We start from the raw sequence: 57,671 nt of genomic DNA, 5'->3' as shown, positions 1-57,671 counted from the left end.
CTGGTTCAGGACGATCCATCTGTTCAGGTCGTTACGAATGCACAAAAATGGTATGCAGAAAAGTACATTGAATTAAATAAACCGGAATTAAAGGATTTGCCTATATTGTCTGTTGGTGCTCCGTTTAAAGCTGGCCGAAACGGTGTTGATGAGTTCACCGATATTAAAAAGGGCGATTTAACCATTCGAAGCGCCGGTGATTTATATCTCTACGACAATACATTGAAAGCCGTTAAAATCAAAGGCTCCGTAGTAAAAGAATGGATTGAAATGTCGGCAGGTAAGTTTAATATGATAGACCCTGCCAAAGAAAGTGAACAAGAACTATTGAACCCTTCCTTTGCAGTATATAATTTTGATGTCATCGATGGTGTCAATTATCAAATTGATGTGACGAAGGCTCCAAAATATGCACCAAACGGTACTCTTATAAACCCAGAATCAAGCCGAGTAATTAATCTGGAGTACAATGGAAGTCCAATTGATCCAGATCAGGAATTTATCGTTGTGACAAACAACTATCGTGCCGGTGGCGGAGGTAACTTCCCTGGATTAAAAGGCAGTGAACTGGTCATTGATTCAGCAGATGAAAACCGCCAAGTTCTAATGGATTACATTTCTGAAGTAAAAGAAATCACACCAACTGCTGACCGCAACTGGTCTATTGCTCCAATATCAGGAAATGCGAATGTCACATTTACAACTTCACCAAAGGCAGAAGAGTATATTACAGATGAAACACCATTCACGTACACAGGAAAAACAGACTCTAAAGGCTTCGGAATCTTCAATATCAATCTAAATCGTGGAGTCAATGTTCAGTTACTGGGATTAAATGATTTACACGGACAGTTAGATACTGTCACTACTGTTGGAGATTTACCAACAGGACCTATTTCATATACAGCGGCAGCATTAAAGAAGGAAGAAGCTACAAATCCCAATACATTTCTAGTGCATGCCGGGGATATGATTGGAGGAAGTCCGTTAGTCTCCGCTTTATTCCAGGACGAGCCTACCGTTGAAATATTAGAAGCAATCGGATTTGATGTCGGAACATTTGGCAACCATGAGTTTGATGAGGGCATTGATGAACTAAAGCGTATGATGAATGGCGGCGACCATCCTAAAGGCAACGCTGACTATGACGGAATGAACTTTCCATTAGTAGCTGCCAATGCTTTTGACACTAGAGATGGGAATTTAATCACCCAGCCCTATACAGTTTTAGAAGCTGAGGGCGAAAAAATTGGTGTTATTGGCGTTGTAACTCAGGAAACGCCTACTATGATCGTAACAAAAGGAAATGAATCATTAAAAATCACAGATGAAGTAGCTGCCATCAACAAATATACAGATGAACTTAAGAAACAAGGAATTGAGGCTATTATCGTGCTAGCCCATAATCCCGCAACGCAAACTGGCTATACCGATTCCTTCGATGCAAGCCGGATTGCAGAGCAGATTAATGATGAAGTCGATGTGATTTTTGCGGCACATAACCATGTAAACGTGAACCGTGTTGTTGATGAAAAATTAATTGTTCAAGCTTACTCCTATGGAAATGCTTTTTCTGATGTAGATATCACCATTGACCCACTAACAGGTGATATCGTCAGCAAAACAGGGGAAATAAACACCGTTTACCAAAAGGACTATGCTCCAGATTCAGAAGTCTCATCTATTCTAAAAAAATACTCTGATCGCGTAGAACCCATTAAGGCGCAAATAATAGGCAATAATACGGCTTCTCTTGAAAAAAGCTATCCAACTACAGCAAGAGAATTCAGTGATATTGCCCTCGGTAATTTAATTGCAGATGGTATGAAGGCAGCCATGGATTCAGATTTCGCCTTAATGAATGGTGGCGGTGTACGCTCTCCATTAGACACAGGCGAGGTGACATTTGGAGATTTATTCGCCATCCAGCCCTTTGGTAACGTATTAAACAAAGTAAAGCTTAGCGGAGCTGATTTAGAAGTTATTTTAAATGAACAAATCACCGCAAGAGGTTTAGATTACCACGTGTCCGGTTTTAAATATACGTACACATATGACGACCAAGCGAAAACTGGTAAAGTAGTCGATATCCTTTTACCGGATGGCAGTAAAGTCGATCCGAATAAAGAATACACAGCCGTAATCAACAACTATATGTATGGAAATATCAGTACGAGCTTTGGTAAGCTATCAACAGATATGGAAGTCGGACCAGTTGATATAGATGCAACTGTTGAGTTTGTAAAAACCTTGCCTTCCCCGTTTGAGTATAAGGCAGAGGGTAGAATTCAAAAAATAGATTAACAAGTGATTAAAGGACTGCCAATTTCATAATAGGCAGTCCTTTCTTAGTTTTACTTATTAAATAAACTTAAATATTGACCGTATCCCTTTTCCTCTAACTGATCTAGAGGGATAAATCGGAGGGCGGCGGAGTTAATACAATAACGTGCTCGATCCGGGCCTGGCCCATCATCAAAAACATGCCCCAGATGAGAGTCTGATGTTTTGGACCTTACTTCAATTCTTCGCATCCCATATGAAGTATCAAGCTTTTCTTCCATTTCATGTCGCTGTATTGGTTTCGTAAAACTCGGCCAGCCACAGCCGGCATCATATTGGTCAAGTGAACTAAATAAAGGTTCACCCGAAATGATATCTACATAGATTCCCTCTTCCTTATTGTCCCAATATTCATTTTGAAATGGTGGCTCTGTTGCATTATTCCTTGTCACCTCGTATTGGAGCGGTGTTAATTCCGCTCGAAGCTGCTCATCACTTTTTGTATTCTTCCAATTATCTCTTATAAAACGAGCACGGCCAGATCCCTCTTTATAAAGATTATAGTGAAAAGGATTCTTCTTATAATAATGCTGGTGCTTCTCTTCCGCTCTGTAAAACGGACCAGCCGGGAGTATCTTCGTTACAATTTCCTTCTGAAATCGTCCACTGTTGGCTAGTTCCTTCTTAGAATCCTCGGCTAAACGATGCTGCTCTTCATTATGATAAAAAATGGCTGTTCGATAAGAATCGCCCCGATCATTAAATTGCCCTCCGGCATCTGTCGGGTCAATTTGCTGCCAATATTGTTTAAGCAATGTTTCATATGACATTTTTTCAGGGTCATAAGTAATTTGAACAGCTTCATAATGGCCTGTTGTATCACTGCAAACCTCTTCATATGTTGGATTCTCCGTATGTCCACCCGTATAACCGGATACGACTTTTATAATTCCCGGCTGCTCGTCAAATGGTGATACCATACACCAAAAACAGCCGCCCGCAAATGTTGCCAGTTCCAATTGATGATCCATTCAGTATACACCCCACTATCATTATTTTGGGTAATCAACCCTACTATCTTTTCCAACCCTACTTCTATCGTATTCAAACTCATATGCGTATTTATATAAACAATAAAAATGATTCCTACTATGTATCTTATCCCTCAAGTAAAAAGGCTGCTCTAAATGGTTTTATATTAAGGCAATAATAAAGGCAGTGCAAACAAAAGGTCTCATTACCCTTTGTTTAACACTGCCCCTTTAATTCATTTATTTTTTAAATGTACCAGGCATAACGACTGCTTCGACAATTCCCCTGGCACAAAGTATTTCATCAGCATAAACCTCTGTTTCCACTTTCCACTTTTTCGGGTGGATTTCAGTTAAAGAACCGATTGCAATTAATGGGACTCCCTCAGGTGTCGGTTTCATAAAATCAACATGTAATGAAGCAGTTACGAATCGAGGTGGAATTGCATCATCTCCCACATCAAATCCGTTTTTTCGATGGAGAGCCAGAGAGGCAGAGCCAGTCCCATGGCAATCAATTAAGGATGCAATGACTCCTCCATAGACAAACCCTGGTATTGCCATGTGATCAGATTTTGGCTCATATACGGTTTTAGTCTTATTACCATCCCAGCCAGTTCGAAAATGATGTCCATCTTTATTCAGTCGCCCACAGCCATAGCACCAAGCAAAATCATCTGGATAAATATCCTGGATTGCTTTTTCAATCATCTTTATCACCAAATCACTCCTTACTAAAATGAGTAGCTAAAGATTTTTTCAATTCAATATGCATATAAATCTGAGCACATTATCCTTTGGTTGGGTTAATGGCTGCAGGTGCAACTTCTTTTTGTCATAATTATGAACCAGTCTTTTCGGATTCAATCCACATCTTCTGTTCTTCTTCCTCTACGATTCTACTTTTTTGTTGCTTTTTTAAATTAATATAGCCAATTGCTGTGACAGTGAACGCACCGAGAGCATCTACAATAATATCTCCCATCGTATCCATTACAGCGTCTCGCCCAATCAAGACAACTCCCTCTCCTGTAATGAATTTTTGCATGTTTGTTCCTAAGACACCATCAGCAAGAAACTCATAAATTTCCCAAACGGTTCCACAGGTTATTGCAAAACAAAAGGCGAATAGAGCCACAAAAAAGGGACTTAAATCAATTGTTTTCTTGGTATTGTTAAGGAAATTCACAATAATGAATCCTAACGCTCCCAGCATAGCTGCACTAAAGCAATGTAGAATTAAATCCCAGTAAGGAACTTTATAATAAAAGTTTCGAACCTCACCAAGATAGATCGCACAAAATAAAAAGATAAAATACATAATTTCCATGATATCCGGTATATCAATGCGGAAGCGATGTTCAAGTTGGGATGGCAGGAAAATAACTATACACCCTGTTAAACATTGCAAAATCATTAATACATAGTCACTTTTCACACGTTCATATTCATTTTGGGCAACGCCTGATGGGGCATTAATTAACATATAAATAGCATAAATGACTGATATCGCGAGTAATAGCAGAACTACTCTAAAGGTCCAGTTTTTCCTTTTTTCATATTTTATGTATTCCACTTTAACCCCTCCTCTCTCTTATTTTACCTTTATTGCCCTACTTATTGGTATGGCAATTGGATACATTGCTATAAAAGAAGAATTTTAATAGGATTACATAGTTTAGTAACTAAAGAGCTATCGGCTTAACTAGTTGTATGTTACACTTTCCCTTATTGGGTAATAATACCAAAATATCAGATATCTATGGCGGTGAACAGATGAGGCTTCCTAATGGGATAACCGGATTCTTCGATTCAGCAGATAATCAACTGTCACCAATGGACGAAAGGCAGTTCAAGCAGCTCTGTTATTCTATTGTCAATTATAATGGCGGAACGCTTAATGAATGGAGAGATCCTGCATATCCGACGAGTTTTTATTATGCACACCTATCATTTAATAATGAGGAATTACATATTTTACTGAATAAGTATTATCCCTTGCTTGCTTTTGCCTCAAGTGTTGAGTATGAATCCATTGAATTCATTGATCTCCCTCATCTTGTCGAGACATTTTCCTCTTTTTATAAAGTACTGCATACAAGTGAGCTGAACCAACCTGTCATTATTAAAAATCATTTAAAGCATGATTTTTTACAAAATGATCATGATTTAACTTTCGCTGAATTAGAGCAAATTAAGTATTGGAAACCTAATTTAGTTGGAGAGATTATTTTTAACTATTGGGATTAGGAAACCAAGGGCCCCTATTATAGGGCCCTCCTTGGATGATCGTAAAGGTAAAACAAGCAATCTATCAATCACCTATACCAACAGGCAAGTAATAGGATAGATTATTGGTAATCATTCCGCCAACCCTGTAGCCGAAGGCAGATGATTTTCCATTAAGCAGGAAGCTTCCCAAGAGCAACCGGCCTTCCTGAAGCCCCTTTTCACTTTGATATTGTACAGTTGGCTGTTCCATATAAAGTTGATAAACTGAGGTGTATTCAGAATATGACTTTTGGCTATCTGCGTACATTAATCGGCCATCTTCACTAAAGATTTCAACTGTGTCACCCTCACGCCCAAAGGCTGGTTTTTTCACATAGGGCAGTTGATTTTTCAAAAAGGGCTCGGCTTCAAGGTATGTCGGCAGAAAATAATCCTCTACCCACTTATGTTCCTCCTCCGTAAAAAAGGGATGCCTCTCTTCATGCAATCCCCAAATGACAGCCTGAACTGCTTTATTTTGCAGTAAAAATGCCGATGGAGGATTCAGGATGGATAGCTTCCCCTCTTCCACTAACTCCAGCAACCATAAGCCAATTGTATTCCCATCTTTGTCCTGATCCATAATAATATTTTCAATCGGAAAAGTCTGCCGATAAAGGATATCAATCCTGACTCCATTCTCATCGAATAAGCCTACGCCTCTTTGAATTTGCAGCTTATGCAAGGGAGTGAATTTGGATGATGGAACAGCCTTTTTAAGATACTGAACGGTTTCTCTGTCCTCAATATGATCCTCATGAGCCGTAAATACGATATGCGGAGCTTTCCCCTTACTGACTTGCTGGATACTATCCTGAACTGCCCTATACAACTGCACCTCCAAGCCATCATTTGGATTCCCTGCCCCAAACTCTTTGCAGATACGTCCATTTATATGAAATAATTCTTTTATAAATGTGGGAGTATCTGAATTAATCTCGATACACTTATAACCACCTCCATATGGAATTAGATCCAGGCGCGCAATCACACTTTCAGCCGGGTGAACTTTAAGTCTTAAAAAAGAAATGGTCTCTTCTGGATAACCCATCTCAAGAAAAGTTTCATATGGAACTTTACGTAATAGCGAAGCCATTTTTGAGTATACCCTGCCAATTCGTTCAGTAGCTAGGCGTATATGTGCTGCCTCTTGCCTGCCTATCAGCTTCATATCATATAAGGCATATTCCTCACCATAAAGATTAGCCCAAAAGCCCTCTATATGATCATAAAATTTGCTTCTTCTTTCATGGTACTTATCCATCAACATCATCTAACTCCTTAACATAAATCACATAAACACCCCGGTCTTCATCAATCTCAGTGGACGTCACTAACATCTGTCCGGCGCCCGGTACATCAACTACATCCTTCAAGAGATAGCGGAGTACTTCATAATGATTCTCGTAAGGAGTGCAAGAAAGCAGCCGATAGTTTTCCCGTAATTCATGGTTTCGAAATTCAATATGAATCCCTTGACCACGGTAGTTTTTTTCTTTCTCCCCCTGCAAATTCCTCCCTGTTTCCTTAACCACAAGGATTTCCTCTTCAGCAGACATTTCATTCGATATTAGCTCATATTGTGTTCCTCTTACAATAAAATACGTACAAAGCTGTCTGGCATAGCACTCATCCACCCCAACAGTTGGGAGATTGTATTGATAAAAGGGCTCAAACCGCTCATTTCCTTTATCTAAATAATACGTTAATTGCTTCACTCCACTTACCTGCCTTATTTAATAGGATAGACATTTCGCTAAAATTAACCCCACAGCCAGTGACAACGAGACTAACATGATTCCAACAGCATGATTATCTTCCTCGATTGCTTGATGAATGCTAAACCTTATCGTAAGAACCTCGGCAAGCAAGAACACAACAATCTGTGAGACAATCCCGATAACTCCCCATATCACCATATCTCTAAGTGATACGGAATATTCAATTGCTGCCCCAAGTACGATTGAGAGCCCAACGATCTTACCGCCGAGTGACATGGCTGCTGTAGAGTTCTTCTCAGAAATCAGCTTGAATTCCCTCAGCTTTGGCGTACTTATAGTAAATAAAGCAATCCCTGCAGCAAGCAATAACAAGGCTACTCCTAAATATGAAAGAAAATTAAGATATAAATTCATATAAATCCTCCTTTTTCAAAGGCTTAACCTCCAAAAGATTTTGTTCCGCTGCCAAATCCCGAACTAGCCTTAATCCCCCCCTTAAAAGAAGAACTATTTTTATAGGATTGGTAGCCCTTATTGTTCAGAAGCATGCTTCGATTTCCATAAAAATAACCGCCATAATAATAATGGCCGTGATACCTCGAGTTGTCATCATCACACTCCCAAACACCATCATCATCATCCCATTTCCAATCTCCGCAGTCTGAATCTGTGGGTTTTGGAGGAAGATCTGCATTTGATGTCCCACACCCGACCAAACCAATGGTCAACGCAGTTACAGTCACACCAATCATGATTTTTTTGGTTTTATTCAATCATCTCACCTCAATCCCTCTTTCGTTATATTTTACCAAATACTTCCAATAAAAAGTATAATAATTGGAAGAAGAATTTATGTCTTTCTCTTTAGTTATAGGGATTATTTATGTATAACACCTGCTTACGAAAGTATTTAGTATTCTAAAGTAACCGACACCCTACTAACCAACACATATAATCCCTGCTGAAAAACTATTAAAGACGATTGATTTATTCTCCGAAAAAAATCACCTTCCTTACTCAGGAAAGTGATTTTAGATTACTATATTGTAAATTTACTACAATACATTTTTATTAAGATTGGTTTTTTCTATAGGTTTAGTTATATTTGCCCTACTTCCAATTTTCTTGGTTATGTATAAACCGATTAGACAAATTAGAGCAGCTACGCCCAGCCAAACCCAAGTATGTACACCAAAGCCTGTTTCACTTGCGAGACCGAGTTTCGAGAATACGATATAGAAAGCAGTGACACAGAAGATCATTCCCCAGGCAGCTTCCTGACGATATTTCCATGGATCCAGGTTTACAAGATTGCGGCTTGGAAGAACGTATGCCTCTTCTCTTGGTTTGATTTTACCGATTATCAACATAAGCAGACAGCTGATGACAAACAGAATAGCCAATTGATATAAGAAGCTCATCTCAGGTTTAACAACCAGCTGAAGGATTGCATACGTCGCAATAAAGAAGGTTATGGCTATTTTCGCTGCGATAGCCGGAACTCTCTTTGTCACATAACCAATAAAGATAATCGTGAAAATCGGTACATTGAAAAAGCCGTTTATAACTTGTAAGTATTGGAACAACCCGCTTGGTGCATACATAATCAGTGGTGCGATAAACATGGAGATCAGAGCAATGAAGACACCGAACCATTTCCCTTTCCTGACAATTTCCTCATCAGATTTATTTTTCCCAAAGGTTGGCGCATACACATTGATCGCAAATAAGGTTGACGCGCTATTTAAGATTCCATTAAAGACACTTAATACAGATCCAAACATAGCAGCTGCAAACAAGCCAATTAACGGTTTCGGCATTACTTCTGTTACAAGAGCTGAATACATTGTGTCTGGGTTAGCTCCCGTATTACCGATAATCTGAAATGCCATAATCCCAGGGATAATAACAATAATCGGTGTAAAGATTTTCATTAAACCGACAAACATGATCCCCTTTTGTCCTTCTTTTAAATCCTTAGCTGCCAAAGCACGTTGAATAATAGATTGATCAGTTCCCCAATAATAAAAGTTCACTAGTAAAAGGCCCGTTAAAGCCGCTCCAAATGGGACAACATCATGATTGGTACCAATTGCATTAAACTTTTCAGGAGTCGCTGCAACAAATTGTGAAAACCCTTGAGATATGCTGCCGTCTCCTAAAGTAAGCAACGCAAAAATTGGGACTAATAAACCGCCAATGGCCAAAGCAACTCCATTAAACGTATCTGAAATCGCAACCGCTTTCAGTCCACCCAATACTGCATAGAAGAAGCCGATTATTCCGATTAACCACACCATAATCCAAATGCCAGCCTCATAGCTGATATGAAAAGTGCTTTCAATGTCGAACATTTGGCTTAATGCAATGGCTCCCGAATAAAGGGTCGTTGGCAGCATATTTAACACATATCCCAATAAGAATAATATAGACACAAACGATTTAACTTGACTGTCATACCGATCTTCTAGAAATTCAGGAATAGTTGTGATTCCTTGTTTTAAATAACGTGGAAGCAGATAAATAGCTACTAACGCTAAAACGAATCCGGATGTAACTTCATAAGCCATGTTACTCATATTCCCCGCAAAGGATTGCCCGCTCATTCCAACGAATTGTGTGGCATTTAGGTTCGTTAATAGCAGGGACATCCCAATAACGCCCCATGTTAGACTTCTTCCGCCTAAGAAATAATTATCCTTAGATACTTTTCCTTTAACCCTTTCTTTCCTCAATTTTGAAAATGTATAGTAGGCAACTACACCCGTAAAGAGAATAAAAGAAAGAATGATATACCACTGCACAATGGTTCCCCCCTGTTGACTTATTATAAAAACGTTTTCATGGGTATCATAATAAATTTTAGTAAATTAATCAATTTATTTACTAAATACACAGAAAATAATTTTGTATCTTCTAAAAAATATCAAGGAATTATTAACACGAGTGATTGGTAGTGGTTATCGTAATGGTTATCTATATTTTATGTATTTCATACTTCTATCCCTTACACCCTTCCTTAATAAAACGAAAATAATCTAAAGAAATTTACTAAAAAGTATAGTATACTGAAAGCGCTAAAATAACCGGATTTTACTTTTAGAAAAGAAAGGGGGCAGCTGTCCAATGGCCACCATTAAAGATATCGCAAATATGGTTGGAGTTTCGATTGCGACCGTTTCAAGAGTGCTTAATTACGACAACTCTTTATCAGTCAGTGATGAGACGAAAAAAAGGATTTTTGAAGCGGCTGAAGAATTAGACTATCAAAAAAAACCTAAACGCAAACCTATCATGTATAAAGTAGGAATCGTGAATTGGTATACTGAAAAAGAGGAATTAGACGATCTTTATTATATGGCAATCAGACTTGGCGTGGAAAAGCGCCTGGAATACCACAATATGAAGTTCACTAATTTTTCTATAGAGCATTTGCGTTCCCTCCAAAATGAAGGATTTCAAGGGATTATCGCAATTGGTAAATTCAGCGAAAACCAGGCTGAGGAACTAAAGAGTGTGTCAAGTAACCTTGTTTTTGTAGATAGTTCACCTAATGACGATCAATTCGATTCTGTTATAGTTGATTTCGAAAAAGCCACACGAAATATTCTTCAATATTTTCTGGATCAAGGACACACTAAAATTGGCTACTTAGGTGGGCGGGAAATTTATAAGGATCACACTTCCAAAATTGACGATCCTCGAAGAACTAGTTTTGAACGATTTCTATCGGACATGGGCCTCTATCAGGAAGCTTATGTGTATGAAGGCAAGTTTTCTGTTGAAGATGGATACCACCTGATGAAACAAGCAGTCAAGGACCACGAAGATGAAATTCCTACAGCCTTTTTTGCCGGAAATGACTCTATTGCTGTTGGAGCATTAAGGGCCCTTCAAGATGCAGGTGTCCGCGTACCGGATCAAGTTAGTATTGTTGGAGTAAATGATATTAGCATTTCAAAATATATGTCTCCCCCTTTAAGCACGGTTAAGGTCTATACCGAATTAATGGGTGAAACGGCAGTAGATTTATTGCTTGAGCAGTTTTCTGGAAGACAAGTCTCAAAGAAAGTAAGTATAGCTACACAACTTAAAATAAGAGGAAGCTCCAAGTAAAGCGCACAAATAAATGTGCGCTTTTTTGTATGGTAAACTAATTAGTAAAAATTTTAGTAAAATTAATTGACGTACTTTACTAATTTTTATTACAATAAAGTTGGATACGCTTTCAAAAAAAGGAAATATACTCTCGTTAAAAAGCAAACTGTTCGATTCACTAATTATAAAAAGCTTTACCTAAAATTTAGAGGGAAGTGACCAATATGGACCATCAAAAACTATTATCTGCATTTCACAGTATATTCTCAGGCAGTATGAATGATAAGGTTCGTACCTTTTTTTCACCTGGCCGAATCAACCTAATCGGTGAGCATACTGATTACAATGGTGGGTATGTTTTCCCATCTGCCATCACCTATGGCACATATGGGTTAGTACGACTGCGTGGAGACCGCACTATTCGGCTATATTCACTGAATTTCAAAGAGGTCGGGATAATTGAATTTTCTTTAGATGATCTGGATTATGACCCATCCCATCAATGGGCGAACTATCCTAAGGGAGTACTTCGATATATAGCCGAGAATGGAAATAATCTGCCGAACGGCCTTGATATTCTCATATACGGCAATATTCCAAATGGAGCTGGCCTTTCTTCCTCTGCTTCACTTGAAGTTTTAATCGGTGTAATGGTAAATGAAGTCTTTCAATTAAAGATAGACCGTATCGAGTTAGTAAAAATTGGTCAAAAGGTGGAAAACCAGTTTATTGGAGTAAACTCCGGTATTATGGACCAGTTTGCAATTGGAATGGGAAAAGCAAAATCAGCTATATTGCTTGATTGCCAGACTTTAAGCTATGAATATGCCCCATTTGATATAGCAGATCACCAGATTGTCATCATGAATACGAATAAACGAAGAGAACTGGCAGATTCAAAATATAATGAACGGCGAAGCGAATGTGAATCAGCGCTTGCAAGACTGCAAACAGCAACTGATATATCCTCCCTTGGAGAACTATCTATCGATCTTTTTGATCAACATAAAGCTGTCATTGCCGATTCCACACTTGAAAAACGGGCACGCCATGCAGTTTATGAAAATGAACGCACAAAAAAAGCCTTTCAAGCCTTACAGGATGGTAATTTAGTCCAATTCGGTATCTATATGAACGAGTCCCATATTTCACTTCGGGATGATTACGAGGTAACCGGACCGGAACTCGACGCATTAGTGGAGGCAGCCTGGCAGCAAGAAGGTACCGTTGGCTCTAGAATGACGGGGGCCGGTTTTGGCGGCTGTGCGATTGCATTGGTTCAATCAGCTCATATCGAACGTTTTATTCAGGAAGTCGGTGATGCGTACAAACAAACAATCGGTTATGAGGCAGACTTTTATGTTGCCAGCATTGGTGATGGAACAAAGGAAATTATAACGGAGGCGATTGTATGAGTACACTAGTTCTTGGTGGGGCTGGTTATATTGGTTCCCATGCCGTATACCAACTACTCGACGAAAGTTACGACACAGTGGTGGTTGATAATTTACAAACAGGCCATAAAGGAGCCATACATCCAAAGGCAAGATTTTATCAAGGAGATATTCGAGACAAGGACTTTTTACGCGAAGTTTTTACGAAGGAAAAGGTAGACGCTGTACTTCATTTTGCTGCCTATTCACTTGTTGGAGAATCTATGGAAAAGCCGCTCGAGTATTTCCGTAATAATGTATATGGAACACAAGTACTGCTTGAAGTGATGAACGAGTTCAATGTTAAGCATATTGTCTTCTCCTCTACCGCAGCTACATATGGAGAGCAGGAACAAACACCGATTACGGAAGAAATGCAGACAAATCCAACGAATGCCTACGGTGAAACAAAACTGACGATGGAGAAATTGATGAAGTGGTGTGATACAGCCTACGGCATGAATTATGTGTCGCTCCGTTATTTTAACGTTGCCGGTGCCCGTTCAACCGGGGAAATTGGTGAAGACCATCATCCGGAAACACATTTAATTCCAGTAGTACTTCAAGTAGCATTAGGACAGCGAGAATCGATTTCCATTTTCGGAGATGATTATCCAACGGAGGATGGCACATGTATCCGTGATTATATCCATGTTGAGGACTTAATTGATGCTCATATTTTAGCATTGAAGTATCTTCAAAACGGTGGAGAAAGTAATATCTTTAACCTTGGCAGCAGCAATGGATTTTCAGTCAAGGAGATTGTCGAAGCAGCCAGAGCTGTAACAGGCCACGAGCTTCCCGCTAAAATCGCCCCTAAAAGATCCGGTGATCCAAGTACGCTAATTGCCTCTTCTGAAAAAGCCGGGCGCATTTTGGGCTGGAGACCAAAACGGACGTCCATCCAAAATATTATTACCGATGCCTGGAAATGGCATCAGGCCCATCCAAACGGCTATGGAGATAAGTAACCTAGTTAAATCGATTAAAAGGGGAAGATATCATGGAGATCTATGCAGCAGTTCAACACCTTTTGAATCAGGCTAAAAGATTACAAATGCTTGATTCAGCAGATGAAATATACGCCAGAAATCAGATATTGTCACTGCTTCATTTAGATGGCTTTTCGAAACATCCAGTAAAGAACGAGCTGTCGATCCCAGATTTATTGGATGTTATCGCTGATTATGCTGTTAAAACTAGCATTATTGAGGATTTAATAGTCAATAAAGATATTTTAAAGGCCAAGATAATGAATGTATTTATGCCAAGACCTTCAGAGCTAAATTACACTTTTTATCAAAAGTATAAAGAATGCCCTGAGGAAGCAACCAAGTATTTTTATGAGTTAAGCCAGAATAGCAATTATATCCAAACTAAACAGATTGCGAAAAATATCAGCTACACGGTTGATACGGATTATGGGGAACTGGACATAACAATTAATTTATCAAAGCCTGAAAAGGATCCTAAACAAATCGCATTGGAGCGCGAGATGAAGCCTGCTACATCTAATTATCCAACTTGTCTCCTTTGTATTGAGAATGAAGGATACGCAGGACGGTTAAATCATCCTGCCAGGTCCAACCATCGTATGGTCCAGATTCCACTCGGGGAAGAATCATGGTATTTACAGTACTCACCATACGTATATTATAACGAGCATTGCATTCTGTTATCGGAACAACATCGTGATATGAAAATTAATTTCCATACGTTCACCAATTTGCTGATGTTTGTTAAAAAGTTTCCGCATTATTTCTTGGGATCTAATGCCGATATCCCTATTGTAGGGGGATCTATTTTAACCCATGACCATTATCAAGGCGGACGATATGAGTTCGCAATGGCCCGAGCGAAGGAAGAAGGGACTTTTTCAATTAAAGGGTTCCCTTCTATTTCTGCAAATATCGTGAAATGGCCTATGTCCGTAATTCGTATAAAAGGAGTTCGTCTGGAGGAAGTTGCAGGCGCAGCTGATCGGATACTCAAAAAATGGATTCACTATAGTGATCCATCAGTTAATCTTGTAGCCTATTCCGGAGATACCCGTCACAACACCATAACACCGATTGCAAGAATGCGAGATGGCCAATTTGAGCTTGATCTTGTTCTTCGCAATAATCGAACAAGTGAAGAGCATCCATTAGGAATCTTTCACCCTCACCAGGATGTTCACCATATCAAAAAAGAGAATATTGGTTTAATAGAAGTTATGGGTCTTGCTGTATTACCTGCCCGCTTACAAAAGGAGCTTATTGAGGTTGAAAAATATCTGCTCAATCAACGCAATGAAGTGGCAGATTATCACCAAGCCTGGGCTGAAGATCTAAAAGTAGTTAACGGGAAAGAAATCACTCCTGAATCCGTAAAAATGATTATCTCTCAGGCAGTCGGTTCCAAATTCCTGAGATGTTTAGAGGATGCCGGTGTATTTAAACGGACCCATGAAGGAAAGCAAGCATTCAAACGATTTATCGATATACTCTAACCGTAAAAGAACTTAGTTAGAAGAGAAAAAAGAAGGCAGATTTACGCCTTCTTTCTTCATTCCATTCATCTATACCAGTTTACGATTCCTTAAAATGGATTTGTTGCAATAAAACTTGCCGTTTTCACGTAAACACGAGGGTTCAATTTTAATTGGTCGACTATAAATTCTGCAAGATCCTCAGGCTGAATGAATTTTGAATCGTTATTCTCTTTAATTAAATCGAGGTCGAGAGCCAAATCTGTAGCAACTGTACTTGGTGTCAAAGCTGATACCCGAATATTATTCCGGCGAACTTCCTGCGCAAGTGATTCGGTAAAGCCAATCACCGCGAATTTTGAAGCACTGTAAGCACTGGATGTAGCTGCCCCATTTAATCCATTAGTGGAAGAGACATTGATAATATCTCCCCCATTTTTTTCGATTAGTTGAGGAAGTACAGCTCGTGTCACGTAATAAGTACCCATTAGGTTTATATCTATAATCCTTTTCCATTCCTCCGGATCCATCTCCGAAACTGTTCCGAATGCTGCAATTCCTGCATTATTTATCAAAATATCAGCAGTGCCTAAATTCTTGGTTAACACTTCAATCGCTGCTTCTACCTGTTCCTTTGATGAAATATCAGCTGTTGCATAAGCTACTTTTACGCCTAAACCTTCTATTTCAGCAGCTGCCTTTTTAAGATTTTCCTCTGACCTTGCAAGCAAACCAACGTTTACACCCTCTTTAGCCAGTGCAATTGCTGTCGCTCTACCAATCCCTCTAGCTCCCCCAGTGATAAACGCAATCTTTCCCTTTAATGTCTGTGCCATGATTAGAATCTCCTTTCCATATCAACCTTGAAGTTCTCTTCCACAGTATAATACGCAGCAGTTAATAAGATTAAAGGTATGCACCCGAGCTTCCTTCCTATAACGCCAATTATTTCATTAAGACAAATCTCATAGTCCAAAGTTTGAATTTCTTGCATTCACCTTTCTGGGCAATGACACATAAATTGAATAGGTAGCGTCAGGATTATTTATGATGATTTTATCAATTATGATTAACCGTAAAGACTATAAAACTTAGTTTTTCAGGAAAGGAATAATGCCGTGAATTTTATGTCATTTCGAGGTATTGTAACCGACATGAATGATTTTATGATGGGACAAAATGGGGAATCAGAGGGCTGTTTTAAACAACTTACAGTTGAAGATGGAAATAACGGAATAGTTAATTTCATCATATCACCGACTACTTACTTCGTAGAACAGGCAATTGTGGGCCTCGGTGATAAAATTACTGGTTATTATGATGGGGATGTACCAGTACCATTGATTTATCCGCCACAATATCGGGCTCTTATCGTTGTTAAGGAATATAACGATCAAAATGTTAAAGCAGATTATTTTAACAACCAACTGGTGAGCCGTGATGGTCAATTACAATTAAACCTCTCCCCTTACACTCCTATCATTTTAAGAAATGGGCAGCCATTTTCAAAAAATATCGGAAATCGGAATCTCATTGTCATCTATGGACCAGCTACAAAAAGCATCCCTGCCCAAACGACCCCCTATCGGATTATTGTTTGGTGCTAAAGTGGTTCCTAACTATCTATTTCTTCATATTATTTTAACTACACGCACGAAACTTCGTAATCAGCTACGTGCATGTTTGGTTAATTTTTTATGATAACGCCCAATATTTGGATATACTTTTTTAGACAGACGGTTCTCAAAAACATTCAAATTTGCTTCACATTGATTTTCTCTTTCTTTGTGAGAAAAGGTATTCCTAATAATAGTTAATGCAAAAAACCTACATTCCAATGGATCTAGGTTTTTTCTATATTTTCATATTTGTATTATTTCAGAATTATTAATAGTAAATTACAAAATACTACAATTTTATCAGTAACTTCTACTCGGATATCTTTCTTTCGCTAATCTATCTAATAAGATGCCAATCTCTATTTAAAATCTATTTTTCATGCATACTAAATGACCCTCTAGATTTATTTTTCTTAATTTATCTTTATATTGTTTGGGTTTATTTTTATTATAAATTTGAAGAATCAGATAATTTAGTATATCATTTCTTTATTAGACTAAAGTACACACACTAAATTACTGTTCATCTAAGGGAGGGCTTATAACAGCATGACTGTATTGACAGAGTTTAAAGACACAGAAACAATCACTGCAAAAAATTATGTTAATGAAGTATTTGAAACAGTCAAAAAGCGAAATCCTAATGAAAGAGAATTTCATCAGGTTGTTAAAGAAATCTTTGATTCACTCGTCCCTTTATTTACTAGGCATCCAGAATACATGGAGCAAAGTATCCTTGAAAGAGTTGTAGAGCCAGAAAGACTGATTACCTTTCGAGTTCCTTGGGTCGACGATCAAGGCAAGGTACAGATAAACCGTGGATTCCGTGTACAGTATAACAGCGCCATCGGTCCCTATAAAGGCGGCTTGAGATTCCACTCTACTGTTAATGCAAGTATAATTAAATTTCTCGGCTTTGAGCAGATTTTTAAAAACGCTCTTACCGGTCAGCCGATTGGAGGAGGCAAAGGTGGGTCTGACTTTGATCCTAAAGGGAAATCTGATGGAGAAATCATGCGATTCACTCAAAGCTTTATGACGGAACTAAGTAGACATATCGGACCGGATATAGATGTACCAGCTGGTGATATTGGCGTTGGAGCACGAGAAATTGGATTTCTGTTTGGACAGTACAAGAGAATACGCGGAGGCTATGAGGCCGGTATTCTGACAGGAAAAGGACTTGGTTACGGCGGAAGCTTAACTCGAACCGAAGCTACTGGATATGGCACTGTTTACTTTGTACAAGAAATGCTTAAAGAACAAGGCCTTAGCTTTAAGGAAAGTACAGTGGTAGTATCCGGTTCAGGTAATGTCTCCATCTATGCAATCGAAAAAGCTACACAACTAGGAGCAAAAGTTGTCGCCTGCAGTGATTCTGACGGCTATATTTTCGACCCAAACGGTATTAACCTAGAAACCGTGAAACGTTTAAAGGAAGTTGAGCGGAAAAGAATCTCGGCATATGTAGAAGAACACCCACATGCACAATATACGAAAGGTTGCTACGGAATTTGGTCCATACCATGCGATATTGCCTTGCCATGTGCCACACAAAATGAAATTAGCGAAAAATCAGCGAAACTTCTGGTTGCAAATGGACTAAAAGCCGTCGGTGAAGGCGCTAATATGCCATCTAGCTCCGAAGCTATTGATGTGTTTTTGGATAACCATATCCTCTTTGGTCCAGCAAAAGCTGCCAATGCAGGTGGTGTAGCCGTTTCTGCCTTAGAAATGGCACAAAACAGCGCTCGATTATCCTGGACATTTGAAGAAGTCGATGCAAAATTGCAGGATATTATGACTAACATTTACAAGGAGAGCGTCAAGGCTGCTGAGGACTATGGCCACCCAGGCAATCTGGTGGTTGGCGCTAATATCGCGGGATTTAAAAAAGTAGCCGATGCCATGATTGCACAGGGAGTCATTTAACATTTTATTTTATGAGATATCATAATGGCCTCGCCCCTTATTGTTATCCTTATCTGATATGACTTCGGTTGGTATAGGCAAAGACACGCCAAAAGTCTATATCCAAGGTTACTTCAATAACTATATAAGATAAGATAAGATGAATACAAAAAGGATGTCTCTTAAGGCCAGACATCCTTTTTGCTTGAGTTATAATTCCGTAAGACTATGTGTTTTTCGTATTTTTCAAGAATATCACTGATTTTTACAACCAGGATTGCGAAATTCTGCTTATGAAAGAATCTTCTATTTATATACTCAAGTCGTTATTAATTGGTCCTTTTGCTTAAGAAAATAGGCCATCAGCTTCTTACATTGAGGAATAGAAAAGCCTAAAATGGGACCCAATCCAAACGCAATGAACAAGGTTCCAATCCCAACAGGACCTCCTAACATCCAACCAATGAGAAAAACGATAACTTCAATTCCATTTCTGACCAACGGGATACTCCATCCCATTTTTTCAACAATTAATAACATAAAGCTGTCTCTAGGGCCTGCTCCAAAATCGGCAGAAACGTATAATCCAATACCATATCCCATTAAAATAACACCTATGATAAAGGCAATTGTTGCTCCTGCTAAATTATCAATACTAGGTAACATCCAATTAAAAAGATCAATAAATAAACCAAGCAACATCATATTCAGAAAGGACCCTATTTGGGGCCATGCTTTATTGAAAATTGAACTGATGAACAAAAGCAATAGACCACTAATGATCGACCAAGTTCCTATAGTGAATCCGAATTTAGTAAATAGTCCATAATGAAAAACATCCCATGGTCCAATCCCTAAAAACTTTCCTTTAATTGTTAGTGCTATACCAAATGCTAATACCAATAATCCGAGAATAAAAACAGACCAGCGTAACACCCATTTCCTCTTCATAACTCTGTCCCTCTAACTTATATTTTATTTTTTTACTATAACATTAAAGCAGGACAGAATACATAATTTATATTTTCTGAAATATAACCTAAAACAATTAAAAGTAAATCATCTTTTTGTAACCCTTCTTAATTCCTTAATTCCCATATGCCAACCAATCTTTTCATACTAAAGGAAGTTATTGATCTTTAACTATGACTGCTTCTTTTCATATACATTCCACAAGAAAAACATATTAAGATAAAACAAACACCTTACTTATGATATGGTTCCCCTCGATTAATCCGAAACGCGCGATACACCTGCTCCACTAAAATCAGCCTCATCAGCTGGTGAGGGAAGGTCATTTTCGAAAAAGACAGGGTGTCATTTGCTCTTTTCATTACATCTTTACTTAGTCCAAGCGATCCGCCAATGACAAAGGCTATCTTGCTTTTTCCGTAGGTGGCGAGTTTATCTATTGTTTCTGCAAGTTCTTCAGATGATTTCATTTTCCCCTCAATCGCCAAAGCAATAACATGAGTATCGTCAGAAATTTTTGCGAGGATTCGCTCTCCTTCTTTCGCCTTGACTTGCAGCATCTCCATCTCACTTAATGTTTCAGGTGCTTTCTCATCGGGTATTTCAATTATGTCTATTTTGGCATAGGCCGATAATCTTTTTACATATTCTCCGATACCCTGTTTTAAATATTTCTCCTTCAATTTACCTACAGTTATTATCGAGATATTCACATGTTACCCTCACTTTACAAACATTTTATCCACAGGAGTTATCCACATATACACAACCATCGTCCACATATTGTGCCCGAATATTAGTTCGCCACAATATATACAGCAGGTTGTCCACAGTATTCACAGGTGAATTCATTAGAATTGTTAGTAACTTCTTTATTTTCTTCCTCTGAAATCATATTTATAAAAGGAGGGACTTCCGTCTCATCCACGATTGTATCAAGTCCAACTTCTACATGATCTTTACAGCAATAAATTTTCATATTCATTCTCCTTTTCTTGTTGTCTTTTGTAATATCTGCTTCATTTTAAGCCCGCTTATTTAAAGCAGGGAATTTGGAATCCCCTGCTTTCGTACCTAACTATATCACATTTGGGCTTCAATCAATGTCATTTCGGTTGACGCTTTTTGTCCATTCCTATAGTATGTCACTTTCATTTTATCGCCAATCTGCTTATTTACATATAAATGTTTACGGAGCTCCGGAACATTAGCGATTTTCTTCCCATCCAGCTCCACAATGACATCGAACTCCTTTAACCCGGCTTTAGCAGCCGGAGAACCTGGTTCAATACTTGTAATGACGACACCTTCTGTCACACCAGTAGGTAATTTCAATGTTTCCTGCCTCTGATAATTGGTCACTTCATTCAAGGAACGAAGACTAGTTCCCATATAAGCCCGTTTCACTTTTCCATGTGCCTCTAAATCCTCAATAATCGGTATAGCATAATTGCTTGGAATCGATAATCCAATTCCCTCAACGGATGACTCGGCTATTTTCATGGAGTTTATCCCAATCACTTGGCCGCCTATATTAATTAAAGCACCTCCGCTATTCCCTGGGTTAATCGCTGCATCTGTCTGAATAACCTCTGCATTCCAGTCCTCCACACCATCTGAATTCACATCAATCGGTATAGTTCTGTTCAAACCCGAGATAATCCCTTGGGTCACGGATCCGGAGAAATTCAAACCTAGTGGATTACCAATTGCAATAACTGGTTCTCCGGCTTTTAATTTATCAGAATTACCAAATTCAGCAACTACATCAATACCCTTATCATCTATTTGGATAACAGCTAAATCTGTCCATATGTCGCTTCCTAAAAGTTCTGCCTTTGTTTTAGTACCATCAGCTAAAGTAACCTCTAAGGAAGATGCACCCTCCACCACATGATTATTGGTAACGATAAACGCTTTTCCATTCTCCTTTTTATAGATGACTCCTGAGCCTGTGCCTGCCTCCTGAGTTTCATTAAAAAAATCAGAGCCTTGGATATTTGTAATCCCGATTACCGCGTCTCCCGTTTTTTCAACAGCTTTAGTAACGTCAGTCGTCACATCCATAGAAACATTTTGAGTCAATTTGGATGCATCATTACCGTTATTTGTACTAGTATTCTGATTTAATCCATTATTATTCAAGTTGCCTGTCAATAGAAGGACTAATAATGCACCAATAATAGCACCAATTAAACCAGAGAGAAAATAGCCTGCTTTACTTCCTTTTCGTTTAGTTTGCTGTTGTTCTGACTGATTATAATCTTGATCATAATAGCCCATTTGCCAACATTCCCTTCACTATTTACTTATGTAGGTCTAGTATTTGTTGTTTTCCATTTTATAAACAAAAACAGCATCGAAAGGAAATTCTTGTTGCAGAGTTTAATGATATGTTTAATAACTAGTGAGTATTCTCCAACCTTTACCAACATTATATATATTACCTAAAAAAATAACAGAGGAAACCTCCTCTGTTAAACAAGTATTAATTCAGTTGGTTCGTTAGGATCCGTATCATACAGGCTAAATTGCTCTCCCGCTCTGATCCCTTTTGTTTCAAGTGTTTGACTGACAGACATACGTGCCAGATCCTTCATATTATTGTCCTTACTTAAATGAGCCAGATAAAACCGTTTTGTACGGTCACCCGCAACTTCACTCATGGCTATAGCAGCATCCTCATTACAAACATGGCCTACATCGCTTAGTATCCGACGCTTTACACTCCATGGATATCGACCCATGCGGAGCATACTTACATCATGATTGCTCTCAAAGATGTACACATCTGCATTTTTAATAATGCCCTTCATTCGATCACTTACATACCCCGTATCTGTAATTGTCACCAGTTTCTTACCATCCTGGTGAAATACATAAAACATCGGCTCTGCCGCATCGTGAGAAACACCAAAGGACTCTACATCAAGGTTGCCAAATGACTTAACGGTCTCCATTCCAAATTCAAATTTTAAATCTGTAGGAATTTCGCCAATTAACCCATCCATTGCTCTCCATGTGTTGGCATTTGCATAAATAGGCAGCTGATATTTACGAGCCATAATACCAAGCCCTTTTATATGGTCACTGTGCTCATGTGTCACAAAAATTCCTGATAAATCCTCAGGCCTTTTATCAATTTTATTTAATAGCTCGGTCATTTTTTTGCCGCTTAAACCAGCGTCCACTAAAAATGAATGCTCTCCTGATTCCACATAGAGTGAATTCCCCGTGCTTCCACTGGCTAGAACGCTAAATTTCATCGACATTCTTCCTCACTCCGTTACATTTCCTTCTTCTGTATTCAGCACTTGTCCTTCAATACCATTTACGAAATAATCCTCTTGCTTATTTACTGTAAAATGCCATGTTGGTACAAGGACAAGCACTTTTGATTCTGATACTTCTATTAAGGTATAAAAACCAAGCTCTCCCTTTGAAACTTCACTTCCAGATGACAAGTATCCTCCATTCAACAGACTTTCTACTGCTTGAATTGGCGGATTAATCTCTTGGTTTTCATTAAATTCCTCAATATCATCGAGGTGTGTTTGTATATACGAAATTACTTCATCATTTTCATTAAGCGTAAATATTAAGGCGCCGTTTTTATTATTAAAAAGTAAACGGCTTTTGTAGGTTTGATAATATGTTATTGTCCCATCTTCTTTACGCCAAAATTTATACTCATCTCCCGAATATACATTTTTGTTAATGAAGCTTTCCAGCTCAAAATATTTCCCTTCACCAGTACCAATTTTAATTGGTTTATCCAGCGTCGATCGAATGGTTCTTTTATTATCAATAATTAAGGTTTGATTTTTGAGGGTATTTAATTCCTCTTTACTGAATTCCTTAGGCTTAGCACTTATCGTCTTTTCACTTACTCTTTCCTGAGTTCCTACATGATACTTGATTCCCTCAGCCTTTAGCCTTTCTTCAATGGTTGAATCCGAATCCTTATTGATTTCAAGCTTTGCTGCCCTAAAATCCAGGAACTGATATAGGAGGAATACATCCAGAATTAGAAACACAACAATAAATAAACCTTTTGTTTTATTCCAATCCATCCATAAGTCCTCCTAAATCCTTTTCGGGAATCTCCATCCAGCTGCCACCATACTGATAGTACCAGACAGGTTTCAATTCCAAAAGAGTCGTGCCTGAATTATCATCATAAATTAGCTTATAGCCGACAGTCATATCCGTAAGTTTATTTGCATCATATAGTTTACCCATACCGTTTTTGAAGGACTTTAAAGCTTCATTTGCAGAAGGAAGAGTAACTGCGCTTTGATCCAAGGGCTCATCCACAAGATTAAAATAGGAACGTTCATATCTCTTCACATTTTGAGTTCCATATTCCAGGTGAATTTCAGTCATACCTTCCTCATTAAATACAGGAAGTCCATCAATATATAAACGGAAAGCGACTTCTCTGCTAAACTCATCTAATGACGCATACCGGTGGCGTGTATCCCAACCGGCATGAATATTGATAAATTCTATGCTGCTTTGCAATATATGAGTTTCCAGCTTTTTCTCATCTTTGGCACCGACAACAAGATTTTTGTATTCAATCATTGATGTCTTTGGGTTCTTTTTCATTATACTCAATCCATCGGTATAGATATCCCCTTCCTGCTTAACAGTGCTTGGTCTGATAAACAGAGCTTCCTTAAAGCTTTTCACATCAGTAGCTTTTGTTAGAAAATCATATTTACTTACTTTTATTTCGCCGGATGGAACCAGGATTGAGTTAGTTTCTGATAATTTCAGCTTTGTGTAGGGTTTTAGATTTTCAACCCTCGCGTACTCTTTTGTGAAGTCTTCAATCAAACTTTTATCAACGGATGCTTCAATGACTGTTTTCTTTTCACTAGAAACAAAGTAGATAGAATCATTATCGGTATGAATAATAACCCTGTCAAATTTAACATTTGGCAACTCATTATCTTCTATTTTTAAATAATTTTTATAAAAAGACAGCGGAACGATATCATTAAATATTAATTCAATGAATCCATCCTTCTCACTAAACTTATTGATAGCAGCAGTATTTTTATACTTTGATGATTGATCCTGAAAGTTAAACATATTCCATTTTTTTATGGAGTTGATTGCTTGTGTAATCATTTCCTCAGAGTAAGTTCCATAGGATAAATTACCTTTATGATAAATCATTTTTGTTGGCTTTACGACTTCATCGGGTTCAAGATTACTGAAGATTTTCTCCTGAACATAGTTTGTATTCTCCGTCTCGTTATAGGTTGGCTGATAAAACCAATATGACCAAGTCAAAAGGCCACTTATCAAAATGAGGGACACCAATAAGATATTTTTAAATCCTTCCCAGCTCATTCCCAATCATCCTCTTGTAATGTTTCATAAGGGAGAGTAAAGAAAATGGTTGTCCCCTTCCCTTCCTCACTAGAAGCCCAAATATGCCCCTTATGTGCTTCAATCATTTCCTTCGCTATCGCGAGACCTAAACCTGTACCGCCCATCTTTCTTGATCTGGCTTTATCTACACGGTAGAATCTTTCAAATATCTTAGCTACATTTTCTTTTGGAATACCCATTCCTTCATCTCTAATGCTAATTTCCACAAATTGTCCGATTACTTGCAGCTTAAAGGTAACTTGTCCACCCTCAGGTGAATACTTCAATGCATTCGAAATAATATTATCGAGTACTTGAGTAATTTTATCCTCATCTATTTCAACACCAATTGGCTCAGATGGGATTAAACGCTTAAAAGTTACATTTCGCGATTTAGACATTTCAAAACGATCGATAATTCGGTGGAAATAACGGCCAAAATCGACCCAGGTTGTAGAAAGCTTATAGTCTGTATTATCTAGCTTTGAAAGCTGCAAGAGATCATTGACCAATCTGATCATCCGCTCTGTTTCTGTTTGAGCTATATTCAGAAAACGCGGAGCAAGCTCTTTATCTTCCATAGCGCCATCTGCCAAAGCTTCAAGATAGCTTCTCATCGTTGTCAGCGGCGTTCTAAGCTCATGGGAAACATTCGCAACAAATTCTCTTCTCTCTTCATCGATCTTTTCTTGCTCGGTAATATCATGAAGAACGACAATTAACCCATTAATAAAACCTGTTTCTCTTTGAATAACAGAGAAATTCGCTCTTAAATAAAGCAGTTTCTTTTCATTGCTGTAATTAAGGATAATGGAATCTTTCTCACTCAATAATTGATCAAAAGTGAACGTGTCCTCTAATCCTAATACCTCTGTAATCGGCTTAGATAATGACGTTTCACGTGAAACTTTCAGCATTGATAGTGCTGTGTCGTTAATCAAAATGACTCGGCCTCTGCGATCTGTTGTTAGCACGCCATCTGTCATATTAGTCAATACAGAAGAGAGCTTCCTTTTCTCTGCATCAGTTGTCGCCTGTGCATCTTGTAGCTTTTTAGTTAAACTATTGAATGTAATAGCAAGCTGGCCAATTTCATCGTATCCATACACCTTAACTTTTCTCGAAAAGTTACCACGTGACATCGCTAAAGCTTGCTTACGCATGTCAGATATTGGCCTTGTAATGGTTTGTGCCAGCAATATTCCTAAAAAGGCAGTCACTGCAAGAGAAATAATCGTTCCCTTCGCCATTATCGTATTAATTTGTTTTAATTGGGAATAGACATTCTCTATTTTCGTATTCAGATATAAATTCCCTATAATTTGTCCATCACTCAAAATCGGTTCTGACCAAAGGAGAATTCTTTTTCCCGTCTGAGAATCGATTCTGATTTCTGTTTGGGGCGTTCCTTGGTTATTTGCCCTATCAACAAGCTTTTCAGTTGAACGGCTCCCTATTATATCTTGTTTCTCCGGATCAGATGTGCCAATAATTTTTGAATCCTGATCCATTACCCGTATTTCCGTTATATCCCCAGAGGAATATCCCTCCAATGTCGTCTTAATGTCTTCTATTAAGGTGGGATCTTCAACTTTGCGGGTTTCCGTTATTTCTTTTTCTAAACTATAGGAAAGAATCGTTACCCGCTCTTGAATAGAGCTCTTAAAATTCTCCAATAGCTGCTGTTCAAGTCCCTGTGCAAAATAAACTCCGATAATTTGCATGGCAACTAAAATAAGCAGCACATAAATTAGTACAAACTTAAAATAAATCGATTTAAAGAAACCAACTTTTCTCATAATTTTTACTCCTGTTCAGGATGACGGAGGTAGTACCCAACTCCTCTTCTTGTAACAATCCATGCAGGATGGCTTGGATTATCTTCTATTTTTTCACGTAAGCGTCGAACGGTTACATCAACTGTTCTGACATCTCCATAGTAATCATAGCCCCATACTGTCTGCAGAAGATGCTCCCTTGTCATTACCTGGCCTATATGTTTAGCGAGATAAAAGAGAAGCTCAAATTCCCTATGGGTTAATTCAATGGTGTCACCTCTTTTGGATACCATATAAGAATCAGGATGTATCACTAGATTGCCAATCGTAATTTCATTTGTTTCCTCGTTATCTTCCTGCTGATTTGCAGCATGTTTTTGCCTGCGTAAATTCGCTTTTACGCGCGCAATTAATTCACGAGTACTGAACGGCTTTGTCACATAATCATCTGCGCCCAGTTCCAGGCCAAGCACTTTATCTATTTCGGAATCCTTTGCCGTCAGCATAATAATTGGCATATCATATTTCTTCCGCACTTCCCTGCATACTTCCATTCCGTCCTGTTGCGGTAGCATGATATCTAATAAAATCAAATCTGGCTGAAGTTCTTCTACCAGTTTAATGGCATCATTACCGTCATAGGCACAATACACATCAAATCCTTCTTTTTTCAAGTTAAACTGTAATATATCTGCAATAGGCTTTTCATCATCAACAACCAGTATCTTTTTATCCATCGTCTATTTCTCCCTTTTATATAATAAAATGTCTATATTAATGACATCTGCGAGTCACAATTTTGTTAAACTATCCTAATCTTACTTTACCATTTCTATTGAAACAGGTCATCTTTTTAAAATTTAATTCCAAATATATACAAGGGTGAATACCAAAAAGGATTAGACTGGTGTCTAACCCTCAAATTCTCTATGAAATATACTAGTACTAATGATTAATTTATTCAAAAAGCTGACAAACGTTTTTGTCTGTCAGCCAGTTATTTTTTATATACCGTATGGATTGCGGATTATATTCGTTTGATTACGGTCCGGTCCTACAGAAAAGATTGATAATGGAATACCTGTTAACTGAGATACTCTTTCTAGATAAGTACGTGCATTAGCAGGTAGTTCAGACAATGTTTTCACACCCGTGATATCTTCTGTCCAGCCTGGCAGTTCTTCATAGATTGGTTCACATTCAGCCAATATTTTCAGACTCGCCGGGAACTCCTCCAATACTTTTCCATCGTGTCGATAAGCAACACAGATTTTTAATGTTTCAATACCTGTTAAAACATCGATAGAGTTAAGAGAAAGATCGGTGATTCCACTAACGCGGCGCGCATGGCGGACAACGACGCTATCGAACCAACCTACTCTTCGCGGACGTCCCGTAGTAGTACCATATTCTCTTCCTACCTCACGAATTTGATTACCAATTTCGTTATCAAGCTCGGTAGGGAATGGTCCATCTCCTACACGTGTCGTGTAGGCTTTACATACTCCCACTACATGATTGATTTTTGATGGTCCAACTCCGGAACCGATTGTCACGCCGCCCGCAACTGGGTTGGAGGATGTAACGAATGGGTATGTTCCCTGATCAATATCAAGCATTACCCCTTGCGCTCCTTCAAATAAAACACGGCGTCCTTCATCCAAGGCATCATTTAAAACAACAGAGGTATCACATACATATTGTTTAATTTGCTGTCCATATTCATAATATTCTTCGAAAAAGTCATCCATCGTAAAGCCTTCAGTTTCATAAAAACGTTCCAGCATACGGTTTTTCTCTTCCAAGTTTCTTGTTAACTTCTCTTCAAATACTTCTTTATCTAATAAATCGGCAATCCTGATACCTATACGGGCTGCTTTATCCATATAAGCCGGGCCAATTCCCTTTTTAGTAGTACCTATTTTATTACTCCCTTTTCTCTCTTCCTCTACTTCATCAAGTTTCAGATGATAAGGAAGAATCACATGGGCTCTATTGCTGATACGTAAATTATCTGTGGTAATCCCACGATCGTGCAGATAAGTAAGCTCCTCAATAAGTGCTTTAGGGTCAACGACCATACCATTTCCAATTACCGATATCTTATCCTTATAGAATATGCCTGAGGGAATCAAATGAAGCTTATATGTTTCACCATTAAATTTTATTGTATGTCCCGCATTATTTCCACCTTGATATCTGGCAATTACTTCTGCGTTTTCTGAAAGGAAATCTGTAATCTTTCCTTTACCTTCGTCTCCCCATTGTGTACCTACTACTACGACTGAAGACATTCTTTACACCTCCACTAATTTACCAACATCTTGCACTTTGGCTTAACAAACAAATTAAGTGTATCAATTACATGAAGTAATTTCAAGGAATTCACGAACGTTTATATGAAAATAGTAAAATATGTTCGTGTATTGATGTAATAAAAATAAACCCACCTTTGTTTGGTGGGTCGGTCTATAAACTATTATGCTCCAGAAGGTATGGCATCATCCTGGAATCTTCTCTCTAAATTAACAAACTTATTGTATTCCTTCACAAATGCCAGTTGAACTGTTCCAACCGGGCCATTACGCTGTTTCGCAATGATAATTTCAATAACATTTTGGTTTTCTGTTTCTTTATCATAATAATCTTCCCTGTATAAGAAGGCTACAATATCAGCATCTTGCTCAATACTTCCTGACTCACGGATATCAGACATCATCGGACGCTTGTCCTGACGTTGCTCAACACCACGAGAGAGCTGGGAAAGAGCGATAACCGGAACTTCTAGCTCCCTTGCCAAGGCCTTAAGGGAACGGGAAATTTCTGATACTTCCTGTTGTCTGTTTTCGCCTGATCTGCCATTTCCCTGAATAAGCTGGAGATAGTCAATCAGGATCATGCCAAGTCCATGTTCTTGCTTTAAACGACGGCATTTTGAACGGATTTCACTAATTCGGACACCCGGAGTATCATCTATAAATATACCTGCATTTGATAAGCTTCCCATTGCCAGTGTTAATTTGCGCCAATCTTCGTCTGTCAGAGATCCTGTTCTAAGGTTTTGAGCATTTATATTACCTTCTGCGCAAAGCATACGCATGACCAATTGTTCTGCACCCATCTCCAAACTGAAAATCGCAACATTTTCATCCGTTTTTGTTGCAACGTTTTGGGCAATATTAAGTGCAAAGGCTGTTTTACCAACAGATGGACGGGCAGCAACGATAATTAAATCATTACGCTGAAAGCCTGCTGTCATGTGATCCAAGTCATTAAAGCCTGTAGGTATTCCAGTTACATCTCCTACGCGGTTATGAAGTAACTCAATATTGTCATAGGTCCGAACTAAAACATCTTTAATGTTGTGAAAGGCTCCGGCATTTTTTCGGGAGGCAACTTCCATAATGCTCTTTTCGGCTTCACCCAAGAGACTTTCTACTTCATCTTCACGTGAATACCCATCTTGTACAATGCCAGTTGCTGTATTAATTAATCTTCTAAGAACGGACTTTTCTTCAACAATTCGGGCATAATATTCTATATTGGCCGCGGTAGGTACTGATGACGCCAGTTCTGTTAAATAGGGAACTCCCCCTACCTCTTCAAGCTGCTTTGTTGCACTTAGTTCTTCTGTTACTGTGACTAAATCGACAGCCTTTCCTTTGTCGTTTAGCTTCAGCATAACCAGGAAGATTTTTTGGTGTGCACTTCTATAAAAATCCTCAGGTATCAAAATCTCAGAGGCAAGTATTAAAGAGGAAGGCACAAGAAAAATTGCTCCTAAAACCGCTTGTTCCGCCTCAACATTTTGTGGTGGAACCAAATCAGTAAAGAGCTCATTCATTCGGCAAACCCCCTTTATATATTTAAACGTAATTATATATTTTTATTAGCAATTAAAATGGATTGCTATTCTATTGTATATGGAAATGAAGAGAATAGGTACAGGAAATTATTTATTTTAACTTTCATTTGCATTAGTAACTTCTATCATACTAAAAAAAAGTGATGAAATCAGCTAACAAGCTTTTCATCACTTTTTTTAAGAAAATTATTTCCTGGGAAAATATTTTATTGTTCTTTCACATGAACATTTAAAGTAGCGGTTACCTCATGATGAAGCTTAACCGGAACTTTTGTGTAGCCGAGAGAGCGAATTGCGTCTTCTAATTCAATTTTACGTTTATCAATTTTATGCTTATGCTGTTTTTGTAATTCGTCAGCAATCTGTTTGCTGGTAATGGATCCAAAGATTCTGCCGCCCTCACCAGTCTTCGCTTTTAATTCAATTGTAAGCTTTTCTAATTGCTCTTTTAATTTTTTTGCATTTTCTAGTTCCTCAGCTGCAAGCTGTACTTCTTTATTTTTCTGATTTTCTAGTGTTTTCATATTGCTGCCGGTTGCTTCTACAGCTAATCCCTGTTTCAAAAGGAAATTATGTGCATACCCATCTGCAACATTTTTAATTTCACCTTTTTTTCCTTTTCCTTTAACATCTTTTAAAAATATTACTCTCATGTGTTTGTGCCTCCTTCATATAGCTCATCAATTGCATCTTTCAACATTTGCTCTGCTTTTTCCATTGAAATGTCATCCAGTTGAGTTGCCGCATTTGTAAGATGCCCTCCGCCACCCAAACGTTCCATAATAACCTGAACATTTATATCGCCAAGAGATCTTGCACTTATGCCAATGCTAGTTTCTGATTTTCGTGATAACACAAAGGATGCGATCACTTCATCCATTGCTAACAATGTGTCTGCAGCCTGGGCAATCAAAACCTGATCAGCAAATTCATTTAAATCACCATGAGCAATAGCAATCCCTTTATGATAAAAATAAACGTCCTCAATCAGCTTTGCGCGCTTTAGGTAAGTATCTACATCTTCCTTAAGAAGCTTTTGTACAAGGACTGTGTCTGCACCATGCCCTCTTAAAAAAGAAGCAGCATCGAAAGTTCTGGATCCTGTTCTAAATGTAAAGGATTTTGTATCCACTATAATACCAGCCAGCAAAGCAGTTGCTTCCAGCATACCTACCTTAACACGCTTTGGCTGGTATTCAATAAGCTCCGTTACTAACTCGGCTGTAGATGATGCATATGGCTCCATATAAACCAGGATAGAATTATCTATAAATTCCTCGCCACGCCTGTGATGATCAATCACCACGATTTTTTCAGCCCGGGAAACCAGTTTTTCCTCAATGACCATGCTTGGCTTATGAGTATCTACGATAACAAGTAATGTTTTATCGGTGATTAGCTCAACACCAATTTCAGGTGATATAAATCTGGAGTCCAACTCAGGCTTTTGCTTCACTTGAGATAGAAGTCGTTTAACACTTGAATCTAATTCACTTCTGTCTAGAATAATATATCCTTCACGGTTATTCATTTCGGCAATTTTTAATATCCCTAAGGACGAACCAATAGCATCCATATCGGGAAACTTATGTCCCATTACAATAACTTTATCACTATCGACTATCAAATCACGCAGTGCATGTGAAATTACCCGTGCGCGAACTCTAGTTCTTTTCTCCATAGGATTCGTTTTGCCACCATAAAATTTCACTTTTCCATTTGGGAGTTTAATGGCAACCTGATCTCCACCTCTACCCAGAGCCAGATCAAGACTTGATTGAGCAATGCTGCCCAATTCAGGTAATGCAGAAACTCCGCTCCCCACACCTATACTCAGTGTTAACGGAACATTTTGCTTGGCCGTTGTTTCCCGTACATCATCCAGTATGGAAAATTTCGTTTTTTCTAGTTGGTTAAGAATACTTTCGCTAAAAATAGCGATAAACCGATCCGAGGAAATTCTCTTTAAAAAGACTCCATATTCTTTAGCCCAATTATTTAATAGGGCGGTTACAAAGCTATTTAAGCTGCTTTTTCGCTGGTCGTCCATTCCTTGTGTCACATCGTCATAGTTATCTAGATAGATAATTCCAATGACAGTTCGCTCTTCTTCGTACATTTTTTCAATTTCTGTTTGCTCTGTAACATCGAAGAAATAAAGCAATCTTTCCTCCGGTTTATGGACTACTCGAAACTTACGATTATAAATTGCTACAATATCTTCGCTTTCCTCTCTTTTCACCAAAGGTATTAAGGGTTCTGCAACCTCAGAAATGTATTTTCCAACCAAAGTATCTTCCTGGAGACACTTAGCCATATATGGGTTGGTCCATTCAATTACATAATCCTCGTTGAAAAGCAGTATACCTATTGGCATTTCTAATAGAGCTTCTTCCCCCACTTTTTTTAATCGATAGGATAGAGTGGAAATATAGATTTCCGTTTCTTTTTGTATTCCATATTCAATTTTTAATATTAGAAAGAAGAGAATGCCAAAAAGCAAAGAAGCTACTATTGCAAATATCCAATTATAATAAGCAAGAACTCCGATGATTACTAAAGATACACCCAATAATGCGTAGATGGGATAACGGATCGCTTGCCTGTTTAAATAAGATGGCATAGATTCAGCTCCTAAATAATGTGGATCAATTTATGTATTACTTATCATTATACTTGATAAAACTCCATTATGACCAACAGAGCAATTAATTACCTGTTCAGAGGCGTATAATTAATACCCTTCATTAGTACCTATTTAAAACAATAAATACATACAAAGAATATTATAAAGCATAAATAAAATGTTATCCAAAAAACAAGACATTACATTGAACCATAATGTTATATTGAAATAATATTTAAAAATAATGTAATTCGATGTCTGTAATTTTATTAATAATTCCTCATGTCAATACTGTTTCCTTAAATACAATTAAAAAACGGAAAGGATTCCCTTTCCGTTTTTATGTGTAAAATCTTATTTTTCCTCTGCTACGAATGGTAGAAGAGCCATAGTACGAGCACGTTTGATTGCAATAGTCAATCTACGTTGGTACTTAGCGCTTGTTCCAGTTACACGACGTGGAAGAATTTTTCCACGCTCAGAGATAAACTTTTTAAGAAGATCTACATCTTTATAGTCGATGTGCGTAATGCCGTTTGCTGTGAAATAACAAACCTTACGGCGTTTTGCACGTCCGCCTCTGCGTCCGCCTGCCATATTATTCACTCCCTTTCATTATAATTATATACGTCCGTTCGAATTATCAATGTTAGAATGGAAGGTCATCATCCGAAATATCGATAGTTTGTCCATTACTACTGAATGGATCATCATCAATCTTCGTATAATTACTGTCCTTCCGTTGATTCTGGTTTTGGTTGCTATTTCCCTGGCCAAATGGATTGGTATCATGACCACCATATTGGCTTCCGCCGCTTTTTTCACCGGCAGATGAACCTTTAGGCTCTAGGAATTGTACGCTCTCTGCCAACACTTCTGTTACATAGACACGTTTTCCATCCTGACCTTCATAATTACGAGTTTGAATACGTCCATCAACTCCAGCAAGATTACCCTTTTTCAGATAATTAGCTGCATTTTCTGCCTGGCGTCGCCAAACAACACAGTTAATAAAATCTGTTTCCCGTTCACCTTGTTGGTTAGAAAATGGGCGATTCACTGCTAATGTGAAGGTTGAAACAGGAACACCATTCGGAGTATAGCGGAGATCAGGATCCTTCGTTAAACGACCTACCAAAATGACACGGTTTATCAACAGAATCAACTCCTAATATTAGAAAATTGTTCCACATGAAACAATTTATGTTCAATCAAAATTACTCTTCTTCTTTAACTACAATATGACGGATGATATCTTCGCTGATTTTAGCAAGACGGTCAAATTCTTGAACAGCCTCTGCAGTTTCAGCTTGGATTTTGTTGATCATGTAATATCCATCACGGAAATCATTGATTTCATAAGCAAGACGGCGTTTGCCCCATTCTTTTGTTTCAAGAACTTCAGCACCCTTGTCAGCTAAAATTGTGTTAAAACGCTCAACTAAAGCTTTTTTTCCATCTTCCTCAATGTTTGGACGGATGATATACATAACTTCGTATTTTGTCATCACTGTCACCTCCTTTTGGTCTAAACGGCCCTTATGGGCAAGGAGCAATTAATTACAATTACTCACAAGTTAAAAGTATAGCATACATATAAGAAGTTTGCAAATTGATAAAAAAGACCGATCATACTGACCGGTCCTCTTGTTTATACATTGAAACGGAAGTGAATAATGTCTCCGTCTTTTACTTCGTATTCTTTACCTTCTAATCTAACTTTACCCGCTTCTTTCGCAGCATTCATGGAACCAGCTGCCATCAGATCTTCATAAGAAACGATTTCTGCGCGAATAAATCCACGTTCAAAATCAGAGTGAATAATTCCAGCACACTGTGGCGCCTTCATCCCTTTACGGAAAGTCCAGGCACGTACTTCTTGAACACCTGCCGTGAAATATGTTGCCAAGCCCAACAATTGATAAGACGCTCGAATTAATTGATCCAACCCAGATTCTTCTATGCCTAGTTCTTCAAGGAACATCGCTTTTTCTTCGCCTTCAAGCTCTGCAATTTCCGATTCAATTTTGGCACAAATCACGATTACCTCAGCATTTTCCTTCGCTGCAAATTCACGAACCTGAGTCACGTAATCATTATCGGACGCATCTGCTACTTCATCTTCATCAACATTAGCAACATATAAAACTGGTTTAATCGTGAGAAGATGTAATCCTTTCACGATTTTGAGCTGTTCTTCCGTGAATTCAACTGCTCTGGCTGGTTTTTCAGCTTCAAATGCTTCTTTTAATAAGGAAAGAACTTCATACTCAACAACTGCTTCCTTATCTTTTTGTTTAGCTAATTTACCTACACGGTCAATTCTTTTCTCTACCGTTTCCATATCAGCGAGAATTAATTCGAGATTAATCGTTTCAATATCATCGATTGGATTAACCTTACCTGAAACGTGGGTAATATTTTCATCAGCAAAGCATCTTACTACATGGCAAATTGCATCTACCTGGCGAATATGGGAAAGGAATTTATTTCCTAAGCCTTCTCCTTTACTTGCCCCTTTTACAATTCCTGCGATATCGGTAAATTCAAAAGCAGTCGGTACTGTTTTCTTCGGTACTACAAGCTCTGTCAGCTTTTGCAATCTATGATCTGGTACCTCTACAATCCCTACATTAGGATCAATCGTACAAAATGGATAGTTAGCAGATTCTGCTCCAGCCTGTGTTATTGCATTAAAGAGAGTAGACTTCCCTACGTTAGGCAGACCTACTATTCCAGCTGTTAATGCCACATCATTCACTCCTTATGTGAAAACATATTAAATGTTATATAATCTATATGTGATAAACCTTTACCAATTATAGTGACAAGTCATCTAAAAGACAAGCCGCTATTATTTTTCAATTAGTATTTGAATTACACTTTATTATGATAGCATACAAGCTGTACATTAAGCTTTGAGATTATGCCTCGTGTTTCTGAAGTATCTTTTTCATCTTCCTAACAAAATCTTTACGGGGCAACATGACACTATGGTCACATCCTTCACATTTAATTCGGACGTCCATACCAAGTCTAATAATCTTCCAGCGGTTGATACCACATGGATGAGGCTTTTTCATTTCAACAACATCATTCAATCCAAAATCCTTATCATCCATAGTTTTTTAATCCTCCATTATTTAAACTTTTCCCTTTATATCCATGAATTATATCAGCATATGGCCAGACCTCCAATTAAAACCAACATCCAGAATAAACAGAAATCTACCTAGACTCCCGTTTCTCTAATTTCTTTCCTTTCATTTCATCATATAAGAATAACGTTTCACACTAAATTCGCTATAAAGAACCATTCACTATTATTACCTGGGTATATGAATTGAAACTAAATGTTTTTTTAATATAACTTATTCAAATCTACTAGGATCTAAATACCTATATAAATGAATAATGACAATGTTTCTTTATTCCTTATGCTTGGGTATACATATGATAAATCAATCTGTTTAAAAGAAACGTTAACCATTTTACTACATCTCAGCTTTGGAAGGAAAAAGTGTATATAAAAAGACAAGTATTTTCATCCTGATAACCGGATGGGAAGAATATAGGATTCGAAAGTCTGCAAAATATTCCAAAGTTCAGTGTATAAAATCCCTATATTTTCCGTATACTGATAGTACTTTTGCAGAGGAGTGGTAATTATGAACATGAGGCCTTCTTTTTTTGAACAACGCAATACAACAAATCGAATATCATATGAGGAAGAGAATGCCCACCATGTTATCTCTAGAGAATTACTCACAATCCTCCCTTCTCATAAAGTACGTCCTGTTGTCATTGTTTGTATCGGTACAGACCGTTCAACTGGTGATTCACTTGGTCCTTTAATTGGAACATTGTTAAGTGAGAAAACACTGCCCAATTTTTATATATATGGTACATTAGAGGATCCAATCCATGCTGTGAATTTACAAGAAAAACTTAATTATATTCATAGCATACATGAAAATCCATTTATTATTGGAATAGACGCTTGTCTTGGCAGAGTTAAAAGTGTTGGAATTATCCAGGTTGGTAAAGGCCCTGTAAAGCCTGGTGCCGGTGTAAATAAAGAATTGCCCAATGTGGGAGAAGCCCATATTACAGGAATCGTTAATGTTAGTGGATTTATGGAATACTTTGTGCTTCAAAATACTCGTTTAAATTTAGTCTTAAAAATGGCTAAAGCTATTACAAAAGGTATTTATTTAGCCGGTTTATCCTATAATCATGCCGCTTCCATAACTACAACATTTAATTGGAACTTCGAAGAAGAAAAGGTACATGACAATAATTTATAGAGAAAAATAAAAAACCATATAAATGGTTTTTTATTTTTCTAAAATTTCAAGGAGTCTCTCTAAATCCTCATTGGAGAAAAATTCTATTTCTATCTTCCCACGCTTATTATTCTGTTTAATATTAACTGTTGTACCGAAACGTTCTCTTAATTGATTTTCTCTTTCCTGAATAAATATATCCTTAGCAGGGACTTTTTTTGTTTCACGTGGAACACTTTCATTCAAACCTTGAATGATCCCCTCTAATTGCCTAACATTAAGATTTTCCTTAATTACTTTATCAGCCAGAGGTTTAATATCTTTTTTTGATTTCAGGCTTAACAATGCTCTTCCATGTCCCATTGATAATTTTCCTTGAGAAATATAATCCTGAATCAATGCAGGCAATGATAACAATCGAATATGATTGGCTATATGAGGTCGGCTTTTCCCCATTCTTTTCGCCAATTCTTCTTGAGTGATATCAAGGTTTCTCAATAATGACTGATAAGCAGCACCCTCCTCTACTGGATTTAAATCTTCTCTTTGAAGATTTTCCAATAAAGCAAGTTCCATCATTTGTCGATCATCAAATTCACGAACTACAGCAGGCACAGTTTTCATTTTTGCTTCTTTAGCAGCACGAAAGCGCCTTTCTCCAGCCACTATTTCATAGCCTTTAATACTGCTTTTCCGTACAATCAGAGGCTGTAAAATTCCATGTTGAAGAATTGAGTTCTTTAATTCTTCAATAGCTTCAGGCTGAAAAGATTTCCTTGGTTGATATGGATTTGGCCGCAAATTTTTAATCGCAATCTCTTGTACCACTTCTTCTTTGCTGACTTCCATGTTAGCAATAAGGGCATCAAGACCTTTCCCCAATCCCTTACCCATTTGCAACCACTTCCTTTGCCAAATCTAAATATACTTCCGCTCCACGTGACTTTGGATCATAAATAATAATCGGCTCACCATGGCTTGGTGCTTCACTTAAACGTACGGTACGTGGAATGATCGTTTTATATACTTTATCCTGAAAGTACTTCTTAACCTCATCTATGACTTGTATACCCAGGTTTGTCCGGGCATCAAGCATGGTTAATAATACTCCCTCTATTTTTAAATCATGGTTTAAATGTTTCTGGACTAATCTAACCGTATTAAGTAATTGACTGAGGCCTTCAAGGGCGTAGTATTCACATTGCACAGGTATAAGCACAGCATCAGATGCTGTAAGGGAATTTAGAGTTAATAAACCTAAAGATGGAGGGCAATCAATAATAATATAATCATACTCATTAACGACTGCTTCTAACGCTCTTTTCAAGCGTACTTCTCTGGATATGGTAGGAACCAATTCTATTTCAGCACCTGCAAGTTGAATAGTAGCCGGTATGACATCTAGGTTTTCAACTTTCGTTGCCTTAATAACATCAGCAACATCCACATCATCAATAAGTACATCATAAATGCATTGTTCAACATCAGCCTTCTCTATCCCTACTCCACTGGTCGCATTTCCTTGTGGATCAACATCGACTAGCAAAACTTTCTTTCCTATGTACGCCAAGCAGGCCCCCAAATTAACTGAGGTTGTTGTTTTACCAACTCCTCCTTTTTGGTTTGCAATAGATATTACTTTTCCCATGTTGTCACCTGCCTCACTTTACATTCAGACTTATAACGTTTCTATTTTAACATGTTTCTATTTTTCAAAGTTCATATATTTAAAATTATCACACAGAAAGTATCGATTTTTGTAAAAAGTTTTGATTATATAAAAAAAACTGGCAACCTATCGGATTGCCAAGTTATCAATTAATCAAACTATTATTTCCTCTTTTTTGGAATACGGATTGTAATTTGATAAAAATCATCAAACTCTGTTTCCTCTGAGTCTAAGTTAATTCCATTATCCTTAACCATGCTCATTGATTGACGGATAGTATTTACCGCTATGCGCATATCCTTACTGAATGCTTTTCGGATGGCACGAGGCTTTTTGTCTTCATCAGCTGAAAGCAGTTTGTTGACTCGTTCCTCTGTCTGCTTCACATTCAGTCCTTTATCAATAATTTCTTCGACAAGCTTCGCCTGTTTTTCAGGATCTTTTAATGGGATTAAGGAGCGTGCATGTCTTTCTGTGATTGCCTTTTGCATGACCGCATTCTGAACCACCTGCGGCAATTTAAGTAAACGGATTTTATTGGCAACCGTAGATTGTCCTATTCCAAGCCTGTTTGCAAGACCTTCCTGGGTCAATTGATGCAGTTCAATTAATTTACTGTATGCCACAGCTTCTTCAATAGGAGATAATTCCTCACGTTGAAGGTTCTCTATTAAAGCAACAGATGCTGTTTCAGTGTCTGAGAGATTATTAATAATGGCAGGAATTTTATCCCAACCCAATTTACTTATGGCTCGGTATCGACGTTCACCGGCAATTATTTCAAATTGTCCATCATGGATTTCTCTGACAACAATGGGTTGAATAATTCCATGCGTTTCTATAGTCAGAGCAAGTTCTTCAATTTTCTCATCATCAAAAATACTTCTTGGTTGAAAACGATTTGGTACAATTGAAGAAATAGGTAATTTATGGATTTCGTCATGGTTTATTTCTTCTTTTTCCGTCTCAATTTCCGATTCCCTGTCAACATTTTGTTCTTTATCTCCAAGTCCAAAAAAACGTGAAAAAGGATGTTTTGTCATCCCTACACCACCTTTAAAAAACTTCCAACTAGCTTAATCATTGGCAAAAATCATATTTAAATAAGTTCAGATTGTCTCATTTTTTGGTAATAACTATCTTTATTATACCGTTTTTTAGAATATCCGTCTCAATAAAGTTTACTCTAATGGCTGCTTATTTGGTGTTCCCGGTTTTCGTGGATATTTTTTTGGCGTTTCTTTTACTTTATCTATTAAGATAATATGACGTTTGCTGTCTTCCTTTGGCAGTTGGAAATAAAAGTCCTGATCCATTTTACCACCTAAAATTGTCAACGCCTTTTTCCCTGCCAATACTTCATCATCAGCACCGGCACCTTTTAAAGCGATAAATTTGCCTCCTTTTTTTACTAATGGAAGGCATAACTCGCTTAAAACCGATAATCTGGCAACTGCTCTAGCCGTAACATAATCATATTGTTCCCGGTGTGCTGCTAATTTACCAAATGTTTCTGCACGATCATGATATAAATTGACATCCTGTAAACCCAGCTCATCTGTTAAGGTTTTTAAAAAGGTAATCCGCTTATTTAAAGAATCTACAATAGACAATTTTATTGATGGAAAGCAAATCTTTAGTGGTATACTGGGAAACCCTGCTCCCGCTCCAACATCACATAAAGAAAGATCCTGATTAAAATCAATAAAGAAAGATGGTGAGATGGAATCATAGAAATGTTTCAAATAAACCTCTTCTTTATCCGTAATAGCTGTCAGATTTACTTTTTCATTCCATTCTACCAAAAGCTTAAAATACGTTTCGAATTGGTCAAGCTGAGATGGAGAAAGAACAATTCCCTTCTCCTCTAATGCATGTTTAAATTCTGATATGTTCATTTATTTACCTCTTAATTTTGGGGTATTTTTGCAATTTTCCCTTGTTCAATATAAACGAGCAAGATAGAAATATCAGCTGGGTTAACACCTGATATACGTGAAGCTTGGGCCATAGATAATGGACGAACCTGTTTTAATTTCTGACGTGCTTCAGAAGCAAGCCCTGTAATAGCGTCATAATCAATTAAATCAGGGATTCTTTTGTTTTCCATTTTCTTCAGCTTTTCTACTTGCTGAATCGACTTTTCAATATAACCCTCATATTTAACCTGTATTTCCACCTGCTCTGCTACATCCTCAGGAACTTCACTCTCTGCAGGAATTAATTGACTGATATGTTTGTACGATAATTCTGTCCTTCTAAGCAGGTCATTGCCGCGAATGCCATCCTTTAGTTCACTGCTTCCCCATTCTCTTAAATAAGATTGGGTAGTTTCATTTGGTTTAATGATGGTAGCAGCCAGCCTTTCGATTTCATTCTGAATAGCTTGCTTTTTAGTCAAGAAGCGTTCATAACGGTCCTCACTGATCAATCCAATGCGATGGCCTATTTCTGTTAATCTCAGGTCTGCATTATCATGTCTCAGCAATAAACGATATTCAGCACGGGATGTAAGCAATCTATAAGGCTCATTCGTTCCCTTCGTAACCAGGTCATCAATCAGAACCCCAATATAGGCATCCGAACGGCTCAGAATAATCTCCTCTTCATTCAGAGCTCTGCGGCCTGCATTGATCCCAGCCATTAGCCCCTGTCCAGCAGCTTCTTCATAACCTGATGTACCATTAATTTGGCCAGCAGTATATAAATTTTTAATATTTTTTGTTTCTAATGTCGGCCAGAGCTGTGTTGGTACGATAGCATCATACTCAATTGCATAGCCAGCCCGCATCATCTGTACATTTTCGAGCCCCGGTATGGTTGCCAGGATTTCCTTTTGAACATCTTCCGGCAAACTTGTTGAAAGCCCTTGTACATATACTTCATTCGTGTCTCTGCCTTCCGGTTCAAGGAAGATTTGATGGCGTGGCTTATCATTAAAACGAACTACTTTATCTTCTATTGATGGACAGTAACGCGGTCCAGTACCCTTAATCATTCCAGAATACATAGGAGAGCGATGTAAATTATTATCGATAATCGTATGTGTTCCTTCATTTGTGTATGTCAGCCAACATGGCAACTGATCCGTAATATAGGTCGTTGTCTCATAGGAAAATGCCCTTGGTACATCGTCCCCAGGTTGTATTTCAGTTTTATTGTAATCAATTGTATCACCGTTCACTCTTGGCGGTGTACCTGTTTTAAAACGGACTAAATCTAATCCAAGCTCTTCAAGGTGTTCAGATAGCTTGATGGATGGTTGTTGATTATTTGGACCGCTGGAGTATTTTAATTCTCCTAAAATAATTTCTCCGCGTAAAAAAGTCCCTGTTGTAATAACAACTGCTTTTGAATGATAGATAGCCCCTGTCTGTGTAATAACGCCCTTACATTCCCCATCCTCAATAAGTAAGCGATCAACCATCCCTTGCATGAGGGTTAGATTCTTTTCATTTTCGAGCGTTTTTTTCATTTCGTTCTGATAGGCGAATTTATCTGCCTGTGCTCTTAACGCACGCACAGCCGGACCCTTACCTGTATTGAGCATTCTCATTTGAATATGGGTCTTATCAATATTTTTACCCATTTCTCCACCAAGAGCATCAATCTCTCTGACTACGATCCCTTTTGCAGGACCACCAACTGATGGATTACAGGGCATAAATGCAACCATATCCAAATTAATTGTTAATACAAGTGTTTTAGCCCCTTGTCTGGCAGCAGCAAGACCTGCTTCACTCCCCGCATGACCTGCTCCTATTACTATTACATCATATTCACCAGCATGATATGCCATTGTTTTACCTCCTTATTTCCCAAGACAAAACTGCGAAAACAACTGATTGATTAAACTCTCATGGACACTTTCTCCAATAACTTCCCCTAATAGTTCCCATGACTTTGTTAAATCGATTTGAACCAGATCAATTGGTACACCGGCATTAATGCCATCCAGTGCATCATCAATTGCCTGTTTTGCTTTATTCAAAAGGGCTATATGACGTGAATTAGATACATATGTCGCATCGCCGGAATTTAAATTTCCCTCAAAGAAAAGTCCAGAAATAGCTTCCTCTAAGTCATCTACACCTTTATCCTCTTTTAGCGATGTTAAAATAATCGAATAGTTCTTTGCAACAGCTTTAACTTTATCAATTTCAAGCTTTCCAGGAAGATCTGTTTTGTTAATAAGCACAATGACATCCATCCCATTGACAGCTTCAAACAAACGTTGGTCTTCTTCTGTAAATTCTTCTGCATGATTTAGCACAAGAAGTATTAAATCTGCTTTCTTTAATACCTCTCTGGAACGTTCCACTCCGATACGCTCTACTATATCTTCTGTTTCACGTATTCCGGCAGTATCCACCAAACGAAGCGGTACTCCCCTTACATTAACATATTCTTCAATGACATCCCTTGTGGTTCCTGGAATATCTGTAACAATTGCTTTATTTTCCTGTACCAAACTATTTAATAAGGAAGACTTTCCTACGTTAGGTCTGCCGACAATTACGGTTGAAATACCTTCTCTTAAAATTTTCCCCTGATGACTGGTTTGTAGTAATTTTTCAATTTCCCCACTGACATATTCACAGCGTTCCTTAAATAAGTGGTGAGTCATTTCCTCCACATCATCATATTCAGGGTAATCTATATTAACCTCCACCTGAGCTAGTGTTTCAAGGATATCCTGGCGCAATTTCTTTATCAATCTTGACAGTTTACCTTCAACTTGCCCTAAAGCTACATTCATCGCTTTATCTGTCTTCGCTCTGATTAAATCCATTACAGCTTCCGCTTGAGACAAATCAATTCTTCCATTTAAAAACGCCCGTTTTGTAAACTCTCCAGGCTCGGCTAAAGTAGCTCCCTGTCTTAAGATAAGCTGAAGTACTCTATTCACGGAAACTAAACCGCCATGGCAATTAATTTCGACGATATCTTCACGAGTAAATGTATTTGGAGCTTTTAAAACGGTCACCATTACTTCTTCTATAATGGTATTCGTTTTAGGATCTATGATATTTCCATAGTGTATCGTATGACTTGGCACATCAGTCAATCTCTTCCCTTTAGGGCTCCGATAAACAGAGTCTGCGATACTTATTGCCTCATCTCCGCTTATACGAACAATTCCGATTGCTCCCTCTCCCATCGGAGTTGATATCGCAGCAATTGTATCAAAATCCATGACCTATACTCCTTTCATAACAAAATTAAAAATCTATAATAATCGACACATACCATTTGTACCCGCCGCTCTTATCCACAACCACTAAAATGCAGTACGTATAATTTTAACTTATCCACATGTGAATAACAAGAATCTAAGCACAATCTTCCTTTTAGATATAAATTATTCAGCTAAATTGTGAACTCTGTTCTTATATTTTTTTCACCTTATATCTACTTTGCCCTAATACACTCGTTTAGATATCAGAAAGTCCAGTTCTTTTAATTATTAAAAGCCGATAAATTCAATCAATTATAACTGGAAGCATTCAAAAAAAAATCTCCGAAATCATTCGGAGATTTTGTTCACGCTATTTATTTGGCGAAATCACGATATGACGATGTGGTTCAGTACCAGCAGAGTACGTTTTGACTTTTTTATTATTCATCAGCGCCGTATGAATCACTTTTCTTTCAAATGATGGCATGGGCTCCAATGAAACTTCTTTTTTTGTATAGATAGCTTTATTAGCCATTTTTTCCGAAAGATTAACTAAAGCTTCATTTCTTCGGCTCCGGTAATCCTCTGCATCGAGCATGATCGTTAGATATTGGGTAGAGTTCTTATTTACTACAAGCTGAGTCAGGTATTGAAGGGAATTTAATGTTTGTCCCCTTTTTCCAATCAGCATGGCTATTTTCTCACCAGATAACTCAAATGTAACAACTTTGCCTTCTTGCTTATGATGAACATGTACCTCTGCACCCATTTTTTCTGCTACATTCTCGATGAATTGTTTTGCTTCTGCTAACGGATCATGCTTTACAGTCACCTTCACGATAGCCGGTCTTGAGCCAAACAGGCCTAAAAAACCTTTTTTCCCTTCATCTACAACTTGGATTTCAGTCTTTTCCTTCGTTGTATTTAATTCCTTAAGAGCAGATTCAACAGCTTCATTAACTGTTTGGGCTGTAGCGGTTACTTGTTTCACTTTTTCTTACCTCCGGCTTTTACATTTGATTTATCGGCTTTTGCTTGCTTTAAATCAGGCCCTTTAATGAAGTAAGTTTGGGCAATCGAGAAAATATTACCAACAACCCAGTATAAAGATAGTGCTGCCGGGAAGTTAATTGCGAACACAATAATCATAATCGGCATAATATATAGCATCATTTGCATAGTTGGATTATCATCCTGTCCAACCATGGATATTTTTTGTTGAATAAAGGTTGTTGCACCTGCAATTAGCGGAAGGATAAAGTATGGATCCTTGTCGCCTAAATCAAACCATAGGAAACTATGATTAGCAATTTCAGTTGTTCTCATAATTGCGTGATAGAACGCAATCAAAATCGGCATTTGAACAAAAATCGGCAAACATCCTGCCAATGGGTTTACCCCATGTTTTTGGAACAAAGCCATTGTTTCCTGCTGCAGTTTTTGTTGAGTTTCAGCATCCTTAGAGCTGTATTTCTCTTTCAATCTATTCATTTCCGGTTGAATAGCCTGCATCGCTTTTGTACTTTTAATTTGTTTAATCATCAATGGTAAAATCAATAATCTAACCAAAATTGTGACCAGAATAATCGATATTCCATATTTATTACCTAATAACTCAGCCATTTTGATTATCAGCCAGGAAAGCGGATAAACAAAGTATTGATTCCAGATACCAGTACTTTCTGAATCTATTGGTTGATTGACTTCACTACATCCTGATAGAACAGCAATGAGAAAAACAACCGAACCAAAGAGAAGCATATGTTTCTTCTTCAAGCCTTATTTCCTCCTAACTACTTAAGAGGCATTAATACCTCTTATATGCCAATGAATGTATTTTAACATCTTTTAGATGTCTACGCCTAAATGTTTTAGGCTTTTTTATAACAGAAAACCTACACTACATTTTTCTCAAGACGCCAGCACGCTTTAATACATGGATTAGACTCGCTTTCGATTCATGGAAGTCCATTTCTGAGGTCGGTTTTCTTGCAACAATGATGTAATCATTCCCCTTCATGATTCGATCATCAAGCTCTAAAAAGGATTGCCTTACATAACGTTTAACACGGTTCCGTGTCACTGCATTGCCAATTTTCTTACTCACTGAAAGACCCAGACGAAAGTTTGTCTGTTCCTTCTTTAATACGTAAATAACAAATTGCCTGTTCGCAAAAGATTTACCTTTTTTAAATACTTCCTGGAAATCCTGATTCTTTTTAATCCTGCGCTCTTTGTTCATATATCCACCTGCACCTAACACATACGTTCAACTTTTAAATGGGTTTCGATTTATTTCTAATCCCATTATATTTCCATTGTACATCATTAACAAATTTACGCATTATTAAAACGCCAATCTGTATATAACTTTGATCTATTTCTCATCTTAATCATTAAAAAACGCTATAAGCTTAAAAAAAGACCACTGAAATGGTCAGTGGTCTAGGCAGATAATACTTTTCTTCCTTTACGACGACGAGCTGCAAGAACACGACGTCCGTTTTTTGTGCTCATGCGGGCACGGAACCCATGAACTTTGCTGTGTTTACGTTTATTTGGTTGGTACGTTCTTTTCATATTAGTACACCTCCCTGAGGATTACAGTTAAAGACAGTCTTTACAATTATATAGATGGTGATACGTAATTGTCAACTTATACTTTCAAACATTAAAAACTACCTTCTGATTTACAAATAAATAAATTTATATGGATCGCTTAAATTTCATTTTTAAAATTTACCTTGTTCTCTATGGATAGGTTGTGGATAATTAAATTATCACTATTTAACAATCCACACCCCTTTTCGACAGGTTTTGCACAAACCCACTTCTTGTGGAAAACTTTCATCCCCATTCACTGAGTCTTGTGGATAAATAACAAAAAACGTTGCAACTCAAGCAAATTTTTGATATCATATTTTTTGTTTTCATTCTTAATAACTTATCCACATAAATAATTATCCACAGATTGTTAATAAGTTGTGGATAGGATTTTACACAGGAGCGTATAACTTTGTCCACAGGAAGTGGATATTGTCGAAAACCTATATTCCCCATAATGTTCCTTATACATTGTTTTTTATATTTATACATTTCCTATTTATATTGTTTTAATTCAAGTTTATTGTGGTTTGGCTGTCTTTGAAGGAGGATTGACGAGTGAAAAATATAGATGAGCTATGGAAGCACTCATTATCAATATTAGAAAAGAAAATAAGCAAGCCAAGCTTTGAAACCTGGCTGAAGTCTACAAAAGCTTATTCTTTAAAAAAGGATACACTCACAGTAATTGCGCCAAACGAGTTTGCCCGAGATTGGCTAGAGGAACGTTACTCAGATGTAATAGGTGAGGTTTTATACGAAACTACAGGCGAACAATTGGAAGTTAAATTCATTATTCCTCACAACCAAAGGGAAGAAGAATATGATTTACCAGCACCGGCCAAAAGGGTTAGAAAATCAGATGACGATCAGCATGAGATACCTCAAACCTTATTAATACCAAAGTATACTTTTGATACTTTCGTTATTGGTTCCGGCAACCGTTTTGCCCATGCAGCATCCTTGGCTGTAGCGGAAGCTCCGGCTAAAGCCTATAATCCTCTATTTATTTATGGGGGAGTTGGACTTGGTAAAACACATTTAATGCATGCTATCGGCCATTATGTATTGGAGCACAACCCATCAGCTAAAGTGGTTTATTTGTCATCCGAGAAATTTACAAATGAATTTATTAATTCAATCCGAGATAACCGTGCTGAAGATTTCCGTAATAAATACCGGAATGTCGATGTACTGCTAATTGATGATATTCAATTTTTAGCTGGAAAAGAATCGACTCAGGAGGAATTTTTCCATACGTTTAATGCACTCCACGAGGAAAGTAAGCAAATCGTTATCTCAAGTGATCGTCCTCCGAAAGAGATTCCGACTCTTGAAGATCGGTTGCGGTCTCGTTTTGAATGGGGTCTGATTACTGATATTACACCACCAGATCTCGAAACAAGGATTGCGATCCTGCGGAAGAAAGCAAAAGCTGAACGACTGGATATTTCGAATGAAGTTATGATTTATATAGCCAACCAAATCGATTCCAACATTCGTGAGCTCGAAGGAGCCCTAATAAGAGTGGTAGCCTATTCTTCCTTAATAAATAAGGATATTAACGCAGACTTAGCTGCCGAAGCTCTAAAGGATATCATTCCGAATTCGAAACCAAAAATTATCGCTATATCGGATATTCAGAGGACAGTTGGAGAATACTTTAATGTAAAATTAGATGATTTTAAAGCTAAAAAACGGACAAAATCAGTTGCCTTCCCTAGGCAGATTGCTATGTATTTGTCCAGAGAGCTTACGGACTCTTCATTGCCCAAAATAGGTGAAGAATTTGGAGGACGTGACCATACAACTGTTATACATGCACATGAAAAAATATCTAAGCTTTTACAAATCGATTCTCAGCTACAGGATCATATTAAGGAAATTACTTTAAAACTTAACAATCACTGATCAACGAAGCAGTTACTAACTGTTGATAATCAATTAAGTTGCTATCAAGATTACTCACAGTCTGTCCACATGTGGATAGACTGTTTTTCGGTCAAATAGTTGAGTTATCCACATTTCCACAGGCCCTACTATTACTTCTTCTTTTATTTTTATAAATAAATTAATAAATATGTATCTAAAATCAATCATCATACTGGGAGGATTACTTATGAAAATTACGATTCAGCGCGACCGTCTGGTCCAAAGTGTTACTGATGTTCTTAAAGCGGTATCAACCCGTACAACGATACCAATTCTTACTGGAATAAAAATTAAAGCAAATGAAGAAGGGGTCACTTTAACAGGAAGTGATTCTGATATCTCTATTGAATCATTCATTCCAGCAGAAGAAGAAGGCAATGAACTAGTTGAAATTAAAGAGTCTGGATCAATCGTTTTACCGGCTCGTTTCTTTGCTGAAATCGTAAAAAAACTTCCAGAGAGCACAGTTGATTTGGAAGTATATGCACACCTGCAAACAATTATTCGTTCAGGAAAAGCTGAATATAAACTAAACGGACTAAATGCTGAAGATTATCCACAGCTTCCTCAAATGGAAGAACAGCATATGTATTCTATGCCAATCGATTTATTAAAAAATATTATCCGTCAAACTATTTTCGCAGTGTCCACCTCAGAAACACGCCCTGTGTTGACAGGTGTAAACTGGCGCATAGAAGATGGGCAATTAATCTGTATTGCAACAGATAGCCATCGTTTGGCTATGAGAAAAACGGTGATTAATGGGAATGGTGATAGCTACAGTGTAGTCGTCCCTGGAAAGAGCTTAAGTGAATTAAGTAAAATCCTCGATGACACGGATGAAGAAATAAAAATTATATTTACAGAAAATCAGGTACTGTTTAAATCAAAAAATTTATTATTCTTCTCCAGATTATTAGAGGGTAATTATCCAGACACTTCTCGATTAATACCGAATGAAAGCAAAACAGATGTTAGAATAAATACAAAGGAACTTCTTCATGCCATTGATCGTGCTTCTTTATTAGCGAGAGAAAGCAGAAATAATGTTGTTAAGCTTTCTACAATGGGAAATTCCTATATTGAAATTTCCTCTCATACACCAGAGGTTGGTACAGTAACTGAGGAAATTGTTACTCAAACGATTGAGGGAGAGGAATTAAAAATATCCTTTAGTGCGAAATATATGATGGATGCCCTAAAAGCCTTGAATGTAACAGAAGTGACTATTAATTTTACTGGAGCGATGAGACCATTTGTTCTTAAAGGTGTAGATGACGATAGTATGCTGCAGTTAATACTGCCTGTTAGAACATATTGATTTAAAAATTTTTGAGAACCTGTTTTTGGATATGCATCGAAACAGGTTCTTTTTGTGCAAAACCAAATTTTTTAGTAAAATAAACTTTTAGAGACTTTTACAGGTGGGATTATTATGATGGAATCAATACGTATTCAAACCGAGTATATTACCCTCGGGCAATTTTTAAAATTAGCGAGTATTATCGACTCTGGCGGGAACGCAAAATGGTTTCTTTCAGAATATGAGGTATACGTGAATGGTGAACTGGATGTTCGCAGAGGCAGAAAGCTCCGGGTTGGAGACCGTATTGAAATCCCGGATGTCGGTTCCTATATTATTACGGATTAAAGTAAAGGATCTAAAGATATGTATCTTGAAAAGATTAGTCTTCAACATTATAGAAACTATGAAAGTCTGACCGCCGAATTTGAAAATAAGGTGAATGTTATACTGGGCGAAAATGCTCAAGGAAAAACAAATGTGATGGAAGCTATGTATGTACTGGCCATGGCTAAATCTCACCGCACCTCCAATGATAAAGATCTTATTCGATGGGACCAGGAATATGCTAAAATAGAGGGAAGAGTACTGAAAAACAGAGGACCTCTTCCTATGGAATTGATTATTTCCAAAAAAGGCAAAAAAGCTAAAAGTAATCATTTGGAGCAAAAGCGTTTGAGCCAGTATATCGGCAATATGAATGTGATTATGTTTGCTCCGGAGGACTTAAACCTGGTGAAGGGCAGCCCTTTAATCAGAAGACGCTTTATAGATATGGAAATAGGACAAGTATCGCCTGTTTATTTACATGATATAAACCAATACCAAAAGATTCTCAATCAACGTAATGCGTTTTTGAGGCAAGCACAGCTGAGCAAAAGAGCTGACGATGCTATGCTTGCGGTTCTAAATGACCAATTCATTCATTATGCTGCAAGAATTCTTTTAAAGAGGTTTGAGTTTCTTGAATTGCTTAAGAATTGGGCAAAACCTATCCATAAAGGCATTTCTAGAGGTCTAGAAACGCTGGATATTCAATATAAACCATCCATAGAGGTATCAGAATCTATGGACTTGTCGAAAATAGTAGAAAGATTTCAGGAAAAATTTGATAAAATAAGTACTAGAGAAAAAGAACGAGGCACAACATTAATTGGTCCACATAGAGATGACCTGCAATTCTTCGTCAATGGTCATGATGTGCAAACGTTTGGGTCGCAAGGCCAGCAAAGAACAACAGCCTTATCTTTAAAATTAGCTGAAATTGAGCTGATTCATTCAGAAATCAATGAATATCCAATTCTTTTGCTTGATGATGTTCTATCTGAATTGGATGATTACAGACAATCGCATTTGTTGAATACCATTCAAGGTAAGGTACAAACCTTTGTAACGACTACAAGTGTAGACGGAATCGATCATCAAACATTGAGAGAAGCTGCAACCTTTCAAGTGAAAAGCGGAACAATGTCCAGATTGAAATGAGGTGGTTAAGATGTATCTTCATGTCGGAAATGATACTGTAATTAAGACTAGTGAACTAGTTACGGCACTTGATGCCAAAATGCTAACAGATTCACCTGTATTACAGAGATTTTTAGATGAAAATAAAGTTATTGATCTGGCTGAAGGTAATACAAAATCAATTGTGGTTACAGTTCATCACATCTATCTCTCACCAATTGGACTAACTGCTTTGAAAAGAAAATCAGCAAAGATGTCTACGTTGTAACACAATCGATAAGATACGAAATAAATGCATGAAAAGTGTAGGTGAAATGGTTTGACAATGGAGCAAAAAGAAATACAAAAAGAATCCTATGATGAAAACCAGATACAAATACTTGAAGGGCTAGAGGCAGTACGTAAAAGGCCTGGTATGTATATTGGTTCCACAAGTTCCAGAGGGCTTCACCATTTAGTCTGGGAAATTGTTGATAACAGTATTGATGAAGCACTGGCAGGATATTGTGATGAAATCAATGTATTCATCAATAAAGACAATAGTATTACGGTTAAGGATAATGGTCGTGGTATTCCTGTTGGTATACACGAAAAAGTAGGCCGTCCTGCAGTAGAAGTCATTATGACAACTTTACATGCCGGTGGTAAATTTGGCGGTGGAGGCTACAAAGTCTCCGGCGGTCTTCATGGTGTGGGTGCTTCAGTTGTTAATGCCCTGTCTACTGAATTGTCTGTCCAAGTAGAACGTGAAGGGAAAATTCATCTTCAACGTTTTGAAAGAGGTACACCAAAAGGCGAGCTTGAGATTTTAGGCGAATCCGATCGTACTGGTACAACTATTACATTTAAACCTGATGGTGAAATTTTTACGGAAACTCTTATATATGAATATGAGATTTTGGCGGTAAGGTTAAGGGAATTAGCCTTCTTAAACCGTGGTATTAAAATCACGATTAAGGATGAACGTGAAGATGGTAAAGAAAATGAATATTACTATGAAGGCGGCATTAAATCCTATGTAGAACATCTAAATCGTACGAGAGAGGTACTTCACGAAGAACCAATCTATGTCGAGGGTGCTAAAGATGGGATTTCTGTTGAGGTTGCTTTGCAATACAATGATAGTTTTACAAGTAATATTTATTCATTTGCTAATAATATCCATACCTATGAAGGTGGAGCACACGAATCTGGATTTAAAACAGCCTTAACTCGTGTAATAAATGATTATGCAAGGAAATACGGCATTTTCAAGGAAAATGACCAAAATTTAACCGGTGAAGATGTTCGCGAAGGCCTAACTGCGATTGTATCGATCAAACACCCTGATCCGCAGTTCGAAGGACAAACGAAAACTAAACTTGGTAACTCTGAGGCAAGAACGATTACTGACTCCATTTTCTCTGAAAAAATGGAGAAATTCATGCTTGAAAATCCTAGTGTCGCAAGAAAAATTATCGATAAAGGATTAATGGCTGCCAGAGCGAGAGCAGCAGCCAAAAAGGCTAGAGAGCTAACAAGAAGAAAGAGTGCATTGGAGATTTCCAACTTACCAGGGAAATTGGCTGACTGTTCTTCAAAAGATCCATCCATTAGCGAAATTTACATCGTTGAGGGTGATTCTGCTGGCGGATCGGCAAAATCTGGCCGTGATCGACACTTCCAGGCCATTTTGCCTTTACGCGGTAAAATACTAAACGTGGAAAAAGCGCGTCTGGATAGAATTCTTGGCAATCAAGAGATCAGAATGATTGTAACAGCTCTGGGAACTGGTATTGGTGAGGATTTTGATATTACGAAGGCACGATATCATAAAGTTGTCATCATGACTGATGCCGATGTCGACGGTGCCCATATCAGAACCTTATTGTTGACGTTCTTCTATCGTTATATGCGACCGATTATTGAAAATGGTTATATCTATATTGCTCAGCCACCGTTATACAAAATACAGCAAGGCAAGCGTATAATGTATGCTTATAATGATCGAGAGCTGGAAAGTATTATGAGTGAGCTCCCTAGCCAGCCAAAACCTGGTCTACAGCGTTATAAAGGTTTGGGTGAAATGAATGCAACACAGTTATGGGATACAACGATGGATCCGGAGCACAGAACATTGTTGCAGGTTAGTCTAGAAGATGCAATCGATGCAGATGAAACCTTTGAAATGCTTATGGGCGACAAAGTCGAACCGCGTCGGAATTTCATTGAAGAAAATGCGTTACAAGTTAAGAATCTAGATATATAAATTCGATTGATTTTTAAGTATGACTTCAATGGGATTGTTATTGAATTGGGGAATAGCGATCCATACATCTTTTCTGCAGGATAGACAACATCTATCCTGTCTTTTTACATGTATAACTGGATTTTGCGGATAAGAGGAGGTAATTCCATGGCGGAAATGGAAAACTCGAGGGTTAAAGAAATAAATATAAGTCAGGAAATGCGAACATCATTCTTGGATTATGCTATGAGTGTTATCGTAGCCAGAGCACTTCCGGATGTTCGTGATGGGTTGAAGCCTGTGCATAGGCGTGTATTGTACGCTATGAATGATTTAGGTATGACGTCGGATAAAGCATTTAAGAAATCGGCACGTATCGTTGGTGAAGTTATCGGTAAATACCATCCTCATGGTGATACGGCAGTCTACGACACGATGGTCCGTATGGCTCAGGATTTCAACCTTAGATATATGCTGGTTGAGGGGCATGGTAACTTTGGATCTGTTGATGGTGATTCAGCTGCGGCAATGCGTTATACAGAAGCCCGTATGTCAAAAATATCAATGGAGTTAGTTAGAGACTTAAACAAGGATACAATCGATTACCGAGACAACTACGATGGTTCAGAAAAGGAACCAGTGGTACTTCCATCACGTTTTCCTAACCTGCTTGTAAATGGCTCTTCTGGAATTGCGGTTGGTATGGCTACGAATATTCCTCCACATCAGTTAGGAGAGGTCATTGATGGTGTGCTTGCTTTAAGTAAAGACCCTGAGATCTCCATACAGGAATTGATGGAAATTATTCCGGGTCCGGACTTTCCAACTGCAGGTCAAATTTTAGGAAGAAGCGGTATTCGTAAAGCTTATGAAACTGGTCGTGGTTCCATCACGTTAAGGGCAAGATCGTTTATTGAAGAGAAACAAAACGGTAAACAGGTCATTATTGTAACGGAACTTCCATACCAAGTGAACAAAGCCAAACTGGTTGAACGTATTGCAGACTTGGTACGTGACAAGAAAATTGAAGGTATTACAGATTTACGGGATGAGTCAGACCGTAATGGTATGCGTATCGTAATTGAATTAAGAAGAGACACGAATGCAAACGTACTTTTAAATAATTTATATAAGCATACAGCAATGCAAACAACCTTTGGCATCAACATGCTCTCTCTTGTTGATGACCAGCCGAAGGTTCTGAATCTGAAACAAATGCTTTATTACTATTTGGAACATCAGAAGGTAATTATTCGCAGAAGAACGCAATTTGAACTTCGTAAAGCAGAAGCAAGAGCGCATATTTTAGAAGGACTACGAATTGCACTTGATCATATTGATGAAATTATAGCCTTAATCCGTGGCTCTCAAACTACTGATATTGCCAGAGAAGGATTAATGACTAAATTCGAATTGACTGAAAAGCAAGCTCAGGCGATCTTGGATATGCGTCTGCAAAGGTTAACAGGTTTAGAACGAGATAAAATCGAAAACGAATATAAAGAGCTTATGACATTGATTGGCGAGTTAAGAGCCATTCTTGCTGATGAAGAAAAGTTGCTTGACTTAATTCGTGAAGAGTTAACTGAAATTAAAGAACGGTTTAATGACGAAAGAAGAACAGAAATTGTCTTGGCCGGTCTGGAACATATTGAGGATGAAGACTTAATCCCTCAAGAGAATATCGTTATCTCTTTAACGAATAAAGGGTATATCAAGCGACTGCCAGCATCCACATACAGAAGTCAGCGTCGTGGAGGACGAGGTATTCAGGGAATGGGTACCAATGAAGATGACTTTGTTGAGCATCTGCTAACAACTTCAACGCATGATACAATTCTCTTCTTTACTAATAAAGGGAAAGTATATCGTTCGAAGGGGTATGAAATACCTGAATATGGACGGACAGCTAAAGGTCTGCCAATTATAAACTTACTTGAAATTGAAAAAGATGAGTGGATTAATGCAATTATCCCAGTTGAAGAATTTGTGGACGATTGGTTCTTATTCTTTACTACTAAACAAGGGATTTCTAAACGTTCCCCATTATCTTCTTTTGCCAATATTAGAAATAACGGATTGATTGCAGTTGGTTTGCGTGATAACGATGAATTGATTTCCGTTAAACTAACAGATGGCACCCGGAACATCATCATTGGAACAAAAGATGGTCAATTGATCCGATTCCCAGAAACTGATGTGCGTTCAATGGGACGTACAGCAACGGGTGTGAAAGGAATCACTTTAAGCGAGAATGATGAAGTAGTAGGTATGGATATACTCGAAGAAAATGATGATATATTAATCGTTACTCGCAATGGGTATGGAAAACGTACCGGAGAAGAAGAATATAGAATTCAAAGTCGTGGCGGTAAAGGAATTAAAACCTGCAATATAACCGATAAAACTGGTTCATTAGTATCTGTAAAAACTGTTACAGGTGAAGAAGATTTAATGGTTATTACTGCTGCGGGTGTTATTATTCGTATGGATGTTGGACAGATCTCCCGTTTAGGAAGAAATACAATGGGTGTTAAATTGATCAGACTTGAATCAGGTGATGATCAATATGTGTCTACAGTAGCTAAGGTACAAAAAGAAGAAGACTCTCCTGAGGATGACGAGCAGGAAGAAACAGTAGAACAAACAGAAATACAATCAGAAGAACAAACAGAACAAGGCACGGATGTTGAACCACTGGATTCACCTGAAGAAGAATAATAGGAGATAATACATTTGGTATATACAAAATAGCTTTTACTAACAACACCTCTTTTTAAAAGAGGTGTTGTTTTTATAAATGATTGTTTAAAGAAATTGGTTTGAGGTCGTATCATATTATGCTGTTTATATGGAGTTGATACATGCTAATAACAGCATTCATCTGTAGATTGGAGATGATAAGAGAGGCAGAGTTAAAACCTTTAAGCTAATACGATTAGTTGATTATATTTGTTTTATAGTTTTTTATAAAAAAGTGTTGCATTCCTGCCTGGGAATTGATATACTGATTTAGCTGACCGGGAAACACCGGGATGCACAAACATTAAATAAAAAAAGTTGTTGACAAAAGGTTGCTAACTTGATATGATAGTTAAGTCGCCAAAACGACAACAAAACAGATTGTTCTTTGAAAACTAAACAAAACGAAACGCCAAGCAAGTCTAAAAACAAGAGATTTTTAAAATCTCGTCAATTTGCTTTAAAATTTAGCTAGATCAAACATCTTTCGGAGAGTTTGATCCTGGCTCAGGACGAACGCTGGCGGCGTGCCTAATACATGCAAGTCGAGCGAATCTGAGGGAGCTTGCTCCCAACGATTAGCGGCGGACGGGTGAGTAACACGTGGGCAACCTGCCCCTAAGATTGGGATAACTCCGGGAAACCGGTGCTAATACCGAATAGTTTCCAACACCTCATGGTGTTGGAAGGAAAGTTGGCTTCGGCTAACACTTAGGGATGGGCCCGCGGCGCATTAGCTAGTTGGTGAGGTAACGGCTCACCAAGGCAACGATGCGTAGCCGACCTGAGAGGGTGATCGGCC

General features: G+C 37.8%; 53 protein-coding genes and 1 rRNA gene (1 of these 54 running past the window's edge). 17 read left to right on the top strand and 37 right to left on the bottom strand.

Annotated features, from left to right (window positions below):
- Positions 1-2,304 carry the 3' portion of a bifunctional 2',3'-cyclic-nucleotide 2'-phosphodiesterase/3'-nucleotidase gene (locus tag FHY47_RS09610; protein WP_148630344.1) on the top strand. It extends 1,212 nt beyond the left edge of the window, so 2,304 of the gene's 3,516 nt are visible here — the last part of the coding sequence; the start codon falls outside the window, past its left edge; it ends in the stop codon at positions 2,302-2,304.
- A gap of 50 nt (positions 2,305-2,354) precedes the next feature.
- Here FHY47_RS09610 and msrA read toward each other — a convergent pair whose 3' ends face one another.
- The 3 genes from msrA to FHY47_RS09595 form a co-directional block, all read right to left on the bottom strand.
- On the bottom strand, positions 2,355-3,314 hold the full coding sequence (gene msrA, locus FHY47_RS09605) for a peptide-methionine (S)-S-oxide reductase MsrA (RefSeq protein WP_066109614.1): 960 nt from the start codon (positions 3,312-3,314) through the stop codon (positions 2,355-2,357).
- Positions 3,315-3,554: 240 nt separating this feature from the next.
- Positions 3,555-4,025, bottom strand: a complete 471-nt coding sequence (locus FHY47_RS09600) for a PaaI family thioesterase (RefSeq protein WP_148630764.1) — start codon at positions 4,023-4,025, stop codon at positions 3,555-3,557.
- Between the two features lie 130 nt (positions 4,026-4,155).
- Positions 4,156-4,890, bottom strand: coding sequence for a DUF2238 domain-containing protein (locus tag FHY47_RS09595; RefSeq protein WP_066109620.1), 735 nt, complete (start codon positions 4,888-4,890; stop codon positions 4,156-4,158).
- 155 nt (positions 4,891-5,045) lie between these two features.
- Between FHY47_RS09595 and FHY47_RS09590 the strand changes: the two genes are divergently transcribed.
- Positions 5,046-5,564: a hypothetical protein gene (locus FHY47_RS09590; protein ID WP_262365994.1), complete on the top strand. Its 519-nt coding sequence runs from the start codon at positions 5,046-5,048 to the stop codon at positions 5,562-5,564.
- Between the two features lie 64 nt (positions 5,565-5,628).
- Here the strand turns inward: FHY47_RS09590 and FHY47_RS09585 are convergent, their stop codons facing one another.
- From FHY47_RS09585 to FHY47_RS09565, 5 genes are all read right to left on the bottom strand, one after another.
- Positions 5,629-6,849: a glutathionylspermidine synthase family protein gene (locus tag FHY47_RS09585; protein WP_148630759.1), complete on the bottom strand. Its 1,221-nt coding sequence runs from the start codon at positions 6,847-6,849 to the stop codon at positions 5,629-5,631.
- The gene (locus FHY47_RS09580) at positions 6,842-7,303 is read right to left on the bottom strand and encodes an RNA helicase (protein WP_066109622.1); all 462 of its coding nucleotides are present in this window, start codon (positions 7,301-7,303) and stop codon (positions 6,842-6,844) included. The genes FHY47_RS09585 and FHY47_RS09580 overlap by 8 nt, the downstream gene beginning before the upstream one ends.
- Positions 7,304-7,321: 18 nt before the next feature.
- A complete protein-coding gene (locus FHY47_RS09575) occupies positions 7,322-7,720 on the bottom strand; it encodes a DUF350 domain-containing protein (protein WP_066109625.1) in 399 nt (132 codons plus the stop codon).
- Between the two features lie 23 nt (positions 7,721-7,743).
- Positions 7,744-8,079 (bottom strand): aminotransferase yhxA, encoded by a 336-nt coding sequence (locus tag FHY47_RS09570; protein ID WP_066109628.1) that lies wholly within the window; start codon positions 8,077-8,079, stop codon positions 7,744-7,746.
- Between the two features lie 282 nt (positions 8,080-8,361).
- Positions 8,362-10,110, bottom strand: a complete 1,749-nt coding sequence (locus FHY47_RS09565; RefSeq protein ID WP_148630342.1) for a solute:sodium symporter family transporter — start codon at positions 10,108-10,110, stop codon at positions 8,362-8,364.
- 322 nt (positions 10,111-10,432) lie between these two features.
- On the opposite strand from FHY47_RS09565, the gene FHY47_RS09560 reads away from it, so the two are divergent.
- The 4 genes from FHY47_RS09560 to galT all read left to right on the top strand — a co-directional run bounded on the left by FHY47_RS09560 (position 10,433) and on the right by galT (position 15,328).
- Positions 10,433-11,422: a LacI family DNA-binding transcriptional regulator gene (locus tag FHY47_RS09560; protein ID WP_066109631.1), complete on the top strand. Its 990-nt coding sequence runs from the start codon at positions 10,433-10,435 to the stop codon at positions 11,420-11,422.
- Between the two features lie 206 nt (positions 11,423-11,628).
- Entirely contained in the window at positions 11,629-12,819 is a 1,191-nt protein-coding gene (locus FHY47_RS09555) for a galactokinase (RefSeq protein WP_148630340.1), read from the top strand.
- On the top strand, positions 12,816-13,808 hold the full coding sequence (gene galE / locus FHY47_RS09550; protein WP_148630337.1) for a UDP-glucose 4-epimerase GalE: 993 nt from the start codon (positions 12,816-12,818) through the stop codon (positions 13,806-13,808). The genes FHY47_RS09555 and galE overlap by 4 nt, the downstream gene beginning before the upstream one ends.
- Positions 13,809-13,840: 32 nt before the next feature.
- The gene (galT, locus tag FHY47_RS09545) at positions 13,841-15,328 is read left to right on the top strand and encodes a UDP-glucose--hexose-1-phosphate uridylyltransferase (RefSeq protein ID WP_139892032.1); all 1,488 of its coding nucleotides are present in this window, start codon (positions 13,841-13,843) and stop codon (positions 15,326-15,328) included.
- Positions 15,329-15,417: 89 nt separating this feature from the next.
- On the opposite strand, the gene FHY47_RS09540 is transcribed toward galT, so the two are convergent.
- Complete coding sequence (locus FHY47_RS09540) at positions 15,418-16,143, bottom strand: 3-ketoacyl-ACP reductase (RefSeq protein ID WP_148630335.1); 726 nt, start codon at positions 16,141-16,143, stop codon at positions 15,418-15,420.
- 291 nt (positions 16,144-16,434) lie between these two features.
- Between FHY47_RS09540 and FHY47_RS09535 the strand changes: the two genes are divergently transcribed.
- Positions 16,435-16,914, top strand: a complete 480-nt coding sequence (locus FHY47_RS09535; RefSeq protein ID WP_148630756.1) for a hypothetical protein — start codon at positions 16,435-16,437, stop codon at positions 16,912-16,914.
- A 570-nt stretch (positions 16,915-17,484) separates the two neighbouring features.
- A complete protein-coding gene (gene gdhA / locus FHY47_RS09530; protein ID WP_395940467.1) occupies positions 17,485-18,858 on the top strand; it encodes an NADP-specific glutamate dehydrogenase in 1,374 nt (457 codons plus the stop codon).
- 297 nt (positions 18,859-19,155) lie between these two features.
- Here gdhA and FHY47_RS09525 read toward each other — a convergent pair whose 3' ends face one another.
- From FHY47_RS09525 to FHY47_RS09440, 18 genes are all read right to left on the bottom strand, one after another.
- A complete protein-coding gene (locus FHY47_RS09525; RefSeq protein WP_148630330.1) occupies positions 19,156-19,788 on the bottom strand; it encodes a YczE/YyaS/YitT family protein in 633 nt (210 codons plus the stop codon).
- A 254-nt stretch (positions 19,789-20,042) separates the two neighbouring features.
- Complete coding sequence (gene rlmH, locus FHY47_RS09520) at positions 20,043-20,522, bottom strand: 23S rRNA (pseudouridine(1915)-N(3))-methyltransferase RlmH (RefSeq protein ID WP_066109652.1); 480 nt, start codon at positions 20,520-20,522, stop codon at positions 20,043-20,045.
- A gap of 83 nt (positions 20,523-20,605) precedes the next feature.
- The gene (locus FHY47_RS09515; RefSeq protein WP_066109653.1) at positions 20,606-20,788 is read right to left on the bottom strand and encodes a CxxH/CxxC protein; all 183 of its coding nucleotides are present in this window, start codon (positions 20,786-20,788) and stop codon (positions 20,606-20,608) included.
- 104 nt (positions 20,789-20,892) lie between these two features.
- On the bottom strand, positions 20,893-22,092 hold the full coding sequence (locus FHY47_RS09510) for a S1C family serine protease (RefSeq protein ID WP_066109658.1): 1,200 nt from the start codon (positions 22,090-22,092) through the stop codon (positions 20,893-20,895).
- 194 nt (positions 22,093-22,286) lie between these two features.
- On the bottom strand, positions 22,287-23,081 hold the full coding sequence (locus FHY47_RS09505; protein ID WP_066109662.1) for an MBL fold metallo-hydrolase: 795 nt from the start codon (positions 23,079-23,081) through the stop codon (positions 22,287-22,289).
- A 6-nt stretch (positions 23,082-23,087) separates the two neighbouring features.
- Positions 23,088-23,882 carry a two-component system regulatory protein YycI gene (locus FHY47_RS09500; protein ID WP_066109666.1) on the bottom strand — a complete coding sequence of 265 codons (795 nt, stop codon included), beginning with the start codon at positions 23,880-23,882 and terminating at the stop codon, positions 23,088-23,090.
- On the bottom strand, positions 23,869-25,173 hold the full coding sequence (locus FHY47_RS09495; protein ID WP_148630328.1) for a YycH family regulatory protein: 1,305 nt from the start codon (positions 25,171-25,173) through the stop codon (positions 23,869-23,871). Before FHY47_RS09495 ends, FHY47_RS09500 begins: the two co-directional genes overlap by 14 nt.
- Entirely contained in the window at positions 25,170-26,993 is a 1,824-nt protein-coding gene (gene walK / locus FHY47_RS09490; protein WP_066109673.1) for a cell wall metabolism sensor histidine kinase WalK, read from the bottom strand. Before walK ends, FHY47_RS09495 begins: the two co-directional genes overlap by 4 nt.
- A 5-nt stretch (positions 26,994-26,998) precedes the next feature.
- A complete protein-coding gene (yycF, locus tag FHY47_RS09485; protein WP_066109676.1) occupies positions 26,999-27,709 on the bottom strand; it encodes a response regulator YycF in 711 nt (236 codons plus the stop codon).
- 267 nt (positions 27,710-27,976) lie between these two features.
- Positions 27,977-29,266: an adenylosuccinate synthase gene (locus FHY47_RS09480; protein ID WP_148630326.1), complete on the bottom strand. Its 1,290-nt coding sequence runs from the start codon at positions 29,264-29,266 to the stop codon at positions 27,977-27,979.
- 185 nt (positions 29,267-29,451) lie between these two features.
- Positions 29,452-30,816 (bottom strand): replicative DNA helicase, encoded by a 1,365-nt coding sequence (gene dnaB / locus FHY47_RS09475; protein ID WP_066109682.1) that lies wholly within the window; start codon positions 30,814-30,816, stop codon positions 29,452-29,454.
- 227 nt (positions 30,817-31,043) lie between these two features.
- Entirely contained in the window at positions 31,044-31,490 is a 447-nt protein-coding gene (gene rplI, locus FHY47_RS09470; RefSeq protein ID WP_066109684.1) for a 50S ribosomal protein L9, read from the bottom strand.
- Complete coding sequence (locus tag FHY47_RS09465; protein WP_148630324.1) at positions 31,487-33,460, bottom strand: DHH family phosphoesterase; 1,974 nt, start codon at positions 33,458-33,460, stop codon at positions 31,487-31,489. The genes rplI and FHY47_RS09465 overlap by 4 nt, the downstream gene beginning before the upstream one ends.
- A gap of 357 nt (positions 33,461-33,817) precedes the next feature.
- The gene (rpsR, locus tag FHY47_RS09460) at positions 33,818-34,060 is read right to left on the bottom strand and encodes a 30S ribosomal protein S18 (RefSeq protein ID WP_066109691.1); all 243 of its coding nucleotides are present in this window, start codon (positions 34,058-34,060) and stop codon (positions 33,818-33,820) included.
- A 52-nt stretch (positions 34,061-34,112) separates the two neighbouring features.
- Complete coding sequence (gene ssb, locus FHY47_RS09455; RefSeq protein ID WP_066109692.1) at positions 34,113-34,619, bottom strand: single-stranded DNA-binding protein; 507 nt, start codon at positions 34,617-34,619, stop codon at positions 34,113-34,115.
- A 61-nt stretch (positions 34,620-34,680) separates the two neighbouring features.
- Positions 34,681-34,974, bottom strand: coding sequence for a 30S ribosomal protein S6 (gene rpsF / locus FHY47_RS09450; RefSeq protein ID WP_302621348.1), 294 nt, complete (start codon positions 34,972-34,974; stop codon positions 34,681-34,683).
- 140 nt (positions 34,975-35,114) lie between these two features.
- Positions 35,115-36,215, bottom strand: a complete 1,101-nt coding sequence (gene ychF, locus FHY47_RS09445; RefSeq protein ID WP_066109696.1) for a redox-regulated ATPase YchF — start codon at positions 36,213-36,215, stop codon at positions 35,115-35,117.
- 172 nt (positions 36,216-36,387) lie between these two features.
- On the bottom strand, positions 36,388-36,585 hold the full coding sequence (locus tag FHY47_RS09440; protein WP_066109702.1) for a DUF951 domain-containing protein: 198 nt from the start codon (positions 36,583-36,585) through the stop codon (positions 36,388-36,390).
- Positions 36,586-37,131: 546 nt separating this feature from the next.
- On the opposite strand from FHY47_RS09440, the gene yyaC reads away from it, so the two are divergent.
- Positions 37,132-37,770 carry a spore protease YyaC gene (gene yyaC / locus FHY47_RS09435; RefSeq protein ID WP_066109705.1) on the top strand — a complete coding sequence of 213 codons (639 nt, stop codon included), beginning with the start codon at positions 37,132-37,134 and terminating at the stop codon, positions 37,768-37,770.
- A 30-nt stretch (positions 37,771-37,800) separates the two neighbouring features.
- On the opposite strand, the gene FHY47_RS09430 is transcribed toward yyaC, so the two are convergent.
- The 10 genes from FHY47_RS09430 to rpmH form a co-directional block, all read right to left on the bottom strand.
- Entirely contained in the window at positions 37,801-38,643 is an 843-nt protein-coding gene (locus FHY47_RS09430; protein WP_066109707.1) for a ParB/RepB/Spo0J family partition protein, read from the bottom strand.
- Positions 38,636-39,397: a ParA family protein gene (locus FHY47_RS09425; protein WP_066109709.1), complete on the bottom strand. Its 762-nt coding sequence runs from the start codon at positions 39,395-39,397 to the stop codon at positions 38,636-38,638. The genes FHY47_RS09430 and FHY47_RS09425 overlap by 8 nt, the downstream gene beginning before the upstream one ends.
- Before the next feature lie 182 nt (positions 39,398-39,579).
- The gene (noc, locus tag FHY47_RS09420; protein WP_066109711.1) at positions 39,580-40,461 is read right to left on the bottom strand and encodes a nucleoid occlusion protein; all 882 of its coding nucleotides are present in this window, start codon (positions 40,459-40,461) and stop codon (positions 39,580-39,582) included.
- A 138-nt stretch (positions 40,462-40,599) separates the two neighbouring features.
- Positions 40,600-41,316: a 16S rRNA (guanine(527)-N(7))-methyltransferase RsmG gene (rsmG, locus tag FHY47_RS09415; protein ID WP_066109714.1), complete on the bottom strand. Its 717-nt coding sequence runs from the start codon at positions 41,314-41,316 to the stop codon at positions 40,600-40,602.
- A gap of 11 nt (positions 41,317-41,327) precedes the next feature.
- Positions 41,328-43,217 (bottom strand): tRNA uridine-5-carboxymethylaminomethyl(34) synthesis enzyme MnmG, encoded by a 1,890-nt coding sequence (gene mnmG / locus FHY47_RS09410; RefSeq protein WP_066109717.1) that lies wholly within the window; start codon positions 43,215-43,217, stop codon positions 41,328-41,330.
- Positions 43,218-43,229: 12 nt separating this feature from the next.
- A complete protein-coding gene (gene mnmE / locus FHY47_RS09405; protein ID WP_066109720.1) occupies positions 43,230-44,615 on the bottom strand; it encodes a tRNA uridine-5-carboxymethylaminomethyl(34) synthesis GTPase MnmE in 1,386 nt (461 codons plus the stop codon).
- A gap of 352 nt (positions 44,616-44,967) precedes the next feature.
- Positions 44,968-45,588, bottom strand: coding sequence for an RNA-binding cell elongation regulator Jag/EloR (jag, locus tag FHY47_RS09400; RefSeq protein WP_066109723.1), 621 nt, complete (start codon positions 45,586-45,588; stop codon positions 44,968-44,970).
- Positions 45,585-46,358: a YidC family membrane integrase SpoIIIJ gene (gene spoIIIJ / locus FHY47_RS09395; protein ID WP_066109790.1), complete on the bottom strand. Its 774-nt coding sequence runs from the start codon at positions 46,356-46,358 to the stop codon at positions 45,585-45,587. Before spoIIIJ ends, jag begins: the two co-directional genes overlap by 4 nt.
- A 139-nt stretch (positions 46,359-46,497) precedes the next feature.
- A complete protein-coding gene (gene rnpA / locus FHY47_RS09390; protein ID WP_066109724.1) occupies positions 46,498-46,839 on the bottom strand; it encodes a ribonuclease P protein component in 342 nt (113 codons plus the stop codon).
- Positions 46,840-47,042: 203 nt separating this feature from the next.
- Positions 47,043-47,177, bottom strand: coding sequence for a 50S ribosomal protein L34 (gene rpmH, locus FHY47_RS09385; RefSeq protein WP_066109727.1), 135 nt, complete (start codon positions 47,175-47,177; stop codon positions 47,043-47,045).
- Positions 47,178-47,759: 582 nt separating this feature from the next.
- Here rpmH and dnaA point away from each other — a divergent pair.
- The 8 genes from dnaA to FHY47_RS09345 form a co-directional block, all read left to right on the top strand.
- Positions 47,760-49,112, top strand: a complete 1,353-nt coding sequence (gene dnaA, locus FHY47_RS09380; RefSeq protein ID WP_066109730.1) for a chromosomal replication initiator protein DnaA — start codon at positions 47,760-47,762, stop codon at positions 49,110-49,112.
- A gap of 208 nt (positions 49,113-49,320) precedes the next feature.
- Positions 49,321-50,454: a DNA polymerase III subunit beta gene (gene dnaN / locus FHY47_RS09375; protein ID WP_066109733.1), complete on the top strand. Its 1,134-nt coding sequence runs from the start codon at positions 49,321-49,323 to the stop codon at positions 50,452-50,454.
- 114 nt (positions 50,455-50,568) lie between these two features.
- Positions 50,569-50,784, top strand: coding sequence for a S4 domain-containing protein YaaA (gene yaaA / locus FHY47_RS09370; RefSeq protein ID WP_066109738.1), 216 nt, complete (start codon positions 50,569-50,571; stop codon positions 50,782-50,784).
- Positions 50,785-50,802: 18 nt separating this feature from the next.
- The gene (gene recF, locus FHY47_RS09365) at positions 50,803-51,921 is read left to right on the top strand and encodes a DNA replication/repair protein RecF (protein WP_066109741.1); all 1,119 of its coding nucleotides are present in this window, start codon (positions 50,803-50,805) and stop codon (positions 51,919-51,921) included.
- 10 nt (positions 51,922-51,931) lie between these two features.
- On the top strand, positions 51,932-52,168 hold the full coding sequence (gene remB, locus FHY47_RS09360; RefSeq protein WP_066109744.1) for an extracellular matrix regulator RemB: 237 nt from the start codon (positions 51,932-51,934) through the stop codon (positions 52,166-52,168).
- 57 nt (positions 52,169-52,225) lie between these two features.
- The gene (gene gyrB, locus FHY47_RS09355; protein ID WP_066109747.1) at positions 52,226-54,148 is read left to right on the top strand and encodes a DNA topoisomerase (ATP-hydrolyzing) subunit B; all 1,923 of its coding nucleotides are present in this window, start codon (positions 52,226-52,228) and stop codon (positions 54,146-54,148) included.
- 147 nt (positions 54,149-54,295) lie between these two features.
- Entirely contained in the window at positions 54,296-56,848 is a 2,553-nt protein-coding gene (gyrA, locus tag FHY47_RS09350; RefSeq protein ID WP_066109750.1) for a DNA gyrase subunit A, read from the top strand.
- 505 nt (positions 56,849-57,353) lie between these two features.
- Positions 57,354-57,671: ribosomal RNA gene (locus FHY47_RS09345) — 16S ribosomal RNA — on the top strand; the annotation flags it as partial.

Origin of the sequence: Bacillus sp. E214 (assembly GCF_008087365.1) — a bacterium.
Lineage (GTDB): Bacteria > Bacillota > Bacilli > Bacillales > Pradoshiaceae > Pradoshia.
Note: the sequence above shows the minus strand (reverse complement) of the source record. Positions and strands in the feature narration are given on the sequence as shown.

Excerpts from the sequence above, each read along its gene's own strand:
- FHY47_RS09480 (WP_148630326.1), bottom strand. The coding sequence starts at position 29,266 with ATGTCTTCAGTCGTAGTAGTAGGTACACAATGGGGAGACGAAGGTAAA.
- noc (WP_066109711.1), bottom strand. The coding sequence starts at position 40,461 with ATGACAAAACATCCTTTTTCACGTTTTTTTGGACTTGGAGATAAAGAA.
- FHY47_RS09600 (WP_148630764.1), bottom strand. The coding sequence starts at position 4,025 with ATGATTGAAAAAGCAATCCAGGATATTTATCCAGATGATTTTGCTTGG.
- FHY47_RS09525 (WP_148630330.1), bottom strand. The coding sequence starts at position 19,788 with ATGAAGAGGAAATGGGTGTTACGCTGGTCTGTTTTTATTCTCGGATTA.
- FHY47_RS09440 (WP_066109702.1), bottom strand. The coding sequence starts at position 36,585 with ATGGATGATAAGGATTTTGGATTGAATGATGTTGTTGAAATGAAAAAG.
- yyaC (WP_066109705.1), top strand. The coding sequence starts at position 37,132 with ATGAACATGAGGCCTTCTTTTTTTGAACAACGCAATACAACAAATCGA.
- FHY47_RS09575 (WP_066109625.1), bottom strand. The coding sequence starts at position 7,720 with ATGAATTTATATCTTAATTTTCTTTCATATTTAGGAGTAGCCTTGTTA.
- FHY47_RS09510 (WP_066109658.1), bottom strand. The coding sequence starts at position 22,092 with ATGGGCTATTATGATCAAGATTATAATCAGTCAGAACAACAGCAAACT.
- FHY47_RS09425 (WP_066109709.1), bottom strand. The coding sequence starts at position 39,397 with ATGGGAAAAGTAATATCTATTGCAAACCAAAAAGGAGGAGTTGGTAAA.
- dnaB (WP_066109682.1), bottom strand. The coding sequence starts at position 30,816 with ATGAATGAGCTCTTTACTGATTTGGTTCCACCACAAAATGTTGAGGCG.
- FHY47_RS09540 (WP_148630335.1), bottom strand. The coding sequence starts at position 16,143 with ATGGCACAGACATTAAAGGGAAAGATTGCGTTTATCACTGGGGGAGCT.
- gyrB (WP_066109747.1), top strand. The coding sequence starts at position 52,226 with ATGGAGCAAAAAGAAATACAAAAAGAATCCTATGATGAAAACCAGATA.
- spoIIIJ (WP_066109790.1), bottom strand. The coding sequence starts at position 46,358 with ATGCTTCTCTTTGGTTCGGTTGTTTTTCTCATTGCTGTTCTATCAGGA.
- FHY47_RS09465 (WP_148630324.1), bottom strand. The coding sequence starts at position 33,460 with ATGCCATCTTATTTAAACAGGCAAGCGATCCGTTATCCCATCTACGCA.
- remB (WP_066109744.1), top strand. The coding sequence starts at position 51,932 with ATGTATCTTCATGTCGGAAATGATACTGTAATTAAGACTAGTGAACTA.
- walK (WP_066109673.1), bottom strand. The coding sequence starts at position 26,993 with ATGAGAAAAGTTGGTTTCTTTAAATCGATTTATTTTAAGTTTGTACTA.
- FHY47_RS09585 (WP_148630759.1), bottom strand. The coding sequence starts at position 6,849 with ATGGATAAGTACCATGAAAGAAGAAGCAAATTTTATGATCATATAGAG.
- rsmG (WP_066109714.1), bottom strand. The coding sequence starts at position 41,316 with ATGAACATATCAGAATTTAAACATGCATTAGAGGAGAAGGGAATTGTT.
- dnaN (WP_066109733.1), top strand. The coding sequence starts at position 49,321 with ATGAAAATTACGATTCAGCGCGACCGTCTGGTCCAAAGTGTTACTGAT.
- galT (WP_139892032.1), top strand. The coding sequence starts at position 13,841 with ATGGAGATCTATGCAGCAGTTCAACACCTTTTGAATCAGGCTAAAAGA.
- FHY47_RS09560 (WP_066109631.1), top strand. The coding sequence starts at position 10,433 with ATGGCCACCATTAAAGATATCGCAAATATGGTTGGAGTTTCGATTGCG.
- mnmG (WP_066109717.1), bottom strand. The coding sequence starts at position 43,217 with ATGGCATATCATGCTGGTGAATATGATGTAATAGTAATAGGAGCAGGT.
- rnpA (WP_066109724.1), bottom strand. The coding sequence starts at position 46,839 with ATGAACAAAGAGCGCAGGATTAAAAAGAATCAGGATTTCCAGGAAGTA.
- yycF (WP_066109676.1), bottom strand. The coding sequence starts at position 27,709 with ATGGATAAAAAGATACTGGTTGTTGATGATGAAAAGCCTATTGCAGAT.
- msrA (WP_066109614.1), bottom strand. The coding sequence starts at position 3,314 with ATGGATCATCAATTGGAACTGGCAACATTTGCGGGCGGCTGTTTTTGG.
- yaaA (WP_066109738.1), top strand. The coding sequence starts at position 50,569 with ATGATGGAATCAATACGTATTCAAACCGAGTATATTACCCTCGGGCAA.
- FHY47_RS09430 (WP_066109707.1), bottom strand. The coding sequence starts at position 38,643 with ATGGGTAAGGGATTGGGGAAAGGTCTTGATGCCCTTATTGCTAACATG.
- rpsR (WP_066109691.1), bottom strand. The coding sequence starts at position 34,060 with ATGGCAGGCGGACGCAGAGGCGGACGTGCAAAACGCCGTAAGGTTTGT.
- gyrA (WP_066109750.1), top strand. The coding sequence starts at position 54,296 with ATGGCGGAAATGGAAAACTCGAGGGTTAAAGAAATAAATATAAGTCAG.
- rplI (WP_066109684.1), bottom strand. The coding sequence starts at position 31,490 with ATGAGAGTAATATTTTTAAAAGATGTTAAAGGAAAAGGAAAAAAAGGT.
- FHY47_RS09495 (WP_148630328.1), bottom strand. The coding sequence starts at position 25,173 with ATGAGCTGGGAAGGATTTAAAAATATCTTATTGGTGTCCCTCATTTTG.
- FHY47_RS09515 (WP_066109653.1), bottom strand. The coding sequence starts at position 20,788 with ATGAAAATTTATTGCTGTAAAGATCATGTAGAAGTTGGACTTGATACA.
- FHY47_RS09500 (WP_066109666.1), bottom strand. The coding sequence starts at position 23,882 with ATGGATTGGAATAAAACAAAAGGTTTATTTATTGTTGTGTTTCTAATT.
- mnmE (WP_066109720.1), bottom strand. The coding sequence starts at position 44,615 with ATGGATTTTGATACAATTGCTGCGATATCAACTCCGATGGGAGAGGGA.
- galE (WP_148630337.1), top strand. The coding sequence starts at position 12,816 with ATGAGTACACTAGTTCTTGGTGGGGCTGGTTATATTGGTTCCCATGCC.
- FHY47_RS09535 (WP_148630756.1), top strand. The coding sequence starts at position 16,435 with ATGTCATTTCGAGGTATTGTAACCGACATGAATGATTTTATGATGGGA.
- rpmH (WP_066109727.1), bottom strand. The coding sequence starts at position 47,177 with ATGAAAAGAACGTACCAACCAAATAAACGTAAACACAGCAAAGTTCAT.
- recF (WP_066109741.1), top strand. The coding sequence starts at position 50,803 with ATGTATCTTGAAAAGATTAGTCTTCAACATTATAGAAACTATGAAAGT.
- FHY47_RS09505 (WP_066109662.1), bottom strand. The coding sequence starts at position 23,081 with ATGTCGATGAAATTTAGCGTTCTAGCCAGTGGAAGCACGGGGAATTCA.
- FHY47_RS09555 (WP_148630340.1), top strand. The coding sequence starts at position 11,629 with ATGGACCATCAAAAACTATTATCTGCATTTCACAGTATATTCTCAGGC.